Source organism: Pseudomonas sp. Sample_22, assembly GCF_004307635.1.
GTDB lineage: Bacteria > Pseudomonadota > Gammaproteobacteria > Pseudomonadales > Pseudomonadaceae > Aquipseudomonas.
The window spans coordinates 1-52,220 of the sequence record NZ_RCNY01000052.1 but is presented as its reverse complement, the minus strand read 5'-3'; the positions used below and the strand labels follow the sequence as shown (position 1 = coordinate 52,220).

46 protein-coding genes and 1 pseudogene are annotated in these 52,220 nt (G+C 59.6%); 29 read left to right on the top strand and 18 right to left on the bottom strand.

What is annotated here, in order from left to right; genetic code table 11:
• Positions 1 to 188: 188 nt before the first annotated feature.
• The 4 genes from nahK to D8U73_RS13485 form a co-directional block, all read right to left on the bottom strand.
• On the bottom strand, positions 189 to 2,783 hold the full coding sequence (gene nahK, locus D8U73_RS13500; protein WP_177435523.1) for a hybrid sensor histidine kinase/response regulator NahK/ErcS': 2,595 nt from the start codon (positions 2,781 to 2,783) through the stop codon (positions 189 to 191).
• Positions 2,752 to 3,912: a nitric oxide-sensing protein NosP gene (gene nosP, locus D8U73_RS13495; protein ID WP_056853500.1), complete on the bottom strand. Its 1,161-nt coding sequence runs from the start codon at positions 3,910 to 3,912 to the stop codon at positions 2,752 to 2,754. The genes nahK and nosP overlap by 32 nt, the downstream gene beginning before the upstream one ends.
• A gap of 149 nt (positions 3,913 to 4,061) precedes the next feature.
• On the bottom strand, positions 4,062 to 5,246 hold the full coding sequence (locus D8U73_RS13490) for a porin (protein ID WP_130904749.1): 1,185 nt from the start codon (positions 5,244 to 5,246) through the stop codon (positions 4,062 to 4,064).
• Positions 5,247 to 5,455: 209 nt separating this feature from the next.
• A complete protein-coding gene (locus D8U73_RS13485) occupies positions 5,456 to 6,262 on the bottom strand; it encodes a sulfite exporter TauE/SafE family protein (protein WP_056853498.1) in 807 nt (268 codons plus the stop codon).
• A gap of 162 nt (positions 6,263 to 6,424) precedes the next feature.
• Here D8U73_RS13485 and D8U73_RS13480 point away from each other — a divergent pair, with 162 nt between their 5' ends.
• Positions 6,425 to 7,288 carry an MBL fold metallo-hydrolase gene (locus D8U73_RS13480; RefSeq protein ID WP_056853497.1) on the top strand — a complete coding sequence of 288 codons (864 nt, stop codon included), beginning with the start codon at positions 6,425 to 6,427 and terminating at the stop codon, positions 7,286 to 7,288.
• An 84-nt stretch (positions 7,289 to 7,372) separates the two neighbouring features.
• Here D8U73_RS13480 and bkdR read toward each other — a convergent pair whose 3' ends face one another.
• Positions 7,373 to 7,861 (bottom strand): Bkd operon transcriptional regulator BkdR, encoded by a 489-nt coding sequence (gene bkdR / locus D8U73_RS13475; RefSeq protein WP_041476986.1) that lies wholly within the window; start codon positions 7,859 to 7,861, stop codon positions 7,373 to 7,375.
• Positions 7,862 to 8,046: 185 nt separating this feature from the next.
• Here bkdR and D8U73_RS13470 point away from each other — a divergent pair, with 185 nt between their 5' ends.
• From D8U73_RS13470 to D8U73_RS13435, 8 genes are all read left to right on the top strand, one after another.
• Complete coding sequence (locus tag D8U73_RS13470) at positions 8,047 to 9,282, top strand: 3-methyl-2-oxobutanoate dehydrogenase (2-methylpropanoyl-transferring) subunit alpha (protein ID WP_056853496.1); 1,236 nt, start codon at positions 8,047 to 8,049, stop codon at positions 9,280 to 9,282.
• Position 9,283: 1 nt separating this feature from the next.
• Positions 9,284 to 10,342 carry an alpha-ketoacid dehydrogenase subunit beta gene (locus D8U73_RS13465; RefSeq protein ID WP_053158507.1) on the top strand — a complete coding sequence of 353 codons (1,059 nt, stop codon included), beginning with the start codon at positions 9,284 to 9,286 and terminating at the stop codon, positions 10,340 to 10,342.
• The gene (locus tag D8U73_RS13460; protein WP_056853495.1) at positions 10,343 to 11,617 is read left to right on the top strand and encodes a dihydrolipoamide acetyltransferase family protein; all 1,275 of its coding nucleotides are present in this window, start codon (positions 10,343 to 10,345) and stop codon (positions 11,615 to 11,617) included.
• A 3-nt stretch (positions 11,618 to 11,620) separates the two neighbouring features.
• The gene (gene lpdA, locus D8U73_RS13455; protein WP_130904748.1) at positions 11,621 to 13,003 is read left to right on the top strand and encodes a dihydrolipoyl dehydrogenase; all 1,383 of its coding nucleotides are present in this window, start codon (positions 11,621 to 11,623) and stop codon (positions 13,001 to 13,003) included.
• Positions 13,004 to 13,280: 277 nt separating this feature from the next.
• A complete protein-coding gene (locus D8U73_RS13450; RefSeq protein ID WP_056853493.1) occupies positions 13,281 to 14,300 on the top strand; it encodes a branched-chain amino acid aminotransferase in 1,020 nt (339 codons plus the stop codon).
• A 338-nt stretch (positions 14,301 to 14,638) separates the two neighbouring features.
• Positions 14,639 to 15,382: an SDR family oxidoreductase gene (locus D8U73_RS13445; RefSeq protein ID WP_130904747.1), complete on the top strand. Its 744-nt coding sequence runs from the start codon at positions 14,639 to 14,641 to the stop codon at positions 15,380 to 15,382.
• Positions 15,383 to 15,602: 220 nt separating this feature from the next.
• On the top strand, positions 15,603 to 16,664 hold the full coding sequence (locus tag D8U73_RS13440) for a M4 family metallopeptidase (protein ID WP_130904746.1): 1,062 nt from the start codon (positions 15,603 to 15,605) through the stop codon (positions 16,662 to 16,664).
• Positions 16,661 to 16,984, top strand: a complete 324-nt coding sequence (locus D8U73_RS13435; RefSeq protein WP_130904745.1) for a protealysin inhibitor emfourin — start codon at positions 16,661 to 16,663, stop codon at positions 16,982 to 16,984. Before D8U73_RS13440 ends, D8U73_RS13435 begins: the two co-directional genes overlap by 4 nt.
• Positions 16,985 to 16,998: 14 nt before the next feature.
• Here D8U73_RS13435 and D8U73_RS13430 read toward each other — a convergent pair whose 3' ends face one another.
• Complete coding sequence (locus D8U73_RS13430) at positions 16,999 to 17,337, bottom strand: FKBP-type peptidyl-prolyl cis-trans isomerase (protein ID WP_056853489.1); 339 nt, start codon at positions 17,335 to 17,337, stop codon at positions 16,999 to 17,001.
• A gap of 271 nt (positions 17,338 to 17,608) precedes the next feature.
• Between D8U73_RS13430 and D8U73_RS13425 the strand changes: the two genes are divergently transcribed.
• Entirely contained in the window at positions 17,609 to 18,901 is a 1,293-nt protein-coding gene (locus D8U73_RS13425; RefSeq protein WP_130904744.1) for an MFS transporter, read from the top strand.
• A 24-nt stretch (positions 18,902 to 18,925) separates the two neighbouring features.
• Positions 18,926 to 19,702: a substrate-binding domain-containing protein gene (locus D8U73_RS13420; protein ID WP_130904743.1), complete on the top strand. Its 777-nt coding sequence runs from the start codon at positions 18,926 to 18,928 to the stop codon at positions 19,700 to 19,702.
• Here D8U73_RS13420 and D8U73_RS13415 read toward each other — a convergent pair.
• Positions 19,692 to 20,606: a LysR family transcriptional regulator gene (locus D8U73_RS13415; protein ID WP_130904742.1), complete on the bottom strand. Its 915-nt coding sequence runs from the start codon at positions 20,604 to 20,606 to the stop codon at positions 19,692 to 19,694. The two genes, D8U73_RS13420 and D8U73_RS13415, sit on opposite strands and share 11 nt — an antisense overlap.
• Positions 20,607 to 20,765: 159 nt before the next feature.
• Between D8U73_RS13415 and D8U73_RS13410 the strand changes: the two genes are divergently transcribed.
• Both D8U73_RS13410 and D8U73_RS13405 read left to right on the top strand, forming a co-directional pair.
• A complete protein-coding gene (locus D8U73_RS13410; RefSeq protein WP_130904741.1) occupies positions 20,766 to 22,574 on the top strand; it encodes a monovalent cation:proton antiporter-2 (CPA2) family protein in 1,809 nt (602 codons plus the stop codon).
• Positions 22,575 to 22,646: 72 nt separating this feature from the next.
• Positions 22,647 to 23,744, top strand: a complete 1,098-nt coding sequence (locus tag D8U73_RS13405; protein WP_130904740.1) for a DNA alkylation repair protein — start codon at positions 22,647 to 22,649, stop codon at positions 23,742 to 23,744.
• On the opposite strand, the gene D8U73_RS13400 is transcribed toward D8U73_RS13405, so the two are convergent.
• Positions 23,741 to 24,625 (bottom strand): LysR family transcriptional regulator, encoded by an 885-nt coding sequence (locus D8U73_RS13400; RefSeq protein ID WP_056853483.1) that lies wholly within the window; start codon positions 24,623 to 24,625, stop codon positions 23,741 to 23,743. The genes D8U73_RS13405 and D8U73_RS13400 overlap by 4 nt on opposite strands.
• Positions 24,626 to 24,746: 121 nt before the next feature.
• Between D8U73_RS13400 and D8U73_RS13395 the strand changes: the two genes are divergently transcribed.
• The 3 genes from D8U73_RS13395 (at position 24,747) to lldD (ending at position 29,462) form a co-directional block, all read left to right on the top strand.
• Positions 24,747 to 26,393, top strand: coding sequence for a GMC family oxidoreductase N-terminal domain-containing protein (locus tag D8U73_RS13395; protein WP_130904739.1), 1,647 nt, complete (start codon positions 24,747 to 24,749; stop codon positions 26,391 to 26,393).
• A 154-nt stretch (positions 26,394 to 26,547) separates the two neighbouring features.
• Entirely contained in the window at positions 26,548 to 28,170 is a 1,623-nt protein-coding gene (locus D8U73_RS13390) for an MFS transporter (RefSeq protein ID WP_056853481.1), read from the top strand.
• A 140-nt stretch (positions 28,171 to 28,310) separates the two neighbouring features.
• Positions 28,311 to 29,462 (top strand): FMN-dependent L-lactate dehydrogenase LldD, encoded by a 1,152-nt coding sequence (gene lldD, locus D8U73_RS13385; RefSeq protein WP_130904738.1) that lies wholly within the window; start codon positions 28,311 to 28,313, stop codon positions 29,460 to 29,462.
• A gap of 51 nt (positions 29,463 to 29,513) precedes the next feature.
• Here the strand turns inward: lldD and D8U73_RS13380 are convergent, their stop codons facing one another.
• Positions 29,514 to 29,882, bottom strand: coding sequence for a DUF427 domain-containing protein (locus tag D8U73_RS13380; protein WP_056853480.1), 369 nt, complete (start codon positions 29,880 to 29,882; stop codon positions 29,514 to 29,516).
• 208 nt (positions 29,883 to 30,090) lie between these two features.
• Between D8U73_RS13380 and D8U73_RS13375 the strand changes: the two genes are divergently transcribed.
• The 3 genes from D8U73_RS13375 to D8U73_RS13360 all read left to right on the top strand — a co-directional run bounded on the left by D8U73_RS13375 (position 30,091) and on the right by D8U73_RS13360 (position 33,437).
• A complete protein-coding gene (locus D8U73_RS13375) occupies positions 30,091 to 32,040 on the top strand; it encodes a DNA topoisomerase III (RefSeq protein WP_130904737.1) in 1,950 nt (649 codons plus the stop codon).
• 41 nt (positions 32,041 to 32,081) lie between these two features.
• Positions 32,082 to 32,585, top strand: coding sequence for a GNAT family N-acetyltransferase (locus D8U73_RS13370; protein WP_056853478.1), 504 nt, complete (start codon positions 32,082 to 32,084; stop codon positions 32,583 to 32,585).
• A 522-nt stretch (positions 32,586 to 33,107) separates the two neighbouring features.
• Positions 33,108 to 33,437 carry a hypothetical protein gene (locus tag D8U73_RS13360; RefSeq protein WP_130904736.1) on the top strand — a complete coding sequence of 110 codons (330 nt, stop codon included), beginning with the start codon at positions 33,108 to 33,110 and terminating at the stop codon, positions 33,435 to 33,437.
• 98 nt (positions 33,438 to 33,535) lie between these two features.
• Here D8U73_RS13360 and cynR read toward each other — a convergent pair whose 3' ends face one another.
• Positions 33,536 to 34,417 carry a transcriptional regulator CynR gene (cynR, locus tag D8U73_RS13355; protein WP_130904735.1) on the bottom strand — a complete coding sequence of 294 codons (882 nt, stop codon included), beginning with the start codon at positions 34,415 to 34,417 and terminating at the stop codon, positions 33,536 to 33,538.
• A gap of 126 nt (positions 34,418 to 34,543) precedes the next feature.
• On the opposite strand from cynR, the gene cynS reads away from it, so the two are divergent.
• Both cynS and D8U73_RS13345 read left to right on the top strand, forming a co-directional pair.
• On the top strand, positions 34,544 to 35,011 hold the full coding sequence (cynS, locus tag D8U73_RS13350) for a cyanase (RefSeq protein WP_130904734.1): 468 nt from the start codon (positions 34,544 to 34,546) through the stop codon (positions 35,009 to 35,011).
• Positions 35,012 to 35,070: 59 nt separating this feature from the next.
• Complete coding sequence (locus D8U73_RS13345) at positions 35,071 to 35,730, top strand: carbonic anhydrase (protein ID WP_056853473.1); 660 nt, start codon at positions 35,071 to 35,073, stop codon at positions 35,728 to 35,730.
• Positions 35,731 to 35,777: 47 nt separating this feature from the next.
• Here D8U73_RS13345 and D8U73_RS13340 read toward each other — a convergent pair whose 3' ends face one another.
• Positions 35,778 to 37,280 (bottom strand): aldehyde dehydrogenase family protein, encoded by a 1,503-nt coding sequence (locus tag D8U73_RS13340; RefSeq protein WP_130904733.1) that lies wholly within the window; start codon positions 37,278 to 37,280, stop codon positions 35,778 to 35,780.
• 251 nt (positions 37,281 to 37,531) lie between these two features.
• Here D8U73_RS13340 and D8U73_RS13335 point away from each other — a divergent pair, with 251 nt between their 5' ends.
• Complete coding sequence (locus D8U73_RS13335; RefSeq protein WP_056853471.1) at positions 37,532 to 38,047, top strand: DoxX family protein; 516 nt, start codon at positions 37,532 to 37,534, stop codon at positions 38,045 to 38,047.
• Between the two features lie 11 nt (positions 38,048 to 38,058).
• Here the strand turns inward: D8U73_RS13335 and D8U73_RS13330 are convergent, their stop codons facing one another.
• Complete coding sequence (locus D8U73_RS13330; protein WP_056853470.1) at positions 38,059 to 38,679, bottom strand: cell wall hydrolase; 621 nt, start codon at positions 38,677 to 38,679, stop codon at positions 38,059 to 38,061.
• A gap of 141 nt (positions 38,680 to 38,820) precedes the next feature.
• Here D8U73_RS13330 and D8U73_RS13325 point away from each other — a divergent pair, with 141 nt between their 5' ends.
• The 5 genes from D8U73_RS13325 to D8U73_RS13305 all read left to right on the top strand — a co-directional run bounded on the left by D8U73_RS13325 (position 38,821) and on the right by D8U73_RS13305 (position 45,417).
• Complete coding sequence (locus tag D8U73_RS13325; RefSeq protein WP_130904732.1) at positions 38,821 to 39,672, top strand: CAP domain-containing protein; 852 nt, start codon at positions 38,821 to 38,823, stop codon at positions 39,670 to 39,672.
• Positions 39,673 to 39,847: 175 nt separating this feature from the next.
• Positions 39,848 to 40,846 (top strand): GTP 3',8-cyclase MoaA, encoded by a 999-nt coding sequence (moaA, locus tag D8U73_RS13320; RefSeq protein WP_130904731.1) that lies wholly within the window; start codon positions 39,848 to 39,850, stop codon positions 40,844 to 40,846.
• 120 nt (positions 40,847 to 40,966) lie between these two features.
• Positions 40,967 to 42,313: a chromate efflux transporter gene (gene chrA / locus D8U73_RS13315; RefSeq protein ID WP_130904730.1), complete on the top strand. Its 1,347-nt coding sequence runs from the start codon at positions 40,967 to 40,969 to the stop codon at positions 42,311 to 42,313.
• A 320-nt stretch (positions 42,314 to 42,633) separates the two neighbouring features.
• Positions 42,634 to 43,998 (top strand): glutamine synthetase family protein, encoded by a 1,365-nt coding sequence (locus tag D8U73_RS13310; RefSeq protein ID WP_056853466.1) that lies wholly within the window; start codon positions 42,634 to 42,636, stop codon positions 43,996 to 43,998.
• Positions 43,999 to 44,130: 132 nt separating this feature from the next.
• On the top strand, positions 44,131 to 45,417 hold the full coding sequence (locus tag D8U73_RS13305; RefSeq protein WP_056853465.1) for an FAD-binding oxidoreductase: 1,287 nt from the start codon (positions 44,131 to 44,133) through the stop codon (positions 45,415 to 45,417).
• Positions 45,418 to 45,648: 231 nt separating this feature from the next.
• Here the strand turns inward: D8U73_RS13305 and D8U73_RS13300 are convergent, their stop codons facing one another.
• The 4 genes from D8U73_RS13300 to D8U73_RS13285 all read right to left on the bottom strand — a co-directional run bounded on the left by D8U73_RS13300 (position 45,649) and on the right by D8U73_RS13285 (position 49,205).
• The gene (locus tag D8U73_RS13300) at positions 45,649 to 46,431 is read right to left on the bottom strand and encodes a DeoR/GlpR family DNA-binding transcription regulator (protein WP_130904729.1); all 783 of its coding nucleotides are present in this window, start codon (positions 46,429 to 46,431) and stop codon (positions 45,649 to 45,651) included.
• Positions 46,432 to 46,761: 330 nt separating this feature from the next.
• The gene (locus tag D8U73_RS13295) at positions 46,762 to 47,586 is read right to left on the bottom strand and encodes an alpha/beta hydrolase (RefSeq protein ID WP_056853463.1); all 825 of its coding nucleotides are present in this window, start codon (positions 47,584 to 47,586) and stop codon (positions 46,762 to 46,764) included.
• Positions 47,587 to 47,655: 69 nt separating this feature from the next.
• Entirely contained in the window at positions 47,656 to 48,132 is a 477-nt protein-coding gene (locus D8U73_RS13290; protein ID WP_130904781.1) for a hypothetical protein, read from the bottom strand.
• Positions 48,133 to 48,536: 404 nt separating this feature from the next.
• The gene (locus D8U73_RS13285; protein ID WP_056853461.1) at positions 48,537 to 49,205 is read right to left on the bottom strand and encodes a hypothetical protein; all 669 of its coding nucleotides are present in this window, start codon (positions 49,203 to 49,205) and stop codon (positions 48,537 to 48,539) included.
• 355 nt (positions 49,206 to 49,560) lie between these two features.
• On the opposite strand from D8U73_RS13285, the gene D8U73_RS13280 reads away from it, so the two are divergent.
• On the top strand, positions 49,561 to 49,797 hold the full coding sequence (locus tag D8U73_RS13280; protein WP_056853460.1) for a hypothetical protein: 237 nt from the start codon (positions 49,561 to 49,563) through the stop codon (positions 49,795 to 49,797).
• Positions 49,798 to 49,989: 192 nt separating this feature from the next.
• Entirely contained in the window at positions 49,990 to 50,727 is a 738-nt protein-coding gene (locus tag D8U73_RS13275; protein WP_056853459.1) for a hypothetical protein, read from the top strand.
• A gap of 34 nt (positions 50,728 to 50,761) precedes the next feature.
• Here the strand turns inward: D8U73_RS13275 and D8U73_RS13270 are convergent, their stop codons facing one another.
• Complete coding sequence (locus tag D8U73_RS13270; protein ID WP_056853458.1) at positions 50,762 to 51,565, bottom strand: hypothetical protein; 804 nt, start codon at positions 51,563 to 51,565, stop codon at positions 50,762 to 50,764.
• 338 nt (positions 51,566 to 51,903) lie between these two features.
• Positions 51,904 to 52,220 (bottom strand): annotated as a pseudogene (locus tag D8U73_RS13265) (hypothetical protein); the annotation flags it as partial.

The window sequence follows — 52,220 nt, the reverse complement described above, 5'->3', positions numbered from 1 at the left end:
CTCCCACAGGGTTTTGTGAACAGCACACATCCACTGTGGGAGCTGGCTTGCCAGCGATGAGGCCCTCACAAACACCGACAGGCTCATGGCCTTGCGAGCAAATGACTCCCACAGGGTTTTGTGAACAGCACACATCCACTGTGGGAGCTGGCTTGCCAGCGATGAGGCCCTCACAAACACCGACAGGCTCATGGCCTTGCGAGCAAATGACTCATCGCCGTCTTCAGCTTCATCGGCCGCACCGGTTTGTGCATCAGCGTGTGACCCAGTTCGCGGATCTGCTGCTTGAGTTCATTGCTGTAGTTGGCGGTGATCATCATCGCCGGGACCGCTGACTTACGACCGGCATTGATGCGCGCCACGGCGTCGACGCCGTTCAGTTCGTTGTCCAGGTGATAATCAGCAATCAGCAGGTCGGCCTCGGCGTGGTAGTTGTCCGTTTGCCGCGCGAGGTCCTGTTCCGACAACGCCGTTACCACTCGACATCCCCACCCTTCCAGCAACGTGCGCATGCCGGCGCAAATGGTCGCATCGTTGTCCAGCACCCATATCCGAGCCCCACGCAGGCGCTCAAGCATCGGCTCGCTCATCTGCAACGTCGGCGGTGCTGCAGGCGCGGTGGCGCTGATTGGCACTTCGACCGAGAACATCGAGCCCTGGCCAGGCCATGAACGCACCTGAATGCGATGGCTGAGGATACCGGCAATTTTCTCGACAATCGCCAGACCCAGGCCCAGACCGCGATCCTGGTCCGGGCGCTGCACATCACCGCGCTTGAACTCCTGGAAAATCTCCTCCAGACGATGCTCGGCAATGCCCATGCCGCTGTCCCAGACCTCGATCGTCAGGCGCTGCCGATGACGGCGACAACCGAGCACCACACGACCTTTGCTGGTGTAGCGAATCGCATTGCTCAGCAGGTTACGCAGAATGCGCGCCAGCAACTGAATGTCGCTGCGCACCAACGCCGAACAGCCGATGTAGCGCAGTTGCAGGCCTTCACTGAGTGCCACCTGGGTGTACTCGGCGGCCAGGTTGTCCAACAATTCACTGAGGGCGAACGGCGCAATGTCAGCCTTGATCACCCCCGCATCGAGTTTGGAAATATCCACCAGGGTGCCGAGCAGATTCTCCACGTCTTCCAGGGAATTGCTCACGTTGCGCACCAGAATCTCGCTGGCCATCGGCTCGCGCCGTTCCAGCAAGGCGCTGGTGAACAGGCGTGCGGCGTTCAATGGTTGCAGCAGGTCGTGACTGACCGCAGCGAGGAACTTGGTTTTCGACAGGTTGGCCTGTTCGGCTTCCTGCTTGGCCTCGCGCAAGCGTGACTCGACCAGGCGCCGCTCACCGATTTCGCGCAACAATTGATCGTTGAGAGTGGTCAATTCCGCCGTGCGCTCGCGCACCCGCAACTCAAGGTTCTGATACGCCTGATGCAGCGCCTCGGCCGTGCGGCGGCGCTCTGTGATATCGCGAATCAGCACGAAGATCCCTACCACCTCTCCATTGGCCAAACGGTTAGGCACATAGGAACGCAGCATGTAGCGCTCCTGGTTGTTGACGTTGGTTTCAGCAAACTCGAAGGTCACGCTCTCCCCCGCCAATGCCCTGGCCACGTAGGATTCCAGGCGCTGGTAATGCTGTTCACTGTGCACTTCGCGCAAGCTCTGGCCGAGCATTACGCCCCGCGGCCAGCAATACCATTCTTCGTAGACCTTGTTGGTGAACTCGTAGACCAGGTCGGCATTGAGGTAGGCGATCAATGCCGGCACGTGATCGGTGATCAGGCGGATCCAGCGCTCGCTTTCACTCAGGGCCTCGGCGTGCTGATAGCGTTCGGTGATGTCGGTAAAGGTGTTGACGAAGCCGCCTGTCGGCAATGGATGGGTGCGGATTTCCAGGACCCGGCCGTCGTATAAACGCTGTTCGCATTCGCGTATCGGGCGACCGTTGCCATCGCGGCTGAACGGGGTCAGCAGGGTCAACTCGCTGTCGCCAATCACCTCGGCAAACGGCCGGTGGGCAGCTACCGGTGCCAGCCCGCTCAATTCCAGGAAACGCCGGTTCCATAACTCCAGAATGCCCTCGGCGCTGACCATCGCCACCCCTTGCGAGAGGTTGTCGACCGCGCGCTGCAATAGATGCGACTTCTGCGCGACCGCCTGTTCGCGGCGCATGGTTTCGCTGAGTTTGACGTCGGTGATGTCGATGAACAGAATCACCCGCCCGCCTTCCTGGGTCGGCCGCTCGCTGACTTGCAGCCAGCGCCCGTTCTGCAGGCGATACAGCAGGTTTTCATCGGCATGCCCGCGAGGCTCTTCGGTGAACAGGCCGTTGCTCATCATCAGGCGCTTGACCTCGCTCAGGCGCATGCCAGCGTTGATTCGTACTCGGCTCTTGCTCCAGAACGCCTTGAAACGACTGTTGAACAGCACAATGCGCTGCTCGGCGTCGAACAGCACAAATGCGTCCGAAATGCTTTCGATGGCATCGATCAGGTGTTGGTGCGCCGTTTCCGCACGCAGGCGGGCTTCGCTGAGCAGATGATTGCCGGCCTTGAGTTCGGCCATGGCCTGGTTCAGCGCATCGGTGCGCTCGCGCACTTGCTCGGCCAGCACGACCGAATGCTGGAAGGCCGCGTACGGATCATTGCCGCGAGTCACCCCGGATTCGACCCGCTCGATCAGCGCACCATTGATGCGTTGCAGTTTGTGGTTTTCAAGACGCAGCCTGGCGAGTTCGGCCTGCAGTTCAGCGATGTCCTGGGGCACGGCCGCGGGCAATGGCAACGCCGGTGAAGGTCTGGTTGATGTGCATGCCATTGAACTGTTCTCCATAGGTGTTGAAACCCATCACCCGTTGCTCACGCAAAAAACTGCCGATCTGTTCAAGGCTGCCATCGTCTTCGAGCTCCAGGCGTCGCAGGAAACAGTCGCACCCGATGGTCAACAGCAACTCCCCCAGGCGCGCCTGCAAGCCCTCGAACAGATTTTGCAGGTTCGGCAGCATCGGGCCTGGGGTCATGGCGGTCAGAACGATGCCGTTTTCCACGGCGCAGTAGAAACTCAGGCTCAGGTCCGGATGCACCTGCTGGATGGCCCGCACGTAGTACTGATCATTGATGCGCACGGCCAGCGGGTGTGCGGCGAAGACCCGGTGATCGAGTTGCGCCACCGGCACGCCGATATGCCGGGCATACTCGGCGGCGGCCGGTTCGGCATTCAGTTCGAACACCCGGCGCAAGGCATTGTCGGCCCCCGTGACCACCAACTTCTCGGCGCGCGGCATTACGTGGTGGGTGGTGAATACTTCGAAATCCAGCCAGGTATTGACCAATACCACCACGGCGGCGCCACTGTAAAACTCGCCATCGAAGTACACATGGGTATGCGTCAGGTAGTTATCGTCGCCGGCCGAACCACCAAAATGCGGAATGTCGCCCAAGGCCGCGCTCAGCGCCGCCAGGACCATTTCTTCACGGCTGGACAGGCCATCAAGCAGGGTCAGGGCAAAACTGTTGCCCTTGATCGGCGCCAGAGTATTGCTGCGACAGCCACTGACCAGGCGCTCGACCATTTGCTGGGCGTCGATCAGGCTGAAGTGCTCCATTTGATCGATCAGCTCCACCGCGATTGAAAAATGCCGATGATCGAAGCCCACCGCCGTCACGCAATTGCGTCCGTAGCCCAGCGGCGTGATTTCTCCGGCGCTGGTGCAACCCGCCAGCCGAATGCCACCGAAGCTTTGCTGCAAGGCCTTGCCCAACGCCTGCAAGTCGTACTCGGCTGAACAGAAAAACAGCACGAACCCCAGGTGCGGATGCAACAACTGCCGCGCCAGCTCCTGCGCCACCTGAAAGGCATCGGTGGCCTGGGACATTGCACTGACGACCCCTTCGCTCTGCTGCATCATCGCCTCCGGCAGGCGCGTGTATGAGGCACGAGTGTACGAAGTCTGTGGGGTGCGACGAATGCTACTTGGGTAGCGGGTAACCGCTTCGATGGGATGAGACGGTTGGCGGCCCTGGCCGCGATGCGCACGGCCAGGGCCACCAGCCGGGGTTACCAGGTCAGCACCGCACCCACCGCAAAAGTATCGGTGTCTTCGTTCTGTTCATCGGTGTCGTGACCGTTGATTTCGAACTGGTTGTATTCGGCCACCAGCTTGAGGTTGTCGTTCACGTCATGGAACAACGCGATGCCGCGAGTCTCGTAGTCCGCTCCGCTGCCCACCACGCCGTTGCCGTCGTCATTGGTCTTGCCGTAGGACAAGGCCAGGCGGTTCTTGCCCAGTTTGTAGGAGCCCTGCATCAAGTAGCCGTCGCTGTCGACGTTGCGCAGGGTCGGCTCACCCGCATTGTTGGTAAAGAACGGGTTGATACCCTTGGCCTGGAAACCGGACCCGGTCAGAGACAGGCCGCCCATCTTCGCCTGCACGCCATAACCGAGCCCTTTGGAGGTGACTGTCTCGACGGTCGAATCGGTGTTGTCCGAAGTCTGGTAGCTGCCGTTGACCCAGCTGTAGATCTTTGCCCCCGCCACGTCGAACTGATAGGTGATTTCACTCTCGGTACGCGGGTTTTCCTGATAGGCCTTGCCCGTCGGGCTGCTGTCGTTGGTGTCCACCGGGTCCATGATGCCGACCGCCACGCGCAGACCGTCCATCACCGGGGTGCGATAGGTGATCTGCGAGGTCGGGAACGGGTACGGGTAACCGGTACCGATGTTGCCGAACGAGACCCCGCCGCCATCCACCAGCCCCAACGTATCGCTGACCTGACCGTAACCGGCGAGCATTTCGTCGAGCAGGATGTTGGAACGGGCGAACAGACCGAAGTCCTTGCCGATCAGCACTTCACCCCACTGCGGGTTGGCCACTGTTCCATAGAACTGCCGCACATCGATGGCGGTATCGGTGCCGTTGGTTTCACTGTCGTTGATGGTGACCCAAAACGATGCCCGGGCACCGAGCTTGAGGTCGTCAACTTGCTTGCCCATGTTGAACCCCAGGTAGTTGGGCAGAAAGCCCATCTTCACCCGCGACTGCCGACGATCGTACTGATCGCCAGCGCGGTCCACATCGCTGTTGACGTAAAAGGCGTTGATGTAACCGTCGGTGGAAAATGTGGTCTGGTCTTTGTCGTACAGCATGATCTCTGCCTCGGCCACTGGGGTCAGGCCGAGCGCGTACAGGCTGGCAATGAACGCTGGCAGAAAACGCTGGGTGAATTTCTTATTGTTGTGCATGGGGCGCTCCGAAACGGGGGACGAAGTGTCGGAGGCGATTATCGAAACCTGACAGGCGGCGCCATACGCTGCCTTGGGGCTGGTTTTCAGGTGCTTTGGATTGGCCAGCGGCGCGTGACTACAACGGCGTAAGACCGCCTGTCGGCGAGGCTTGCCACTTAGGGCTTAGGCCTGCCGACGCAACTGGCGTTCGCAGGAACCGGTACTGGCTAGGCGTTGGCGCTGAACAGCATGTAGGCGGCGACCACCAGGCAGATACTGGCAAACCCCACCTGCAACGCCCGCGCCGGCACCCGCGCACTAAGTTTGCGGCCGATGAGCATGCCGACAATGCTCGAGATGATGAACACGATGCCCACGCCATCGATGCGCACCCCGGCGTGGAAAGCACCGATCACGCCGATGGCCGAGATCAGGCTGATCACCATCAGCGACGTGGCAACGATCCCGCGCATCTGCACGTCGGTCAGTTGCTTGAAGGCCGGCACGATCAGGAACCCGCCGCCGACGCCCAGCAATCCCGAGACAACGCCGGTCACCGCCCCTAGCGCGGCGAGGGTCGCGGTGCATTTGGCGGTCCAGGAAAAGCGCCCGGTCTGTTGGTCGAGCATGCAGTTTTTCTGGCCCCAGTTGGCGTGACCGTGATCGCTTGGCCCTTGATCCTTGCGCTCACGGCGCAGCATTCGTGCGGCCACCATGACCATCAGCAGGCTGAACAGGACCATCAGGATTTTTTCCGGCAACTGATGGGCAAAGTAGATGCCCACCGGCGAAAACACCGCACCGAGTGCCGCAATCAACAACGCCGCGCGGTAGCGCACCAGGCCATGACGCAGGCCGTCGATGGCGCCGACCGCCGCCGCACTGCCCACCGCAAACAACGCGACGGGCGCCGCCGTAGTCATGCTCCAACCCAGGCCCAGCACCAGCGCCGGCACGGCCAGAATGCCCCCGCCGGCGCCGGTCAAACCCAACACCAAACCCATGACTACACCGAAAAAACTCGCCAGCAACATAGAACGCTCGTAATCCATGACAAAGGCCGGGAACGCCCGGTATCGATAGCGTGACAGGATAGAGCCCAGCCGGATTTTTCGATAACAGAAATGACGCAGGGGCTGGTCAGCGCAGGGAAAATGAAACTAACCTCATGACTTGTTCACCAAGAAACAATCCTCATGCCTGCCCTGATTGAAGCTTTTTTCGACGATGCCTCCTCTACCTACAGTTACGTGATCTACGAAGCGGACGGCGGACAATGCGCAATCGTCGACCCGGTGCTCGACTACAACCCCGCTGCCGGACGAACCTCCACCGTGCAGGCCGACCGGATCATCGCGTTCGTGCGCGAACACCGGCTGCAGGTGCAATGGCTACTGGAAACCCACGCCCACGCCGATCATTTGTCCGCCGCGCCCTATCTGCGCCGGGAACTGGGTGGCCGGATCGCCATCGGCCAGTCGATCTGCAAGGTGCAGAACGTGTTCAAGGCACTGTTCAACCTTGAACCGCAATTCTGCATCGACGGCTCGCAGTTCGATCACCTGTTCGCTGCGGATGAGTCGTTTTCCATCGGCAACCTCAAGGCCAAGGCCCTGCATGTGCCTGGGCATACCCCGGCGGACATGGCATACCTGATCGGCAACGATGTAATTCTGGTTGGCGATACGCTGTTCATGCCCGACGTGGGCACCGCGCGCTGCGACTTTCCCGGCGGCAACGCCAACCAGATGTTCGCTTCGATCCATAAACTGCTGGCCTTCCCCGCCAGCGTGCGCCTGTATGTCTGTCACGACTACCCGCCCGAGGGCCGCGAACCGCATTGCATGACCACCGTCGGCGAACAACGCAAAAGCAACATCCATGTGCGTGACGGCATCGATGAGGCGGCATTCGTTGCGATGCGCACCCGGCGCGATGCCACGCTGGGCATGCCGACGCTGCTGCTACCGGCAATCCAGGTCAATGTGCGGGCGGGAAATTTGCCGCCGGCGGAAGACAATGGCGTGACGTACCTTAAAATCCCGATCAATCAACTCTGATCTGTAGGCGCAAAGCTTGCTCGCGATTGCGCCCTTGAGATCGCTATCGCGAGCAAGCTTCGCGCCTACGGATTTGCCCTGGTTTTACGCGCCGAGCGTCAGGCCGTTGGCCGGCAGGGGCAGCGCGGTCTTGTAGCGCACTTGCTTGAGCGCAAAACTCGAGCGGATATTCGCCACCCCCGGCACTTTGGTCAGAAAGTCCATCATGAAACGCTCCAGCGATTGAATGCTCGGCACCAGCACCCGGATCAAGTAATCCGGGTCGCCGGCCATCAAGTAGCACTCCATCACCTCCGGGCGGTCGGAGATCGCCTCTTCGAAATGCTGCAAGGCCTCCTCCACCTGCTTCTCTAGGCTGACGTGAATGAACACGTTCACGTGCAGCCCCAGCAGATCAGCATCCAGCAACGTCACTTGCTCGCGAATCAAACCCAGCTCTTCCATCGCCTTGACCCGGTTGAAGCACGGTGTCGGTGACAGGTTGACCGAGCGTGCAAGGTCGGCATTGGTGATCCGCGCGTTCTCTTGAAGGCTGTTGAGAATGCCGATATCGGTACGGTCAAGTTTGCGCATGAGACAAAACCACCTGTTTTTTAGGTTTATGCAGATTTTTTATCTGCAAATGATCTTGAGCGCAACGAAACAGAGAGAAATATTCTTCTTGGCCGGGCCTATGATTGTTGTAGGACAAGATTTCTTCTACCGAACGAAATCTGTCAGCTCACTACAAGAAATTCACAAGATCGAGCGTAGAAGCCATGACCCAAGCGTACGAACCGCTGCGCCTGCACGTCCCTGAACCCTCGGGCCGCCCAGGCTGCAAAACCGACTTCTCCTACCTGCATCTGACCGATGCCGGCACGGTGCGCAAACCCCCAATCGACGTTGAGCCCGCCGACACGGCCGATTTGGCCCGCGGCCTGATTCGCGTGCTCGACGATCAGGGCAATGCCTTGGGGCCTTGGGCCGAAGGCGTTCCCACGGAGATCCTGCGCAAAGGCATGCGCGCCATGCTCAAGACGCGGATTTACGACAACCGCATGGTTGTCGCCCAGCGTCAGAAGAAGATGTCGTTCTACATGCAGAGCCTCGGCGAAGAAGCCATCGGCAGCGCCCAGGCCCTGGCCTTGAACATCGACGACATGTGCTTCCCGACCTACCGCCAGCAAAGCATCCTGATGGCCCGCGAAGTGCCACTGGTCGACCTGATCTGCCAACTGCTGTCCAACGAGCGCGATCCGCTCAAGGGACGTCAGCTGCCGATCATGTACTCGGTCAAAGAATCCGGTTTCTTCACCATCTCCGGCAACTTGGCGACCCAGTTTGTCCAGGCGGTAGGCTGGGGCATGGCCTCGGCGATCAAGGGCGACACCAAAATCGCTTCGGCGTGGATCGGCGACGGCGCCACTGCTGAGTCGGATTTCCACACCGCCCTGACCTTCGCCCACGTTTACCGCGCGCCGGTGATCCTCAACGTGGTCAACAACCAGTGGGCAATCTCTACGTTCCAGGCGATTGCCGGGGGTGAAGCGACCACGTTCGCCGGCCGTGGCGTCGGTTGCGGCATCGCCTCGCTGCGCGTCGATGGCAACGATTTCTACGCGGTCTACGCCGCTTCCGCCTGGGCTGCCGAACGCGCCCGACGCAACCTCGGCCCGACCATGATCGAGTGGGTCACCTACCGTGCCGGTCCACACTCGACGTCCGATGATCCTTCCAAGTACCGCCCTGCCGATGACTGGAGCCATTTCCCGCTCGGCGATCCGATTGCGCGTCTCAAGCAGCACCTGATCAAGATCGGCCAGTGGTCCGAAGAGGAACACGCCGCCGTCAGTGCCGAACTGGAAGCCGAAGTGATTGCCGCACAAAAGGAAGCCGAACAGTACGGCACCCTCGCCGGTGGCCAGATTCCAAGCGCCGCGACCATGTTCGAAGACGTCTACAAAGAGATGCCGGAGCATTTGAAGCGCCAGCGTCAGGAGTTGGGGATCTGACATGAACGATCACAACAACAATATCGAGCTGGAAACCGCCATGACCACGACCACCATGACCATGATCCAGGCCCTGCGCTCGGCGATGGATGTGATGCTTGAACGTGACGACAACGTCGTGGTGTTCGGCCAGGACGTCGGCTACTTCGGCGGCGTGTTCCGCTGCACCGAAGGCCTGCAGAACAAGTACGGCACCTCGCGGGTTTTCGACGCTCCGATCTCCGAAAGCGGCATCGTCGGCGTTGCCGTGGGCATGGGCGCCTATGGCCTGCGTCCGGTGGCCGAGATCCAGTTCGCCGACTACGTCTACCCGGCATCCGACCAGATCATCTCCGAAGCCGCACGCCTGCGTTATCGTTCGGCCGGCGAATTCACCGCGCCAATGACCCTGCGCATGCCCTGCGGCGGCGGAATCTATGGCGGCCAGACCCACAGCCAGAGCATCGAGGCGATGTTCACTCAGGTGTGCGGCCTGCGCACCGTCATGCCGTCCAACCCGTACGACGCCAAGGGCCTGTTGATCGCCTCCATCGAAAACGATGACCCGGTGATCTTCCTCGAGCCAAAACGCTTGTACAACGGCCCGTTCGACGGCCACCACGACCGCCCGGTAACCCCGTGGTCGAAACACCCGGCCGCGCAAGTGCCGGACGGTTATTACACCGTGCCACTGGACGTCGCCGCCATCACCCGTCCGGGCAAGGATGTGACCATCCTCACCTACGGCACCACCGTGTACGTGTCGCAAGTCGCCGCCGAAGAAACCGGCATCGACGCCGAAGTCATCGACCTGCGCAGCCTGTGGCCGCTGGACCTGGAAACCATCGTCAAGTCGGTGAAGAAAACCGGACGCTGCGTGGTGGTCCACGAAGCCACCCGCACCTGCGGTTTCGGTGCCGAACTGGTGTCGCTGGTGCAGGAACACTGCTTCCACCACCTGGAAGCGCCAATTGAACGCGTCACCGGCTGGGACACCCCCTACCCGCACGCGCAAGAGTGGGCGTATTTCCCTGGCCCGTCCCGAGTGGGCGCGGCTTTGAAACGGGTCATGGAGGTCTGAATGGGCACGCACGTCATTAAAATGCCGGACATTGGCGAAGGCATTGCAGAAGTTGAATTGTCACAGTGGCACGTCAAGGTCGGCGACATGGTCGTCGAGGATCAGGTGCTGGCGGATGTCATGACCGACAAGGCGATGGTGGATATCCCGTCGCCAGTGCATGGCAAGGTCATCGCCCTCGGCGGTCAGCCGGGCGAAGTCATGGCGGTCGGCAGCGTGCTGATCAGCATCGAAGTCGAAGGCGCGGGCAACGTCAAGGAGTCGGCGCAACCGGCACCGGTCAAGCAAGCGCCGGTTGCAGCAGCGAAAGCTGAAACCGTGGTGGAAAACAAACCGGTCGCTGCCGCAGCACCGAAAGCAGCCGTTTGCCAGGGGCCGATGATTGCTCGCGAAGCCAATGAGCGTCCGCTGGCCTCACCGGCCGTGCGTAAGCATGCGCTGGACCTGGGCATCCAGTTGCGTCTGGTGCGTGGCAGCGGTCCGGCCGGTCGCGTGCTGCATGAAGACCTCGAGGCCTATCTGGCTCAGGGTCAAGCCAACGCCTCGGCACCGGTCGCCGCCGCTTACGCCCAGCGTAACGATGAAGAACAGATCCCGGTGATCGGCATGCGCCGCAAGATCGCCCAACGCATGCAGGACGCCACCCAGCGCGCGGCACACTTCAGTTATGTCGAGGAAATCGATGTCACCGCCGTCGAAGAATTGCGCGCTCACCTTAACGAGAAGCACGGTGCGACCCGCGGCAAGCTGACTTTGCTGCCGTTTCTGGTCCGCGCCCTGGTCGTCGCCCTGCGCGATTTCCCGCAGATCAACGCCCGTTACGACGACGAAGCCCAAGTCATCACCCGGCTCGGCGCGGTGCACGTCGGTATCGCCACCCAGGCCGATAGCGGTTTGATGGTGCCTGTGGTTCGTCACGCCGAAGCCCGCAGCCTGTGGGACAGCGCGACAGAAATTTCGCGCCTGGCCACGGCCGCCCGCAACGGCAAGGCCGGCCGCGATGAACTGTCCGGTTCGTCTATCACGCTGACCAGCCTCGGCGCATTGGGCGGCATCGTCAGCACACCGGTGCTGAACCTGCCGGAAGTGGCGATCGTCGGCGTGAACAAAATCGTCGAACGGCCAATGGTAATCAAAGGCCAGATCGTGATCCGCAAGATGATGAACCTTTCCAGCTCCTTCGATCATCGCGTGGTCGACGGCATGGACGCGGCGCTCTTCATCCAGGCCATCCGTGGCTTGCTCGAACAACCCGCCACCCTGTTTGTGGAGTAAGCAATGCAGACTTTGAACACCACGCTGCTGATCATCGGCGGCGGCCCTGGCGGTTACGTGACGGCGATCCGCGCCGGTCAGTTGGGCATTCCAACGATCCTGGTGGAAGGCCAATCGTTGGGCGGCACCTGCCTGAACATCGGCTGCATTCCGTCCAAGGCATTGATTCATGTCGCTGAGCAGTTTCACCAGACGCAGCAGCATAATCAGCACTCAGCCCTGGGCATCAGCGTTGCGGCGCCGACGCTGGACATCGGCAAGAGCGTCGAGTGGAAGGATGGCATCGTCGATCGCCTGACCACCGGCGTCGCCGCGCTGTTGAAAAAGAACAAGGTTCAGGTCGTGCAAGGCTGGGCCAACGTGGTCGACGGTAAAACCGTCGACGTCGGCGACACGCGCATTCAATGCGAGCACCTGGTGCTGGCGACAGGTTCGAAAAGCGTGAACCTGCCGATGTTGCCGATTGGCGGGCCGATCATCTCGTCCACCGAGGCCCTGGCGCCGACATCCGTACCCAAGCGCTTGATCGTGGTAGGTGGCGGTTACATCGGTCTGGAACTGGGTATTGCCTACCGCAAGCTCGGCGCCGATGTCAGCGTGGTCGAGGCGCAGGATCGGATTCTGCCAGCCTACGACGCTGAATTGACTCAGCCCGTACACGACGAACTGAAAAAACTCGGTGTGAAGCTTTACTTGAATCACAGCGTACAAGGCTTTGATTCTTCTAATAATACCTTGCAAGTTTCGCAGCCGAACGGCGATACCCTCAACCTGGAAACCGATCAGGTTCTGGTCGCGGTTGGCCGCAAACCCAACACCCAAGGCTGGAACCTCGAAGCGCTGAACCTGGACATGAACGGGTCGTCGATCAAAATCGACAACCGCTGCCAGACCAGCATGCGCAATGTGTATGCCATCGGCGACCTGAGTGGCGAACCCATGCTTGCGCACCGGGCCATGGCCCAGGGCGAAATGGTTGCCGAGTTGATCAGTGGCAAGCCCCGCGAGTTCAACCCTACCGCCATCGCCGCCGTGTGCTTCACCGACCCGGAACTGGTGGTGGTCGGCAAGACTCCGGACGAAGCCAAGGCTGCAGGTTTGGACTGCATTGTTTCCAGCTTCCCGTTCGCCGCCAATGGCCGGGCGATGACGCTGGAATCGAAAAGCGGCTTCGTGCGCGTGGTCGCCCGTCGTGACAACCATGTGATCGTCGGCTGGCAGGCGGTAGGCGTGGGTGTGTCGGAGTTGTCCACGGCATTCGCGCAAAGCCTTGAGATGGGCGCGCGGCTGGAAGACATCGGCGGCACCATCCATGCGCATCCGACGCTTGGCGAGGCGGTGCAGGAAGCGGCATTGCGTGCTCTGGGGCATGCGTTGCATCTGTAAACACCATCAACTGTGGCGAGCGAGCTTGCTCCCGCCGGGCTGCGAAGCGGCCCCTGGCTGACTTAATGGCGAACCGCGTTGCCTGGATTTACGACTGCTTCGCAGCCGAGCGGGAGCGAGCTCCCTCGCCACAGGATTTCGAGCATTGTCTAGTCGGCGGCAAATAGCCGATAGACCGGGCTGCGAAACAGGCCCGGAATGAAGTATTGTTGTGCCCATCCAAAAAACGTCAGAAGCCTTGAACCGTTTCGACGGTTGTTCAGTGATAGAGGGTGTCATGGGTAACGAAAGCATCAATTGGGACAAGCTGGGTTTTGACTACATCAAGACCGACAAGCGCTATCTGTCGTATTTTCGCAATGGCGAGTGGGACAAAGGCACCCTGACCGAAGACAACGTGCTGCACATCAGCGAAGGCTCCACGGCCCTTCACTATGGCCAGCAATGCTTCGAAGGCATGAAGGCCTATCGTTGCAAGGACGGCTCGATCAACCTGTTCCGCCCGGACCAGAACGCCCTGCGCATGCAGCGCAGCTGTGCGCGTCTGCTGATGCCTCAGGTAGAAACCGAACAGTTCATCGAAGCCTGCAAGGCAGTGGTTCGCGCCAACGAGCGCTTCATCCCGCCTTACGGCACCGGCGGTGCGCTGTACCTGCGTCCGTTCGTGATCGGCGTGGGTGACAACATCGGCGTGCGCACCGCCCCCGAGTTCATCTTCTCGATCTTCTGCATTCCCGTCGGCGCCTACTTCAAGGGTGGCCTGACCCCGCACAACTTCCAGATTTCCAGCTACGACCGTGCCGCACCACAAGGCACCGGCGCAGCCAAAGTCGGTGGCAACTACGCCGCCAGCCTGATGCCGGGCTCCAAGGCCAAGAAAGCCAACTTCGCCGACGCCATTTACCTGGACCCGATGACCCACACCAAGATCGAAGAAGTCGGTTCGGCCAACTTCTTCGGTATCACCCATGACAACAAGTTCGTGACCCCGAACTCGCCGTCAGTACTGCCGGGCATCACTCGCCTGTCGCTGATCGAGCTGGCCAAGACCCGTCTGGGCCTGGAAGTGGTTGAAGGCGACGTGCTGATCGACAAACTGTCGGACTTCAAGGAAGCCGGCGCCTGCGGCACCGCTGCGGTAATTACGCCAATCGGCGGCATCAGCTACAACGACCACTTGCACGTGTTCCACAGCGAAACCGAAGTCGGCCCGATCACCCAGAAGCTCTACAAAGAGCTGACTGGCGTGCAAACCGGCGACATCGAAGCGCCAGCGGGCTGGATCGTCAAGGTTTGACCTGACCTCTACCCGCCATGAAAAATCGCCGCCTTCGGTACTCGGAGGCGGCGATTTTTTTTGCCTGCCCGACAGATACCTGTGGGAGCGAGCCTGCTCGCGATGGCGACCTCAAATTCAACATCCCCAATGACTGGCACGCCGCTATCGCCAGCACGTTTGCTCCTACATGGATTTATGCAGTCATATCGACCATCACGCAGTCCAAAAGACACCAAGCCGATCAAGTCACAATAACTACAACATCCCTCAAAGCCCCGAGAATCAAGGCCCAGCACATTGGCCTGCTTTTTGGAACGTGAACTGCGAAAGCTCATTGACCAAAAAGGAACGCCTTTATGAACACTGCTTTTAAGGATCATCTGGCTGTCGTCACCGGTGCCAGTTCCGGAATCGGCCTGGCTGTCACCGAACGTCTGTTGGCTCAGGGTGCCCGTGTGCTGGCAATGTCGCGTCAGATTGGCGGCCTCGGTGAATGGGCTGAACGTTTCCCGACGCAGCTGTCATGGGTGGCGGGTGACGTGACCCAACCCGCCGACCTGGCGCGGCTGGCAAAGCAGGCGGCAACCCTGGGGCCGGTGAGCTATCTGGTGCCGAACGCCGGCATTGCGGAGCTGGCCGATGGCCTGGATCTGGCAGCGTTCGACCGGCAATGGGCGGTGAACGGTGCCGGGGCATTGAACACCCTGGCGTGCTTGCGCAGTCAACTGGCCGCATCCTCCTCGGTGGTATTCATTGGTACTTTCCTGGCACAAGTGACCTTTCCCGGCCTCGCCGCCTACATCGCCTCAAAAGCCGCGCTGATTCACCATGCCCGCACGCTGGCGGTCGAATTGGCGCCTCACGGCATTCGCATCAACACGGTGTCCCCCGGCCCGACTGCGACACCGATCTGGTCAACGCTGGGCTTGAAGGATGAGCAATTGAGCGCTGTCGCCAGCACGGTCAATCAACGCTTGCTAGACGGCCGTTTCCTCGAGCCAGGCGCTGTTGCCGACGTGATTCTATTCCAGCTCGGCAACGGTGCCCGTAACGTCATCGGTCAGGACTGGGTGGTCGATAGCGGTTACACCATTCAATAATATATCCATAAATATCAATATCTAATGAAATAAACGTGATGTCTGTTCGAGATACTTTTCGAGCGTCATCAGACATCACGTTCTCAATCTACAGGGTGAGCGTGCTGATCATTTGTACTGATTGCCAAGCACTTCACACTCGTCAAAAACCGACACGGAACCGAACACGCGGTGTCTGGATCTCATCAGTATCGACATCTATCACGCCAGGGATGCACTGATGACCGACTCACAAACACCGCGCAGTTTTATCCCGCCCTACATTCTCAACCGTATCATCGCCCACGGTTCAGAGCCGCAACGCACGGCGGCAATGATCACCCTGCATCATGTGCAAAGCCTGCTGCACAATCCCGGTCCCCCTGTGCGGCCGCCGGAGCGGGCAATTCTGCCGCAACTCGGGAAACCGGGCGTGGTCCAGCGCAGCCTGCACGACGCGCAAAACAAAATGCTCCTGCCGGGAATGCCAGTGCGCCTGGAAGGCCAGCCGGCCACGGGTGATGCAGCCGTCGATGAAGCTTACGATGCATTGGGTGCCAGCTATGATTTTTTCTGGAAGGTGCTCGGTCGCGATTCGATCGACAACCAAGGATTCGCACTGGTCGGCAGCGTGCATTACGGCCTGGGCTACGAAAACGCTTTCTGGAATGGTGCTCAAATGGTCTTCGGTGACGGCGATGGGGAAATTTTCCAGCGCTTCACCCGCTCGCTGGACGTGGTCGCCCATGAATTGGCCCATGGCGTGACTGAAAGCACGGCCGGGCTGATCTATGCCAATCAGTCCGGGGCCTTGAACGAGTCACTGTCGGACGTTTTTGGCATCCTTACCAAGCAATACGTTCTCGGACATACCGTCGAGCAGGCAGATTGGCTGATCGGCGCGGATTTGCTCACGGCAAAAATCAACGGCCGGGGCTTGCGCTCGATGTCCCATCCAGGCACAGCCTATGACGACCCATTGCTGGGCAAGGACCCGCAACCGGATCACATGCGCAAATTTGTCATCACTCAAGAGGACAATGGCGGCGTGCACATCAATTCGGGCATTCCCAATCGCGCGTTTTATCTCGCGGCCAGGGCACTCGGCGGGTTCGCCTGGAAGAAAGCCGGAGTAATCTGGTACGACGCGCTGTGCGACAAACGCCTGAGTCCGGACGCCAGTTTCGATGCTTTCGCTCGACTGACCATCGACCATGCCGGCCAGCGCTTCGGTGCACAGGAGGTCGACGCTGTGCGCAAGGGCTGGTCTCAAACGGGTATCGACATCACGGAGGTCAAATGAAAACCCTGCCTGAATTAGGCGACGACGCCCGGGTCCGCCTTTCCCGCCAAGGCGGCTTTGCGCCGATTCACGCCCTGAGCCGACCTCGGGAGATCGAGTTTGCGCAATGCGACATCAGCCAGCGCACTCGTATCTGCTCGGTACTGGAAGGCTGCCTGCCCCTCGACACATCGGAATCCGGGCGTAGCGACCAGCGTTTCTACCAGGTCGAGGTGAGCTACCGGCAGGGCGAACAGGAAGACCACATGGTGCTCAAAGTGCCGGAAGACCAGGCACCGGGGGATCTGGTGCACCTTTGGGATACAGGCCAGCTGCTGTAGATCTCCCCCGCCACTCAATCCTCCCGCGTCAGCACTTCCAGCAACTCGATCTCGAAGATCAGGTTCGAATGCGGCGGAATCTTGCCCATCGTGCGTTCGCCATAAGCCAGGTGCGCCGGGACCAGCAACTTGCGCTTGCCGCCAACCTGCATGCCCATGATTCCCTGATCCCACCCCTTGATGACACGACCAGTGCCAATCACGCACTGGAACGGTTTGCCACGGCTGTAGGAAGAATCGAACTCAGAGCCGTCTTCCAGCCAGCCACGGTATTGGGTGGTGATCAACGCGCCTTTGACGGCCGCTTTACCGTCACCGGCCTGAATATCGATTACCTGAAGTTCGTCGTTCATTGAATTCACTCGTATGCTCTTTCGCCCTTAGGCCTGTTGGGCGCCGTTTTCCCAGATTTGTCCGCGATTGGCAACCATGGCCTCCTTTGTTCCGATGAGTTTTTCTGAACAACACACTGAATTCAGATGCTTTTATTGATCCGCCTCACGCATCAATACATGCCAACTATGCAATTAACATATCGATCGCCCTGCTCCACCATTCGCCTCAATAAGAACCGTGCGCCGCGTCCAGGCAGCGCACGTCATAAAAGCGGTGGAGTATTTATCGATGACAGCCTCAATCCCGCGCGGACGCTCTCGCGCCAGCGCCATTTTCCGGGTCACCTCGGGTAACTTCCTCGAACAGTTCGACTTCTTCCTGTTCGGCTTCTATGCCACACAGATCGCGGCCGTGTTCTTCCCGGCCAGCAGCGAGTTCGCCTCGCTGATGATGACCTTTGCCGTGTTCGGCGCCGGTTTCCTGATGCGACCTCTGGGCGCAGTGGTGCTGGGTGCATACATCGATGATGTTGGCCGGCGCAAAGGGCTGATCGTCACCCTTTCGATCATGGCCAGCGGCACAATTCTGATTGTGCTGGTCCCCGGATACGAAACCATCGGCCTGTTCGCCCCGGCGCTCGTGTTGATTGGCCGGTTGCTGCAAGGGTTCTCCGCCGGCGCGGAAATGGGCGGCGTCTCGGTGTATCTCGCGGAGATCGCTACACCGGGTAACAAAGGCTTTTTCACCAGTTGGCAGTCGGCCAGTCAGCAAGTGGCGATCATTGTTGCCGCAGCCTTGGGCTATGGCCTGAACCAATGGCTGGCGCCATCGGAGATTGCCGACTGGGGCTGGCGGATTCCGTTCTTCGTCGGCTGCATGATCGTCCCGTTCATTTTCTTCCTGCGCCGTAACCTGGAAGAAACCGAAGAGTTCGCCACCCGCAAATCACGTCCGAGCATGGCAGAGGTGTTCCGCACGCTCGCGCAAAACTGGGTGCTTGTCTTTGCCGGGATGATGATGGTCGCCCTGACCACCACAGCGTTTTACCTGATCACCGTGTACGCGCCGACTTTTGGCAAAACCGTGCTGCACCTGAGCACATCTGATGCGCTCTTGGTCACCTTATTGGTGGGCGTGTCGAATTTCTTCTGGCTACCGGTTGGCGGCGCACTCTCCGACCGCGTCGGCCGTCGTCCCGTATTGATTGCCATGGCCCTGCTGGCGCTGGCCTCGACCTATCCGGCGCTGTCGTACCTGGTGCAGGCGCCAAGCTTCGTCAACATGTTGTTGGTGCTGCTGTGGCTGTCGTTCATTTATGGCTTGTACAACGGCGCAATGATCCCGGCGCTGACGGAAATCATGCCGGCCGAAGTACGGGTTGCGGGTTTCTCTCTGGCTTACAGCCTGGCCACCGCCGTGTTTGGCGGCTTCACCCCGGCGATGTCGACGTTCCTGATTCAGTACACCGGCGACAAAGCGGCGCCTGGCTACTGGATGAGCTTCGCCGCGCTCTGTGCGCTCTGCGCGACGTTTTATCTCTATCGCCGCGCCAGCGGTCGCCTGCAACCAGCCCTTTCGTAAACCTGCCTTGCTAGAGAAATCCCTATGAAAAAGCTTTTCAACGTTGCGGCCATGAGCTTGCTGGTCAGCCTGGCCTTAAGCACCGCGGCACAGGCCGAAGAGTTACGCGTGATGACCTCCGGGGGCTTCACCGCGGCCTACAAGATCCTCGGCCCGAAGTTCGCCGAAGCCACCGGCAACACCCTCAACACTGCCCTCGGTCCGTCGATGGGCAAGGCCCCGGAAGCGATCCCTAATCGCCTGGCCCGCGGTGAACAAGCCGACGTGGTGATCATGGTCGGCTACGCGCTTGACAATCTGATCAAGCAAGGCAAGGTCGACCCGTCGTCCCGGGTTGAACTGGCGGATTCGCGGATCGGTCTGGTGGTGCGCGAGGGTGCACCCAAGCCCGATATCAGCACCGTCGACAACCTGAAAAAAACTTTGTTGGACGCCAAGTCCGTGGCCTATTCCGACAGCGCCAGTGGCGTGTACATCGAGCAGCAACTGTACAAACGCCTGGGCATCGAAGACTCGCTCAAAGCCAAGTCGACCATGGTGCCGAAGATTCCTGTGGGATCGGTGGTTGCCACCGGCGACTATCAGTTGGGTTTCCAGCAGGTCAGCGAACTGCTGCCGGTGCCAGGGGTGAGTTTTGTCGCGAAGATTCCGGAATCGGTGCAGTCGGTCACGCGTTTCGCCGCGGGTATTCCGGTTGGCGCGCAACACCCCGCGCAGGCCAAGGCGTTGCTTGAGTACATGGCATCGGCCCAGGCGCAAGCAGATGTAAAAGCCACCGGACTGGATTCTGTCAGCCGCTGATAGCCGGCAGCTGGACTTTCATCGCCACCACCAAACGTTCCAGTTCAAGTGCTGCCGGGGTCAGAGTGCGACCCCGGCGCTTGATCAAACCGACGCTGCGCATCACTTGCGGATCGGTCAGAGGCACCCGCGTCAGGATCGGGTGATCTTCGCCCGGCATCGCCATCAGCGGCACCGCGGCAACACCCAACCCCGCCTCCACCAGCCCGATCATCGTCGTCACATGCCGGGTTTCGCAGATGCTCGGCCGCTGTGGCACCACACCAGTCAACGCCTGATCCAGCAAAAAGCGGTTGCCCGAGCTCTTGTCCAGCGAGATGTAGTCCTGCTGATAGAACTCCTCCCAGGTCACGCTGGTACGGCTCGCCAAGGGATGATCACGCCGACAAGCCACGACGTAGCCCTCCTGCACCAACGGCTCGAAATCCACCTCGGCCTCCAGCGTACCCATGAAGCTCAGGCCAAAATCCGCTTCACCGTTGACCACCGCACTCAGCACTTCATGGGCACTGGAATCGAGTACTTTGACCTTGATCCGCGGAAATTGCCGGTGATAGTGCGCGACGACGCGGGGCATGAAGTAGTACGCCGCCGAGGGCACACAAGCGACAGTGACATGACCCAGCCGGGTCGATGCGACTTCGCTGATGCCTAGCAGTGCCACGTCCAGATCATCCAGCAGGCGCTCGACGCTGGGCATGAAGCCGCGACCGGCCTGGGTCAGACTGACCTTGCGGGTGGTGCGTTCGAACAACCTCACCCCGAGGGCGTCCTCGAGTTTTTCAATACGCCGGCTCAGGGCCGGTTGGGAGATGCGTACGGTATCGGCCGCCTTGCGAAAGCTGCCCTGCTCCACCACGGCGCGAAAAGCTTGCAGATCGTTGAGGTCGAAATTGATGGCCATGGAATGGACTCGGCGCGGGGATCAGATTGATTCGATTATTCTATAAATGTAACCAATTAATGCAAAATGTAACAACTCGGTTGAAACACTATGCTGACGCGACCGGGTCGAGCCTTTATCCTTGTCGCCCCGCCGTACCGAGTTAATGGAGTTTTCGCCATGCCCCATGAAGGCAGTCTGTTGCAAGCCGCAGTCGTGTTTCTGCTCGCGGCCGTGCTTACCGTTCCCCTGGCCAAGCGCCTGCAATTGGGTGCGGTACTCGGTTATTTGTTTGCCGGGGTGATCATTGGCCCCTCGGGGCTGGGCCTGATCAGCGATACGGAAAGCGTTGCGCACATCTCGGAGCTCGGTGTGGTGTTGCTGCTGTTCATCATTGGCCTGGAATTGTCGCCACGCCGGTTGTGGGTGATGCGCAAGTCAGTGTTCGGGGTCGGATTGGCGCAGGTGTTGCTGACAGGAACAGTGTTGGGCGTGCTGGCGCTGTATGTTTTCGGACAACCGTTGAACACCGCCATCGTTTTGGGCCTGGGTCTGGCGTTGTCGTCCACTGCGTTTGGCCTGCAAAGCCTTGCCGAACGCAAGGAACTGACCAGCCCTCACGGGCGTCTGGCCTTTGCGATTCTGCTGTTTCAGGACATCGCCGCGATCCCGCTGATCGCCATGGTGCCGCTGCTGGCTGGCAGCGCTGAAAACGTTACCGCGGTCGACGATGTGAATCAGGGTTTGCGCGTGCTGGTGAGCATTGCCATTGTGGTGATCGGTGGACGCTATCTGTTGCGGCCAGTGTTTCGCGTGGTGGCCAAGAGCGGTTTGCCGGAAGTGTCCACCGCGACCGCGTTGCTGGTGGTGATGGGCACCGCATGGCTGATGGATCTGGCGGGCATTTCCATGGCCCTCGGCGCATTTCTTGCTGGCCTGCTGCTGGCGGACTCCGAGTACCGCCACGAATTGGAAGCGCAGATCGAGCCGTTCAAGGGCCTGTTGCTGGGGCTGTTTTTCATGAGTGTCGGCATGGGCGCGAACCTCAGTCTGCTGCTGCGCGAGCCCATCGTCGTGCTGGGGCTGACTGTGCTGTTGATCGCCGTCAAGTTGCCGCTGCTGTTCATCCTGGGTCGACTGGCCGGCGCTTTGAACAAGGTCAGCGCGATTCGACTCGGCATTGTCCTGGCCGCCGGCGGTGAATTTGCCTTCGTGGTGTTCAAGATTGGTCGCGATCATGGCTTGTTCGACCCGCGCCTGTACGACCTGTTGGTATTGGCGATTACCCTGTCCATGGCGTTGACGCCCTTGTTGATGCTGATCTGTGGGCGTCTTGTCAGCCCCAAGGTGCAACCTGTGGCAGTGCCGGAAAAATTCCGCGAAATCGACACTGATGAGCCCCGGGTGGTGATCGCCGGCATGGGTCGCATGGGGCAGATCGTCGCCCGTATCCTGCGGGCGCAGAACATCAAGTTCGTTGCCCTCGATACCTCGGTGGAAACCATTGAACTGTCGCGCAGCTTCGGCGGCGTGCCGGTGTTCTACGGCGACCCGATGCGCCCGGAAATCCTCAGTGCGGCCAAGGTCGGCGAAGCCGAATTCTTCGTGATCGCCACCGATGACCCGGACACCAACATCAAGACCGCCGAACTGGTGCGCAAGCTCTACCCGCACATCAAGATCATCGCCCGCGCACGCAACCGCCAACATGTACATCGGTTGATGGACGTGGGGGCCCACGCGGTGCGCGAAACCTTTTATTCGAGCCTGGAAATGAGCCGGCAAACCCTGATCGGACTCGGCCTGACCCAGGCCCAGGCCGACGCACGGATCAAGCGCTTCAAGCATCACGACGAACAGGTGCTCGAAACCCAGCATTCGATTTACGACGATGCGGTGAAGGTCAAGCAGACAGCACAGGAAGCGCGGGCGGAACTGGCGCGGTTGTTTGAGGCGGATCAGCTGGAAGAGCAAGCCAAGAACAATTGAGGTGGCAGTACTGGCCTCGTCGGAACGATAACGCGGTGTACCGGATAAATCACAACGACCAAGGAACTCGTAATGGCTGCCGATCAATCCCCCGCCCTCAAGGAAATCTTCAACGTCGAGCGCCTCCAGCATATCGCCAGCGAAATGACGGCGGTCTATCCGGAGTTCGATGCGCAGAGATTCCTCAAACTGGCCAGCACCGGCCTGGCGGACCTGTCGGTCATGCAACGCATGGCACGCGTCAGCGAATGCCTGCACGCGGTGTTGCCGCTGGGTTATGAAGCATCGCTCGAAGTCCTGCGCGCACTCGCCCCGCGTCTCAACAGTGGCTTCGTCAGCATGTGCCTGCCGCAGTACGTGGCGGCTTATGGTGCCGACCGCTTCGACGTATCGATGGACGCGCTCAAGTACTTCACTGCATTCGGCTCCTCAGAGTTTGCCATTCGCCACTTCCTGCGCAGGGACCTCGAGCGCTCGCTGAAGCTGATGCACGACTGGTCACTGGACGACAACGAGCATGTCCGGAGGCTGGCCAGTGAAGGTTGCCGTCCGCGACTGCCGTGGTCGTTTCGCCTGGAGCAAGTCCAGGCCGACCCGAGCCTGGCGGCGAAGATCCTCGACAATCTCAAGGCCGACACCAGCCTGTATGTGCGCAAGTCCGTGGCCAACCACTTGAACGACATCACCAAGGATCATCCCGACTGGGTGCTTGAGCTGATTGAAGGCTGGTCGCTGGACAACAAACACACCGCGTGGATCGCCAAACATGCGCTACGCAGCCTGATCAAACAGGGCAACCCTCGAGCGCTGGCGATCATCGGCGCGGGTGGCAAGCCTGAAGTCGAGATCGTCGATGTGCGAGTCAACCCGCCAGTGATTGGCCTGGGGGAGAAAATCACCCTGTCCTTTGCCGTCAAATCCAGGGTCGAGGACAGCCAGCGCCTGGTGATCGACTATGCCATCGACTACGTGAAAGCCAACGGCAGCACCTCGGCCAAGGTGTTCAAGCTCAAAGCCCTGACGTTGCCCGGCAAAGCCACCGAGCAACTGAGCCGCGGCCAGCACATCAAAGAACTGACCACCCGCAGGCATTACGCCGGTCGCCATGCGGTGCACATCATGGTCAATGGCGAACGGCTGGCCAGTACGGCGTTTGAAATCCTTCCTTAACCCAACAACAACCCCTGCTCGCGCTCACACAACTCCACCACGTAATCCCACATCACCCGCAGCCGCACCGATTTGTGCAGCTCGCGCCGGGTACTGATCCAGTAGCTGCGCAGAATGCTTTCATCGGGAAACAGCGGTACCAGACCGGGATCGGCGCTGGCCATATAGCATGGTAAAACGGCAATCCCCAGACCCGCGCGCGCAGCCTGTTGCTGGGCGATAACGCTGGTGCTGTGAAAGACCACCTGCGGGTTGCGGCAGAAGCTGTTGAGGAACATCAGTTCCTGACTGAACAACAAGTCGTCGACGTAGCCGATCCACGCATGGCGCCCCAGATCCTCTCGATTGCCCAGCGGCGGCGAACGATCGAGGTAGTCCTGACTGGCGTAGAGGGCCAGGCGATAGTCCGTGAGCTTGCGCGTGACCAGCATGTCCGCCGATGGCCGTTCGAGGTGGATGCTGATTTCCGCCTCGCGATTGAGAATGCTGACAAACCGCGGCACCGCGACCAGTTCCACTTCCAGCCCCGGGTAACGTTCGAACAAACCGTTCATGCGGCTGGATAGAAACATGATGCCCAGCCCTTCGGTGACCCCGACGCGGATCTTGCCCAGCGGTGCCGTGGACTGGGTGATTTCCTCCTGTGCCAACAGCGCGACATTCTCCATGGCTTCAGCATGCTTGAGCAGCGCTTCGCCGGACGGGGTCAGTTCATACCCCTGGGCATGCTGCACGAACAGCGCGGTGCCGAGGCTCTTTTCGATGGCCTCGATGTGCCGCGCCACGGTGGCGTGCGTGGTGTTCAAACGGCGGGCAGCGGTAAGCAAACGCCCGCTGCGCTGCAATTCGAGAAAAAACCGCAGGTCATTCCAGTCGAACATCGTCCATCCTTAGGTCGTCGCTGTTTAAAAACGCACAGCAGCTGCGCAAAAACTAACATTCTTTTGACGAAAGCTAACAACTAGGATGACCGACAACAAGAACAACAAGACGAGGTCAGGGATGCAGTCTTCCCTTGATGAATACGATTACATCGTGGTCGGGGCCGGTCCCGCCGGGTGTTTGCTGGCCAATCGGCTATCGGCCAACCCACAACACCGGGTTCTGTTGCTCGAAGCCGGTGGCCGCGACAACTATGCATGGATTCATATTCCCGTGGGTTACCTGTTCTGCATCGGTAACCCGCGCACCGACTGGTGCTTCAAGACCGAAGCTCAACCTGGCCTGCAGGGTCGCGCCCTGAGTTACCCACGGGGCAAAGTGCTGGGCGGCTGCTCGTCAATCAACGGCATGATCTACATGCGTGGCCAGGCCGGGGACTACGATGGCTGGGCAGCCGAAGGCAACCCCGGGTGGCGCTGGCAGGACGTGTTGCCGCTGTTCAAGAAAAGCGAAAACCATTTTGCCGGCGACTCCGAATTTCACGGTGCCAGCGGCGACTGGCGGGTCGAACGCCAGCGTTTGTCATGGCCGATTCTCGATGCGTTCCGCAGCGCTGCCGAGCAAAGCGGCATCGCCAGCATCGATGACTTCAACCAGGGCGACAACGAAGGTTGCGGTTACTTCCAGGTCAATCAGAAGGCCGGCATCCGCTGGAACGCGGCGAAGGCATTCCTCAAACCGGTGCGCAACCGCGCCAATCTGACCGTGTTGACCGGCGTTGAAGTTGACCGCGTATTGCTGGAAAACGGCCGCGCGTCAGCGGTCAGCGCCCGCTGGCAAAATCAGCCGAAAACTTTCAAGGCGCGCAGGGAAATCGTCCTCTGCGCCGGTTCCGTGGGCTCGCCAAGCATTCTGCAACGTTCCGGTATCGGCCCTCGCCCGCTGCTGCAACGCTTGGGCATCGGCGTCGTCCATGAACTGCCCGGCGTCGGCGGCAACCTGCAGGACCATCTGCAACTGCGGCTGATCTACAAACTGGAAAACGCCCGTACCCTCAATCAAATCGCTGGCAGCCTGTGGGGCAAAATGGGCATGGGCCTGCGTTACCTGTACGACCGCAGCGGCCCGCTGTCGATGGCGCCGAGCCAGCTCGGTGCGTTTGCCCGCTCCGGTCCGGAGCAGACCTCGGCCAATCTTGAATACCACGTGCAACCACTGTCGCTGGAGCGCTTCGGTGAGCCATTGCATACGTTCCCGGCGTTTACCGCGTCGGTCTGTGACTTGCGTCCGCAGAGCCGTGGCCGGGTGGAGATCCGTTCGGCCAACCCGCAGGAATCACCGCTGATTCAACCCAACTACCTGAGCCATCCGGAAGACTTGCGGGTCGCCGCCGATGCGATTCGCCTGACCCGGCGCATCGTTGCCGCACCGGCCCTGAAGGCGTTCAAACCGGTCGAATATCTGCCCGGAGACAAACTGCAAAGCGAAGAACAACTGCACGAAGCCGCCGCGCGCATCGGCACCACGATTTTCCATCCGGTGGGCACTTGCCGGATGGGCAACGACGCGGACGCGGTGGTCGACGCCGAACTGCGCGTGCAAGGCATTCCCGGCCTGCGCATCGCCGACGCGTCGATCATGCCGCGCATCACTTCCGGCAACACTTGTTCGCCTACGCTGATGATCGCGGAGAAAGCGGCACACATGATTCTCAATGCTGCAAACACCATCCCTGTGGGAGCAGGTTTACCCGCGATGACGGCATGACAGTCAACATTCATGCTGACTGCCCCTTCCCAATCGCGGGCAAGCCCACTCCCACAGGGACGTTACTGGTTTCACGGACATCGAGCATCACCCCCTGCAAGGAATACGCAACATCAGTGGAACAACAAAAACAATCACTGTGAGGGATACCGATATGTCAGAACACGTTCAACCCCTGGAAGCCGTGCGCAGCGAGGGCACCAGCCAGGAAACCCAGAAAGTCATCTTCGCTTCGTCACTTGGAACAGTGTTCGAGTGGTATGACTTTTTCCTCTATGGCGCCCTCGCGGCGGTCATCAGCAAACAGTTTTTCGCCGGAGTCAACGACACCACGGCGTTCATTTTTGCCCTGATGGCCTTTGCCGCCGGGTTTATCGTCAGGCCATTCGGTGCCCTGGTGTTTGGCCGTTTGGGGGACATGATCGGACGCAAATACACCTTCCTCGCCACCATCGTTCTCATGGGGCTGGCGACCTTCTGTGTCGGCTTGCTGCCGACCTACGCCAGCATCGGCATTGCCGCGCCGATCATTCTCGTGGTGCTGCGCATGCTCCAGGGCCTGGCCCTGGGCGGTGAATACGGTGGCGCCGCGACCTATGTGGCGGAACACGCGCCCATCGGCAAACGCGGCTTCCACACCAGCTGGATTCAATCCACCGCCACTCTCGGCCTGTTGCTGTCGCTGCTGGTGGTACTCGGTTGCCGCTACTTCACCGGCGATCAGTTCGAAGTCTGGGGCTGGCGCATTCCGTTCCTGTTTTCGATCATTCTGCTGGGCATCTCGACCTGGATTCGCCTGAGCCTGCATGAATCCCCCGCCTTCGTGAAAATGAAGGAAGAAGGCAAGCTGTGCAAATCGCCGATCCGCGATTCTTTCGGCAAATGGGAAAACCTCAAGGTCGTGCTGATCGCCCTGTTCAGCATCAACGCCGGCCAAGCCGTGACCTTCTATGCGGCACAGTTTTACGTGCTGTTCTTCCTCACCCAGTTCCTGAAAATGGACCCGGCCGTGGCCAATGGCTTGCTGATCGTCAGCGTGACCATCGGCGCGCCGTTTTTCATCTTCTTCGGCTGGCTGTCGGACAAGGTCGGGCGCAAACCGGTGCTGATGCTCGGCCTGTTGCTGGCGACCGTGTTGTACTTCCCGATCTTCAAGACCCTGGCCCACTACGCCAACCCGGCGATTGACCTGGCCAGCCGCCAGGCACCGATCACCGTGCTGGCTGACCCGGCCACCTGCACCTTCCAGTTCGACCCGGTCGGCAAGGCGAAATTTGATAGCCCCTGCGACAAGGTCAAGACCTTCCTCGTCAAGCAAGGCTTGCCCTACGCCAGCGCGGCGGCTCCAGCCGGCAGCGGCGTGCAAGTCAGCGTGGGCGACGTGAAGATCGACGGTTTCGACGAAGCCGCATTGCGCGGCGCGGTCACCCTCGCCGGTTACCCGCAACAGGCCGACATGCAGCAAATCAACAAGCCAATGATCGTCGCATTGATCGTGGCTCTGATCATCATCTCCGCCATGTGCTACGGCCCGCTGGCGGCACTGATGGTCGAACTGTTCCCGACGCGCATCCGCTATACCTCGATGTCGCTGCCCTATCACATCGGTAACGGCTGGTTCGGCGGCTTCTTGCCGACCGTGTCGTTTGCCCTGGTGGTCTACACCGGGGACATTTTCTACGGGCTCTGGTATCCGGTGCTGATCACCGGGGTGAGCCTGGTGGTGGGGATGATCTGTTTGCGTGAGACGCGCAACGTCGATCTGGACAAGAACTGACAGCCAACTCACAAACTGGATTCTGTAGGAGCGAGTTCGCTCGCATAGGTCTCAAGAGCGCCGTGTTCAACCTGAAGGCACGCGCTATCGTTAACGACCATCGCGAGCAGGCTCGCTCCTACACTGACCGAGGCACCGGCATGATCATTTCCTCTGCATCCGATTATCGCGAGGCAGCACGTCGCAAACTCCCACGTTTCTTGTTCGATTACATTGATGGCGGCGCTTACGCGGAACATACCCTGCGGGCCAACAGCGCCGACCTGACCGGCATCAGCCTGCGCCAGCGTATCCTCAAGAACGTCGAAACTTTGAGCCTGGAAACCACCCTCTTCGATCAACCTCTTGCGATGCCGATCATCCTCGCGCCTGTGGGGCTGACCGGCATGTTCGCCCGCCGTGGTGAGGTGCAGGCCGTGAGAGCGGCGCAGAACAAAGGCATCCCCCTGTGCCTGTCCACCGTCTCGGTCTGTTCGATCGAGGAAGTCGTGGCGCAAAGCGAGCAACCCATCTGGTTTCAGCTGTATGTGCTGAAGGACCGCGGCTTCATGCGCAACGCCCTGGAACGGGCGAAAGCTGCCGGGGTGAAGAACCTGGTGTTCACCGTCGACATGCCCACCCCCGGCGCCCGCTACCGCGACGCCCACTCGGGCATGTCCGGGCCTTTTGCGTCATCGCGGCGCATGCTTCAAGCGATGACCCGACCCGACTGGGCGTACAACGTCGGCCTCATGGGCCGGCCGCATGATCTGGGGAATATCTCCAGGTACCTCGGCAAAGCCGTGACACTTGAAGACTACATGGGCTGGCTGGCCAACAATTTCGATCCATCGATCAGTTGGAGCGACCTGGAATGGATTCGCGATTTCTGGAAAGGCCCGATGATCATCAAAGGCATTCTCGACCCGCAGGACGCCAAGGACGCGGTGAGTTTCGGTGCCGATGGCATTGTCGTGTCGAACCACGGCGGCCGGCAGCTGGACGGGGTTCTCCCCACTGCCCAGGCATTGCCGCCGATCAAACAAGCGATTGGCGATGACCTGACGGTGCTGGTCGATTCGGGCATCCGCTCAGGGCTGGACGTTGTGCGCATGCTGGCGCTGGGCGCCAAGGGCGTGTTGTTGGGGCGTTCGATGGCTTACGCGCTGGCCGCCGATGGTCAACGCGGGGTAGAGAACATGCTGGATATCTTTGCCAGGGAAATGCGTGTGGCGATGACGCTGACCGGGGTGACGTCGATTGCTCAGATCGACGAAAGCACCCTGGTACAGGCAATCAAGAATACCGACTGACGATGCTTGTTCCTGCCGTGTGCGCAAACGCTTCGTCAGCCGCACAGACAATCACTCTTCAAGCTCGACCACCTCGAATTTCACCTGGTCGGGATAAAACGCCATGTATTCACGGATCTGCGCCACCGACACTTTGGGGTTTTCATAACTCCACACGGCGTTAGCACCTTCATGCCCTGGCACTTGCAGACTGAAATAACTGGCATCACCTTTGTACGGGCAGTAACTGGTGTGATCGGTGCGGGCGTAATACTTCTCGTCGATGTCTTCGCGGGGCACGTAGTAAACCGGTGGGTAGTTGGCCTCAAGCAGCACCAGCGCGCGGGAGGACGCCGCGACCTGGATCCCGTGAAACTTCACCAACAGGCAACCGGGCTGCTCGGCAATGGTGATGACAGGGCTGGGACCTGAAGTTTTCATGTATACGTTCCTCGAGACGGTGATGAGTCGATTCATCAGGTATAACGCAACTTGGCTGACCTTGGCGGCCTCGCAGCCGAACGGATTGCGAAGGCGATGAAATCAAATGCAACGCCAAGGCTGTACATCCATACAGATAATGATTGCTCCGGCGCGCATCACCCGCCATTCTGTGCACCTCCCCGGACACTGATCAACGATGGTGGTTATGCGGCTGTACCTCTGTGAAAAACCTTCCCAGGCCAAAGACATCGCGGCTGTGCTCGGCGCCAGACGCCGGGGCGACGGCTGCTGGCTGGGCACGGACGTCACGGTGACCTGGTGCATCGGCCATCTCCTGGAAACCGCGCCGCCGGATGCCTATGACGCGCGCTACAAGCGCTGGGTACTGGCCGACCTGCCGATCATTCCGGGCACATGGAAGATGACCGTCAAGCCGCGCACGGCGAGCCAGTACAAGACGGTCAAACGTCTGCTCGGTGAAGCGTCGGAACTGATCATTGCTACCGACGCCGACCGCGAAGGCGAGATGATCGCCCGGGAACTGGTGGAGCACTGCAAGTATCGCGGCCCGATCCGCCGCCTGTGGCTGTCGGCGCTGGACGACGCCTCGATCCGCAAAGCCCTCGCGTCGCTCAAACCAGGCGCCGAAACCTTCAATCTCTACCATTCCGCACTGGGGCGCAGTCGTGCCGACTGGTTGATCGGCATGAACATGAGTCGACTGTTCACGCTGCTCGGGCGCCAGTCCGGGTATCAGGGTGTGTTACCGGTAGGCCGGGTACAAACCCCTATCCTGCGCCTGGTGGTGGATCGCGACCGCAGCATTGCCGACTTCGTCCCGGTCGCCTACTGGGCCATCGACGTGCAACTGCTGCACGACGGCACTGCTTTCACCGCGCAATGGCGCGCGGCATCCGGAGTTTGCGACGATCAGGATCGCTGCCTGAATCAGGCACTGGCCCAACAGGCAGCCACAGCAATGATGGGCGCGGCAAGTGCCCGGGTGATCAAGCTGCGCACCGAACGCATGCGTGAAGTGGCGCCACTGCCCTTCGATTTGGGCACGCTACAGGAAGTCTGCTCGAAGAAACTCGGGCTCGGCGCTCAGGAAACCCTCGACATCGCCCAGGCACTTTATGAAACCCACAAGGTGATCACCTACCCGCGCAGTGACTGCGGCTATCTGCCCGTCAGCCAGCACGTCGAAGCACAGGCGATTCTCGCCGCCCTCAGGCAAGCCGATCCGGCGCTGGATGCCTTGCGCGATCACCTGGAGCCCCATAGGCGCTCACGGGCCTGGAACGATGCCAAGGTCAGTGCGCACCACGGCATCATCCCTACTGCTGCGGCCAAAAACCTCGAACGCCTGACCGGCAAGCACCGCGCGGTCTATACGCTGATCAGGGCCAGGTATCTCGCGCAGTTTCTGCCCAATCACGAGTATGACCGCACCCAGGCTGATTTCGACTGTGCCGGTGAAGCCTTGCGCGCGGTGGGCAAACAAATCGTCGATCCCGGCTGGAAACGCGCCCTGCCCGAAGCGCTTGCCCCGGCGAAAGGTCGTGAAGCCCCAGCGCCTCAAACCTTGCCCAACCTGCGCGAAGGAATTGATTGCGCAGTGGCCAGCGTGCAGCTCAAGGACCTGTGGACCCAACCGCCCAAACCGTTCACCGAGGGCGACCTGATCAAGGCGATGAAAAACGTCGCCAAACTGGTGGAAGACCCTCTGCTCAAGCAGAAACTCAAGGACACCACGGGTATCGGCACCGAAGCGACCCGCGCCTCGATCATCCAGGGTCTGCTCGACCGTGGTTACCTGATCAAGAACGGCAAGGCTCTTTCTGCCACGCCGGCCGCTTTCAGTCTGATCGATGCGGTGCCTCGCGCCATTGCCGATCCGGGCACTACGGCCATTTGGGAGCAAGCCCTGGACATGGTGCAGAGCGGGGAAATGAGCCTCGAAGAGTTCGTTGCCAAACAGGCGGCCTGGATGAGCAAACAGGTCAGTCGATGTGCCGGTTTGAACCTGACCATCAGCGGTCCGGCAAGCCCCGCCGGACGCGGTGCCACGCCATGGAAAAACAAGCGCAAGCCTGCCAAGCGCAAAGCAGCGGCTGGCACCAGACGCAGCGCGAAACCGGCGAGCAAGGGTTGATCGGCCATACTGTCCTGGCATCAAGACAGGAGTTCGCCAGTATGCCCTCGATAGAACTGCACGCCGCGCAACGCGACGAACTGGAAACCATTGAAAACCTGATGCAGTTCTACACCTACGACTTCAGTGAATGGTTGCCGCTTAAACTTAGCGAACACGGCTTTTTCAGCCTTCGCCCCTTGTCGGACTATTGGCAAAAACCCGCCACCCGACCGTTTTTGATCCGGGTCGACGGCGAACTGGCGGGGTTCGTGACCGTGGATGACAACACCCACTTGCCCGGCGCCGATTACAACATCGGCTACTTGTTTGTCAGCCGACGCTTTCGTGGCCAGGGTGTCGCCAGGTTTGTCGTTTCCACCCTCTTGAGCCGATTTCCCGGTCAATGGCAAATTTTCCACATCGAAGCGAACCTGCCTGCTCGGTTGTTCTGGGCCACCGTGATGCCCGATCTCAGCGCAGGCGGTTTTACTCGACATTTCCTCACGGTAGAAGGTTATCCCTGCACCCTTTACCGCTTCGAGGCGCCAGCGCCGCCAGCCTGAGTGACGCCTTTACAGCGCCTTTTTTAATTCCTCCCAGCTTTGTCCGACAATATGTAGTGACTGAAAATAATCACTACAAAACCGTTGACGAGCACGATTTGCCCTTGCATGATGCAGACGTCTCCCCGATCGGGAGTACACGCAACGCGCTTGAGCAAGCTCGTCTGACCGCCGAGCTGTTTTTTCCGGATACACGCTGCCCACAAGGCAGATTGAAGAAGCTGACCTGGCCTGAACGTCCAGTACAAGGACGAGAAGCGCTGGCGATCCATCCTCATGAAGCTTGTGGCCGACCTTGAAAACGTCGGCAGGGGCCAAAGGTTATCGCCGCTTCTCTTCGTTGTGACGCTATTGCGTAGCAGTTATTCAACACGACTACATGCAACAGACGCAGGACCTCGTCGCTTATGACGGACGGCTGCTGACGTCCTGGTTTCGGTGCCAGGGATCAACTAACCGATGGGCTACTTGTATTAGCGAATCAACTTTGAAAGATCACCAAATGGTCAAGGGGGCTTTATCATGAATCTGAACAATCAACCTACTATCGAAGAACTGGCTCGTATGTTCGCGGCAAAAAAAGACAGCCACGACAGCCATATCCTATGGATCAGCAAATCGGGTCAGGTTCATATCGATTGCCTGTCGCCACATACCCATGAAGCAGAGTTCGACCAGAACAACCAGAACCTGCTCGCCCGACTGAAGATGTACCGTCGCGGCCAGGGCTATGTCGGCAAAAAAGCCGCGGCCGACAAAGACTTCATCGGCAATGTCCTGCAAACGCTGAAACAGGCCTGGGATTCGATGCAGAACAAGAACGAAGTTCGGGTGATTGATCGGTTCTACTAATTGAAATGAGCCATTGTTGACTCATAAATAAAAAGGGCCTGCTCCTGATAAGAGCAGGCCCTTTTTAATGGCTCAATGAAAGTGGGGAATGTTGCCACTCAAGACATACCAGCAGCCAACACCACCTGCACAAAAGCCAAAGCCGCCGCACTGTGATAGTTGTTTTTACGACGCAGTAATGCAGCGCCACGCTGGGGCGCCTCCCCCGCTAGCGGGATCATGCGCAGAGCGCGGTCGCTGGTTGCAATGGGCTCCGGAAGGATTGTAGCCATTGCCGTATGCCGAATGACTTCCAACAGCGTGTTGACCGAATTGACCTCGATCGCCACTTTCGGCGTTATCTGCGCCCGGGTGAAATACTCGTCAATGCAGGTGCGCGTGAAAAAATCTGCGCCGAGTAAGGCAAACTGCAGCTGCGCCACCTGGTCATGGGTCACGGTGTCCCGGCTTTCATACAACGGATGCGCCTGGCCGACCATCAATCCCAGGGTTTCGGTAAATGCAGGAATCGATTCGATATCAGGGTTTCTCACCTGATCAAACGCAATCGCGATGTCCAGAGAGTCCTGCGCCAACCCGGTTTCGATGTCGTCCATCGATAGCTCGAACACCTCCAGGTGAATGTTCGGGTAACGCGCCACGAAATCGCGCACCAGCGGCCCCACCAGGTAGGCCATGAAAGTCGGGGTCATGGCCAGACGCAAAGTGCCCCGGGACAAATCCTTCACGTCGTGCAGCGCACGCTTGCCCGCCTCCAGCTCTATCAGCACCCGCCGAGCGCATTCGATATACGCCTGACCCGCGTCGGTCGGCTTGACCGTACGCGACGTGCGATCGAACAGGCTGACACCCAGGGTCTCTTCCAGTTGCCGGATCTGTTGTGAAAGCGTTGGCTGGGAAACATGCAGGGCTTCGGCCGCACGGGTGAAGCCGCCATGGTCAGCCACGGCCAACAGGTAACGCAGATGTCGCAGCAGCATACTCAGACCTTCTATCTATAGGCAATACTTATGCCTAGCATTGTATATCGGTCTTGGACGCTATGGATTGAACGAAAGAAGATGGCCTCACACCCAGACACTTCCCCCAGCGACAGGAGAACCACCATGCAACAGTCTCACGCCTATAACGATCCAAGCCTGGCTCTGACCACCGCAATTCTCGATGCCAAAGCTCGCAAAAATCTGTCGTGGCAAGACCTGGCTGACGGCACCGGCCTGGGCCTTGCCTATGTCACCGCTGCACTTCTCGGCCAGCATCCACTGCCGCAAAACGCCGCAGAGGTGATCGGCGAGAAACTCGACCTGGACGCCGAGGCGGTGGCTCGCCTGCAGATCATCCCCCTGCGCGGCAGCCTTGCGGGTGTCCCGACCGATCCGACCATCTACCGCTTCTACGAAATGATCCAGATCTACGGCACCACCTTGAAGGCTCTGGTTCATGAGCAGTTCGGCGACGGCATCATCAGTGCGATCAACTTCAAGCTCGACATGAAAAAAGTCGAAGACCCGGAAGGCGGTTCGCGCGCAGTGATTACGCTCGACGGCAAGTTCCTGCCCCTGCGTCCGTTCTAAGTCGAAAACGGCCCGTACCACCGTGCGGGCCAAATCCGCTCATCCATGAGGACGCCGCCATGAAAGCGCTCATCGAAGGCTTTGTAAAATTCCAGAAAGAAGTGTTTCCACAACGCACCGACCTGTTCAAACACCTGGCCACCACGCAACAACCGGGTACCTTGTTCATCACCTGTTCCGACAGCCGTGTAGTGCCCGAATTGCTGACCCAGCAAGAACCCGGCGAGTTGTTCGTAATCCGTAACGCCGGCAACATCGTGCCCTCCTACAGCCCTCATCCGGGTGGTGTGTCGGCCACCGTCGAATACGCTGTTGCCGTGTTGGGCGTAACGGATATCGTCATCTGCGGGCATTCGGACTGTGGCGCCATGACCGCTGTCGCCAAATGCACCTGCATGGATCACCTGCCCGCCGTCAGCGGCTGGTTGCAGCACGCCGAGTCGGCGAAAGTCATCAACGAGTCACGGCCTCACGTTACGCAAACGGCGAAAATAAGCGCGATGGTGCGCGAGAATGTGATCGCGCAATTGGCCAACATCCAGACTCATCCAAGCGTGCGCCTGGCCCAGGAAAAAGGTCTGCTGAATTTGCACGGCTGGGTCTATGACATCGAAACCGGCTCGATCGATGCACTCGATGGCAGCAGCCATCGTTTTCTGCCGCTGGCTGAGCATCCTGGCACTTGCGCTGTGCCTGGCAAAGCAATGGAAGCGGCCTGATCAAGGCGATGGCGACCGCCATTGCGGCGGTCGCCCAGCTGAATCACTCAGCGTTTGACGCCCAGATCGATCTGGGTCATGCGGCTGCGGATGGTGAACACGCCATCGCCCGAGAGAATCGCACTGCGCGCAAACAGGCGCCCGCTCTCCCAGTTCGACAAACCGAGCTCCGGCTTGTTGAGCGCGTACTGGCCATCGACCCAACGGGTAATGCCGTTGCCGACAAAAGGCGCGTTGACTGCGTTGTAGAAACGCTCCTGCGTCGCGGCATCTTCGCTGATCAGCGACACGGTGAACTGCGGGCTGTAGCGGTTGAACAAGGCAATGGCGCTGTCCAGGTCGTCGACGATTTTCAGGCTGACTTCCGGCGTTTCTTCCCACTCCCACTCGCGGCCCAATTGATCCTCGGGCAACGGCTCGGCCAAGGCTTCGCTCTGGTAGCCTTCGGCGCGATAAACCTCGACGGTTGCATTGAGCCAATCGGCCGGCAGGCATGCTTCGCTGCCTTCGACGATGTGCAACTTGCAGCCCTGGCCCCGTGCCTTGCCGGCCTGTTGCAAGGCATCGAGAAACACCGGCACCAGTTCGGCGGCGCGGTTGCGATGGATCAGGCAAACATTCAGGGTGTTGCAGACTTTACGGTCGAGGGAGTTGCGGACCACGCTGGCGAAGCGACCGGTATCGGCATCGGTATCAGCGATCAGCCACGCACCACCGGTACCGTGCAGGCTGACAGCCGTTCCGGCCTGTTGCGCGATACTGCCCAACTGGCTGACGGCACGTCCCGAACCACGGGCCACGGCCAGCGACAGGCGCCGGTCGGCAAACATCGCCCAACCGGCTGCATGGTTGACGCTTTCCACCAGTGATACCGCGCCGCTCGGCAACCCGGCATCACTCAATGCCGGATTCAACGCATGGGCCACAATGGCTTGAGCGGTGCCCAGCGCATCGCTGCCGATGCGCAGCACCGCGGTGTTCCCCGTGCGCAAAACACCCGCGGCATCGGCAAAAACGTTAGGTCGACCTTCGAAGACAAACGCGACGATGCCCAGCGGCGACACCACTTGCTCGACCTTCCAGCCTTCGTGCTCGACGCAGCTGATCACTTTGCCACGGGTGGCAGAGGCGTCTCGCCAGGCGCGCAGGCCGGCAATCATGTCGCGACGCATGCGTTCATCGGCCAGCAAACGTGTGGTCGACCGGCCACGGGACTTCGCTCGCTCGATGTCAGCCTGGTTGGCGGCTTCGATCAAGGCCCAGCACTGCGGGGTTTCCAGACGCTGGGCGAACAGGTCGAAGAAGTTGCTGATCGCCTGATCCGACACCGCCGACATCGCAGCAAACGCCGCTTGCGCGCGTTCGATTGCCACGGCGGCCGCCTGCTGATCAGCCACCGGGATCAACAGCAACTCGCCGCTGACCTGTTCTACCAGCAAGTGGTCTCCGGGCTGGAAGCGTGCCGCCAGTTCGGGGCTGACCACAGTGACACGGTTACCGGCGAAAGGGATCGGCGTGCCAGCGACTAGACGTTCGAGCGCAAGAGACATGAAGCGGTTTCACCATGCAATGGGCGGGCAGAAAATGTATAGCAAAACACCTGTGTGAGCGAGCCTGCTTGCGATAGCGACCTGACCTGCGGCCTCCACGTATCAAAGTGTGTACAGCCCCGCCCCCGACACAACAAGCCTTAAACCCCCGCGCAAGTGACACAACGCAGATACACCCGCCTGATGAAATTCACTTGTCGCTAAACGGGCACACCTCGCCCGACATCACTGACTTGTAGGAGACACCGTCCATGAACACTTCGATTTCATCGGCCGTCAAAGGCTTGCACCTGAACCTTGATCGCGTCGGCCACTGGATCGCGCCATTGACGCTGCGAGTGTTCCTGGCCTGGGAGTTCTTCGAGTCGGGGCTGGAGAAATACAACGGTGAAAACTGGTTCGCCGACATTCAAGAGCGCTTCCTGTTTCCGTTCAACCACCTGCCGGCCACGCTGAACTGGGAAATGTCGATGTGGGTGGAATTGATCTGCGCCCTCGCCTTGCTGGTTGGCCTGGCTACACGGTTTTCGGCCATCAGCCTGATTGTCGTCACCATCGTCGCAACCGCCGCCGTGCACTGGCCCGCTGACTGGTCGAGCCTGAGCGAACTGGCCCAGGGTTACTCGATCACCAACAAAGGCTACGGCAACTTCAAACTGCCGCTGATCTACCTCGCCGCACTGCTGCCGCTGCTGCTCTCGGGTCCGGGTAAATTCAGTCTCGATGCGCTGCTGGCGCGGTTCTTCTGGCGTCGCCGTCATAACTGAAAAAAAGGCCGCTATTTGGCATCCCCATTTAGCGGCTTGTAAAACTTGAACAGGCCGATGTTCGCCGTATTGGTGTATTCCTTAGCCCAATCCGGTTTAACCGTGCGATCGTGAAAGTACAGCGCGCCTTTGGTGCGATCCGGCAACTGCTTGTTCAGCGCTTTGCGAGCGATCTCCTTGGCAAGGGCGTAAGGCACCTCCTCCTGAACCGAATCGGCACGCCCGTCGCACCACCACGAGAACTGGCAGCTTTTGGTTTCCGAGCCTTGCTTGACCACGCCGCAGACGGTATCGGGAAAGCCATCATGGCCGAGACGGTTCATCACCACGTTGGCCACCGCTTCCATGTCGGCAGCGTCCTTGCCTTTGGCCTCCCAGTAGATCGATCGGGCGAGACACGTGATGGCGTCGTCCAGCGGCGCCTTGCCGGCCGGGTCAACGGCCTGCACTTCAGGCTGGGTAATGGCTTCGGACTTGGGCACCGGTGCCGGGCTGCTGTTCTCGGCAGCCTTTTGCTCCAGCACCTCGGCCTTGTCTTCGGCGACTTTTTGGGTTTGCTGCTGATCGGCGGCCAATGCCGGGCCAGCGAGCAGAATCAGGGCGAAGCAGGTTGTTATCCAGTGTTGGCACATGGTCGGGCGGTACTCTGTAGGCAGTATCGCTAGAGTGTAGTAGTGAAATGATTGCACTTGCGCCACAACTTTCGGGAAAATCCGTTGACTGTGACAAGGCAACTTCGCGCATCATGGCGCAGTCAGCACAAGGAGTTTTCCATGGGTTTTCTACCATCCGCTATGCGCTTTGCCGGTTTGTCGTTGGGAATGCTGTTGGCCGCCAGCGCCGTGGCCAGCGATGAGTCACAGTTGATCGAATCGATCAATCTCTATCGCAGCCAGTTGCAACGTTGCGCCGGTCAGGTTTCATCGGAATTGCCACCACTGGCGGCCGATCCGCGACTGGCACTTTCCGCCACCAGCATTGGCAATCTGCAGCAAGCCATGGTGACTGCCGGCTACCCCATGAAGAACGTGCAGGCGATCAGCCTGTCCGGACCGCGTGATGCGGCATCGGCGATGAAAGCGATTCAGGAAAGCTTTTGCCAGATCGTGCTCGACCCGCAATTTGTCGATGTCGGCGTGAGCCGCCAGGACCGCGAATGGCGAATTGTAGTGGCGCGTCCACTGCTGAGCGCACGCTTGGGCGACTGGCAAGCCGAAGGCCAGAAGTTGCTGGCCGAGCTTAATGCCGCACGCACCAAATCGCGCCAGTGCGGCGCTCAATCGTTCAACGCCACCACACCACTGGCCTGGAACGCCACGCTGGGTGCCGCTGCCGAAACCCATTCACGGGCAATGGCCAACAACAATTTCTTCGATCACAAGGATCGCGACGGCCGCACACCGGGTGACCGCGCGGAACTGGCAGGCTACAACTTCCAGCAGATCGGCGAAAACATTGCCGCAGGCCAAGACACCGTGCGCAAGGTCGTCGACGGCTGGCTCGCCAGCCCGGGCCACTGCGCCAACCTGATGAACCCGCAGTTCAACGAATTGGGCGCGGCGTATGCCAATGATCCGAAGAGCTATGCCGGCATTTACTGGACTGCCATGTTTGGTGCGCAGTGAGCACCTGCCAGCCGCAAGCCCGTCAGCGACCTTACGGATAAATCAATCCATCATAGATCCGCTCGATCACTTGGTTATTAATAGTGATTGGACGCCTATCAACGTTGCTCTTAGCCTGCGCTCAACACTTGCGTCAAAAACGCAAGTCTCTATAAAAGCGCCAAGCGAGGGTGTCATGTCAGAACGGGTCCTGCTAGATGGGTTCTCCCGGCGCGTGGACTATCTGCGGATGTCGCTCACCGACCGTTGCGATTTCCGTTGCGTGTATTGCATGGCCGAGGACATGCAGTTTCTCCCGCGCCAACGGGTGCTGACACTGGAAGAAATCTATCAGCTGGCCGCAAGTTTCGTGGCGCTCGGCACCCGCAAGATCCGCCTGACCGGGGGCGAGCCGCTGATCCGTCCGGGCGTGGTACAGCTGTGTGAAAAGATCGCCGCCCTGCCCGGCCTGCGTGAACTGTGCATGACCACCAACGGCTCGCAATTGGCCAAACTGGCGCAACCGTTGTTCGATGCAGGGGTCAAGCGCCTCAACATCAGTCTCGATTGCCTGGACCCACAGCGCTTTCGCGAACTGACCCGCACCGGTGATCTGGCGCAAGTGATCAAGGGCATCGACGCCGCCAACCAGGCCGGGTTCAGCCATACCAAACTCAATTGCGTGGTGATGAAGGGCCGCAACGACCACGAGATCAACGATCTGGTGAGCTTCGCCATCGATCGTAACCTCGACATTTCCTTTATCGAAGAGATGCCCCTGGGCATCATCGATGAACACAGCCGCGCCGAAGCGTTCTGCTCCAGCACACAAGTGCGCGAGCGGATTGCCGAGCGCTTCACGCTGATTGATTCCGCCGAGTCGACCCAAGGCCCGTCACGCTACTGGCGCCTGGCCGAAGCACCGCAAATTCGCCTGGGGTTCATTTCGCCCCACAGCCATAATTTTTGCGGTACCTGCAATCGGGTGCGACTGACCGTGGAGGGACGCTTGCTGCTGTGCCTGGGCAATGAACATTCGGTGGATTTGAAGGCGGTTTTGCGTAGCCATCCGGGGCATCCCGAACGCGTGGAGAAAGCGATCATCGAAGCGATGAAACTCAAGCCCTATCAACACAATTTCGAAGTGAACGACGATGTTCAAGTCGTTCGGTTCATGAACATGACGGGCGGCTGAAGCTGACGACCGCCAGCCGTATCAGCCATTCCCCATCAACGCACAAGAACCATTGGACGCGATAAATCGTTATCCGTAGCCTGAGCTCAATTCAGTAGCATCGACACCAGGAGCGCAGGCTTGAGCGTCTTACCAAAACAGGAACACTCCACGCCCGAGCCGATTAGCCTGCGCGAAGCCTTGCGCTTCTGGATCAAGCTTGGCTTCATCAGTTTCGGCGGGCCGGCGGGACAGATTTCGATCATGCACCAGGAGTTGGTCGAGCGCCGACGCTGGATTTCCGAGCGACGCTTTCTGCACGCGCTCAATTACTGCATGTTGTTGCCCGGCCCCGAAGCCCAGCAACTGGCGACGTACATCGGCTGGCTGATGCACCGCACCTGGGGCGGCGTGATCGCGGGTGTGCTGTTTGTGCTGCCTTCGCTGTTCATCCTGATCGGCTTGTCCTGGGTCTACATCGCCTTCGGTGAAGTGCCGGTGGTGGCCGGTGTGTTTTACGGGATCAAGCCGGCAGTGACCGCGATTGTGCTGCAAGCCGCCCACCGGATCGGCTCGCGGGCACTGAAAAACGGTTGGCTGTGGGGCATCGCCGGCGCCTCCTTCGCGGCGATCTTTGTGCTGAACGTGCCATTTCCGCTGATCGTCCTGGGTGCCGCAGTGATCGGTTACTTCGGCGGCCGACTGGCCCCGGAAAAATTTCGCACCGGTGGCCATGGCGCAACGCAAAAGTCGTTCGGCCCGGCCGTGATCGACGATGACACGCCGCCCCCCGAGCATGCCCGTTTCAGCAGCCTGAAGCTGGCACGGCTGGCGCTGACCGGTGTGATCCTGTGGACACTGCCCATGGCCACCCTGACCGCTTTGTTTGGCTGGGACGGTACGCTCACGCAAATGAGCTGGTTCTTCACCAAAGCGGCGCTACTGACATTCGGTGGTGCCTACGCGGTGTTGCCGTATGTCTACCAGGGCGCGGTCGGTCACTATGGCTGGCTGACGCCGACGCAGATGATCGACGGCCTGGCGCTCGGTGAGACCACCCCCGGACCACTGATCATGGTGGTGGCATTTGTCGGGTTCATCGGCGGCTACGTTCTGCAAGTCTTCGGCCCGGACCAGGCCTTTGTCGCCGGTGCCGTCGCGGCAACGCTGGTGACCTGGTTCACCTTCCTGCCTTCGTTCCTGTTTATCCTCGCTGGCGGGCCGCTGGTGGAGTCGACGCATAACGAACTGAAATTCACCGCACCGTTGACGGCGATTACCGCGGCCGTGGTCGGCGTGATCCTCAATCTGGCGTGCTTTTTCGGCTACCACGTGCTGTGGCCCAAGGGCTTCGAAAACCCCCTCGACTGGCCCTCGTTGCTGATCGCGATCGTGGCGGCCATTGCCCTGTTTCGCTTCAAGCGCGGGGTGATCGAGGTGTTGCTCGGCGCTGCGATAATCGGCCTTGGCGTACACATGATGCGATGAATGAAACGTTTACACGCATCAGATTCCCCCCTAGTATCCAGACACGCCCGATGGCGGGTCACACCCGCCATCGACGAATCCCAATGCCGGAAACATCCGATATGAACCGCATTGTCAACCTGCCCATGGCCTTGAGCCGTTCCAAACTCCGTCACTCCGCACGTCCGCCGGATAGCACCCTGCTCGCCTGATCGCGTCCCAAACGCGTAGAGCCTCTTCCTTCGCTAATCCTTTGCCTGCATGCCCCGGATCTTTGTATCCGTAGTCGTGCCGAGGCCCGAATCCGTGCGTCCGCAGGACGCCAACGTGAGTGACGAACAATGAAATTCGCAGCCCTTGAAGACGCCCAGACTTTCCTGGCGAACAACCCCGATATCGACATGATCGAGCTGTTCATCCTCGATGCCAACGGTGTGCCGCGCGGCAAACTGTTGCACCGCGAAGAACTGCTGGCGGTGTATGAAAGCGGTCGTCCGCTGCCCAGCACCATCCTCGGCCTGACCTTGCAGGGCGACGACGTCGAGAACTCCGGGCTGGTTTGGGATGTGGGCGATATCGACTGTCGTGCCTACCCGCTCGAAGGCAGCCTGGTGCGCTTGCCGTGGCGGCAGATTCCGACCGCCGCCGTGCAAGTCAGCATGCACCCGCAGGAAGGCAGGCCGGCGAGCATCGCCGACCCGCGCCACCTGCTGATCAACGTGATCGAGCGCCTGAAAGCCCAGGGTTACTACCCGGTGATGGCGTGCGAGCTGGAGTTCTACTTGCTCGATGCCAAGCGCGATCATCTCGGGCGCCCGCAACCGGCGCTGGACGCCGACGGCGGTCGACCGCGACACACGCAAGTCTATGGCCTGCGCGAACTGGAACAGATTGAGCCGTTCCTGGCCGACCTCTACGCGGCGTGCAAACTCCATGGCATTCCGGCGCGCACGGCGATTTCCGAATACGCACCAGGCCAGGTGGAAATCACGCTGGAACACGGTGATGCCTTGCAAGCGATGGATCAGGCGGTGCGCTACAAACGCCTGGTCAAAGCCATTGCACATCAGCACGGCATGCAAGCGACCTTCATGGCCAAACCCTTTGACCATTTGGCCGGCACCGGCATGCACATGCATGTCAGCATCGCCGATGCCGAGGGCCGCAACCTGTTCGCCTGCGAAGACCCGGCCGGCACACCGCTGCTGCGCACGGCCATCGGCGGCATGCTCGCCTCGTTGCTTGACTCGTTGCTGCTGTTTTGCCCCAACGCCAACTCCTACCGGCGCTTCCAGGCCAACAGCTACGCGCCGCTGGCGCCGACCTGGGGCGTCGACAACCGTACCGTGAGCTTGCGAGTTCCAGGTGGCCCGGCCAACAGCAGGCACATCGAACATCGCATCTGCGGCGCCGACGCCAATCCGTATCTGGCGGCAGCAGCGATACTGGCCGGCATTCATCGCGGCATTACTGAAAACCTCGATCCGGGGGAACCGGTAGAGGGCAACGGTTACGCACAAGCCACGCAATTGTTGCCGACCGACTGGCTGACATCGCTGACGGCACTGGAAAACTCGGTGTGGGCGCGGGATGCATTGGGGCAGGAATTTCTCGGGGTGTATCTGGCGGTCAAGCGTGCCGAGTATCGGCAGTTCATGGCTGAAGTGGGTGAGCAGGATTGGCGTTGGTATTTGACTGAGGCGTAAGCCCCTGTAGGAGCGAGCCTGCTCGCGATGAGGTCGTGTCAGCCACCATCACTGGTCAATGACACACCGCCATCGCGAGCAGGCTCACTCCTACAACGACTGCACTCCCCCACATTTTCCCCGGACACAGCCATGACTCAACAACGCAGCAATTCCTACTACACCGCCACCCTCAACCAGGACACCGATTACCCGACCCTGCAAGGCCGGCACCGGGTCGATGTGGTGATCATCGGCGGCGGTTTCACCGGCGTCGCCACCGCCGTCGAACTCGCGGAAAAAGGCCTGAAAGTCGCCATCGTCGAAAGCCATAAAATCGGTTGGGGCGCTACCGGACGCAACGGCGGTCAAGTCACCGGCAGCCTGTCGGGCGATGAAGCGATGCGCAAACAGATGCGCCACACCCTTGGCGATGAAGTCGACGATTTCATCTGGCATCTGCGCTGGCGCGGGCATCAGATCATCAAGCAGCGGGTCGAGAAATACGCCATCGCCTGCGACCTCAAGCATGGCCACCTGCATGCCGCTTACAAGCCCAGCCACATGGACGGTCTGCGCAAGGATTACGACGAGGCCGTGCGACGCGGCATGGCTGATGAGGTCAGCCTGCTCGACCGCAGCCAGGTGCGCGACCTGCTGCAAAGCGACCTCTATCACGGCGCAATCAAAAACACCCGCAACATGCACTTGCACCCGCTCAACCTGTGCATCGGTGAAGCGCGGGCCGCAGAGAGTCTGGGCGCGCTGATCTTTGAAAACAGCGAAGTGCTGGAAATCATTCATGGCGATACGCCCGGGGTGCGTACCGCTCACGGCCGCATCGATGCCAATCAGGTGCTGCTGGCCGGCGACGTCTATCACAAGCTTGAGCCGGGCAAGCTCAAGGGCAAGATTTTCCCGGCCATGGGCGGCATCGTCACCACCGCGCCACTGGGGGATCTGGCGAAACAGATCAACCCCGAAGACCTGGCCGTGTATGACTGTCGTTTCGTGCTCGACTACTACCGCCTGACGGCCGATGGTCGTTTGCTGTTCGGCGGTGGCGCCAATTACAGCGGCAAGGATTCACGGGACATCGCCGCCGAGCTGCGCCCGTGCATCGAGCAGACGTTCCCGGCACTCAAAGGCGTGGCCATCGATTACCAGTGGAGCTGCGCGATGGGTATCGTGATCAACCGCATCCCGCAATTGGGCAAGCTCTCGGACAATGTCTGGTATTGCCAGGGCTACTCCGGCCACGGCATCGCCACCAGCCACATCATGGGCGAAATCATGGGCCGTGCGATCACCGGGCAGCTTGAGCACTTCGACACCTTCGCCGCCTGCCAACACATCCGCGTGCCGATGGGCGACTTGCTGGGCAATCCGATGCTGGCGGCGGGCATGTGGTATTACCAGATGCTTGAGCGATTGCGCTGAGTGGTTCGAGCCGGCATTGATGTTGTTTGTGCCGGCCTCATCGCTGGCAAGCCAGCTCCCACAGGTTCAGTGGCGTACACAAAAGCTGTGTTGAACGCGGTCATAGTGGGAGCTGGCTTGCCAGCTCCCACAGGTTCAGTGGCGTATACAAAAGCTGTGTTGAACGCGGTCATTGTGGGAGCTGGCTTGCCAGCGATGAGGCCGGCAAACCCACTGCACCTCTGCCGGCAGTCACACAGCTTGCACCACCTCAATCCCCAACCCGCGGTAATCCTCGATATTCCCCGAGGCCACATGCCGCTCGGTAATCAACGTGTGCAAACGCGAACACGGCGCAACCACGAACGGTTCCACCGCGCCAAGCTTGTCCGCCGTGGTGACCGCAATCACATGGGACGCACTGTCGAGCATCGCCTGTTTCACCGGCACTTCATCAAAATGCAGCGAGCTGATGCCCACTTCCGGGTGAATCGCGCATACCCCGGTTAACAGCAAATCGGCTTTGATCCCTTTAAGTAGACGCAAGGTTTCATGCCCGCTGGCCGACAGCGTCGCCGGATTAAGCTGGCCACCGGCCAAAATCACTTTGACGCCCTTGTACTCCGACAGCGTTATCGCTGTCATGGGCGACGCAGTGACGGCCGTGATGCGAATGTCCAACGCCAACGAACGCGCGATCTGCAATGTGGTGGTGCCGGAGTCGAACATCACGGTCTGGCCGTCTTCAACCCGTTCGGCCGCCATTTGTGCAAGACGGGTTTTCACCTCGTCGGTCTCGCTGATCCGGGTGAAATAATCCTTGCCAGTGTCTTTGGGCCGCGGCAACGCCCCGCCGTGGACTCGCTGCACCAGTCCGGCCGCGGCCAGCTCCGACAGATCGCGGCGAATAGTGTCTTCGGACACGGCGAAATGCTGGCTCAGCCCCGACGCCATGACTTTGCCGTCGCGCTCGAGGATCAAGAGGATTTTCTGCCGACGCAGATGTGGGAGTTCGGTTGCGGAGTGATCCTGCATGCTTGTGCCTGTTTACGCGTTAATCTGCGGGTTTAGCGAGATTAGCCAAACCGCCCGAAAAACACAAACCATCGCACCAGGTATCATTTGTTTCGATCTTTCAAATCATGAAGCCGAATTTTTTATTCAGCGGTGGCCTGTCCAAAATGGCGTCCATCTCTCCTATTCCGGATGAACACTTCATGAATCTGAATTTCGCATTTGCCTGCATGATCGTGGTCTCGTTTACCATCGCACTGGTACATACCTGAACAGTCATCGAACCCCTTGCGAAACCGTAGGTCTGCTCCTGGGAAAAATAAACATGAATGTGCAGGGAGTATCTGCTTCCTAGTCGCAACTTGTCGCATCGGCCAAGCCGATTCGCCGGCCCATTGATTCTTCATCGCCGTGCTGCTGGCAGAGGAACTCGCGTATCGCTTCGGCGGTTCGCCTGGCGCTGGTTACCACAAAAAAATGCCCCTCGCCCTTCAAGACGTGCAGCTCGGCACGGCGTATGGTGCGGCGCAGAATATGCGCGTTGTACAGTCGCACCAGAGTGTCGCGCTCGCCAGTGAGGATCAGTGTGCGCTGGCGCAGACGGAATAACCGCAGCAGGCTTGTCCAACCGACCAGCGCTGTAAGCTGATGGTAATAGGTTCTCGGGTTGGCCGTGAGCATGCCGTTCACCACACCGAAGCGCAGCAGCGTCTGAATCGAATGGCGCGAGCGTTCCTGTTTGCGCAGATTGGCGCTTTTGCTCCTGCCAAAGAAATCCAGGACATCGGCGGGCTTCACCAGCATCGCCGGGCCGGCCGAGGTAGCTGCGAGGATCAGACGGCGCACCATGCTCGGGTACCGCAGGGCGAATTCTTGCGCCAATGCACCGCCCCAACTCACGCCGAACACGTCGATCTGGTCGACTCCCAATTGCCTGAGCATCCCGGCGATCAAGTCGGCATGGCGCGGCAGACGCAGTGGCCAGCGGGGCATTTGCGATTTGCCGACCCCTGGCACGTCCAGCGTGATGGTCTTGTAGTCTGCCAATTGTTCGCGCAGAGGATCGAAAGTGCGGATCAGACCACCCAGGCCGTTGAGCAAGAGCAGCGGCGAGCCTTGACCTCGGATTGAAACGTTCAGCTGCAAATCGTCAACGGTTAATGTGTGCGTTCTCATCGTTTTGCCCCTTGGCATACTTTCCCTGCATACCCTTTCCACACACAACATTGAGCAGAATCACTCATCTCACGCGCCTGGGTTTGTCACTTGAATGAAGATCGACCAGGCCCCCAGCACTATCCAGAACGTCGTAAAAATCCATGGCGTACGAACCGAAAACAGCAAGGCTTTGCGGTAGCCCTTATGGGTGGACTCTCGTTCGGAAAACAAAGGCGATTCGTCATAGGCCAATCCCATTAGTGGTTCACTGCGAAGCAGCTCACTCTGTTTGAAATACCAATGATCGATGATGTCATAGGCCGCTCGTATGCCGGGCCAGGCGTTCAGTGAGCTGAGTACCCCAAACAGCGCCAGAAACGGTGGTACCACCAACGTAAACAGTTTCCCCCACTCGGGGTTCAGATTGGCCATGCAGGACGCAAAGGCAATCACCAAAAATGACTGAGCGGCCAAGTAAGCGTCTGTTCGATTGGCCAGAATACTGGTTTCGTATTGAATCTCCCTTCGGTAGAAATCCAACCGCTCCTTGGGCGATCCGAACATCTTTGCGTTGTGCTCGCTCAATTCGGTTTCGTCGATGTAGGAGGTCAAAATTTTCGGCACGATAGACTCACTCTGATCGGTTAGTACGGTCGCGTACAACCCAATGCGGCATCAAGAAACATCATGATGCCTTTGTTACGCAGGCACATGACCAAACTCCCCAGGCCAAAAAGGCGCCGATACTCACTCGGTGATTCACTGAATGCGGCGTCCACAGTCATCTGAAGGTGATGGACAGGAGAAAGTTTATTCAAAGACTTTTCAGATTCGACAAGCGGCATGACCGGCTACCGCTCAAGCATTTATTTCACCAGTCGTCGGTTGAGCTTTCGCACTTCCAAACTTACCTGACGCAAACGCTATCTACACTGCGTCTACTGCAGCCTGGCTCTGCTGCGCGTGCATCAATTACTCGCGACATGCCCCGCAGCGCCTGTGTTCACCAGCGCCTTCAACGCTGCATCGAACTGCTTCAAGGCATTCACTTGTAGCTCGGTCTGCTGACCAATCTGCGCGGCAATCTGCGGCGCGGCCTTGCCATGCACCCACACCGAAGGCATTTGTTGAGCACGCGAACCTTCAGCCTGGCCGATGTACTGCAAGTTCGCATCGTAGAATTTGGCCATGAATCGCGCCTCAACCTGGCTGTTGCGCTTGGAGACCAGGCGGCTGTAAGTGTCGAGCATCACTACCACATCCGGATGGGCCTGTACCGCTGCATCCAGGCTGTCGTAGACCGTTACCGACGCGAACTCTTTCTGCAACGATGCCATCAACCAATTGATCGCCCGTTGCGGATCGGAGCTGTCAACGAATGCCTGGCTGATTCGCGAATCCAGCTGGGGATTCTTCGCACCGTTCACTGCCACCGCGTGGTAGCGCTCGAGGTATTGCTGGGTGTTAAGGGTGTTTTCGCTATAGAGCACCGCCACGGTCTTCGCCTGTCGCAAACTGGCAGCACTGTCGGCAATGGGCAGGAAGTGGCAGGACGGGTCAGCCGCAACGGCCGGATCGGCAACAGCAAAGCCACCGCTTAATACGGCGATAAAAGCCAGCAAGGTCGACATTCTCATCGCGCTGATTCCTTCAAAGGCGAGATCGATATGACCCTATCCTCCTCTGATGACAGAAAAACAGAACTTGCATTGCTTAATGATGAGTATCGAGCAAATGAATGGTCGCTATGAGCGCACGCGCCCAATCGTCCGCAGAACGCGAGGCATCTCGTACATTGATGAATTGCCGCGAGTGATACATCGCGGATACCTCAGCGCCTTCTACTGTTTCCCGCGTGTTACCTCAGCGACGCAGTTGTCACTTCTGCGCCGCGAGGCAGGCCAATAGAGTATGGCCTTCGGTGAGTTTTCAGGGTTGACAGCCTGTCGGCCTTGCCCTGCGCCGATCCCCCATCACGGAAGAGGTGAAATCATGAGTTTTGTAAAAGTGGAAAAAAACCAGAGCAGTGCCCCGTCGGAAGCCGACATGAAAAAAGCCATGGTCGAGGCTGGCGGAACACCGGGCGAGTGCAGCGGCACCAATGCTGCCCGTACCCTGACTTACACCGGCGTGGTCAATCACACCGTGTATGAGAACAAGCTGATCGAGGTCGCCAAGGGCAAACGTACCAGCTGGAATTTCGTCTGGGCCGACGCGCAGGCCGCTTGAAACCAGGGCGGGGCGGCCTCTGGGTCGCCTCGTCGTTGCTTGCATTTGATACAACGCGGTTACCCGCCTGTAACGCCAAGATACTTCGCTCCCCTGCCCCATGAACCTAGAGTGAAGCCCTCAATGGACCGACCGGGATCACTCTCCGCCGCCCCATTGATTGCCCAACACACCACCAAGGAAGAGGGAACCATGAGCAAATCAATTGCTGTCAGCCAACAAAGCCAGCAGCTTCACAATGATGTGCAAGAAGCCGTCAAATCGATCATGGGTGCAACGCAACTGAAGACGTCAGACTATAACCGGGTACTGAGATCCGCCCTGGCGGCAACGCAAAAAGTCGTCACCATCGAGATCGCTGCCGGCGATCTGACCCTGCTGAAAAAATCTGGCTACAAGCTGTGCTTTGCCAAGAAAGTCGGCACAGCAGACTACAACGTGGTCTGGCAGTCGTATGACGCATACCTGAGCAACAACGAGTTCAGCTGGACTCCGCAATATCAGCTGTTCGCTTCCAACGTGTTCAAGGAAAACGTTCAGGTCAAAGTCTCGACCAATATCGTCAACATAGGATTGGGGCAGACTTCGACACTCGATGAACACGGCCTGTTGAGCCCGGCGGTAACGGGAGGGCCGGACATCTCCATGACCTTCGTGAACAACTACGCACCGATTCATCCAGGCATCAACCAATTGTCCACCGGCATCGATGGCAAACAGGTCAGTACGCCGATCTATGTGGCCGTCGATCAGGTGGTCACCGGCAACACGGTGTTGACCCCCGTCGAAACCATCCTCGTGTGGTTCGAACAGAACGTGCAGACCAGCACCATGTTCAGTACCTCACGCTCCAAGGCGATCGAAATCGACCTGACGTTCGATAACACCGCAGGTCGCCTTTACGAAGGCGGTCAATGGAAAACCGTGTAACCCCTGCAACGGGGCGGCCTCAGGGTCGCCCCTTTTACTCGTCGATCGCGCCGTTGGCAAAGTAGCCCGTCAACGACAGGCAGATCGACTCGGCCAACGCTTCCTGGGTGGCGATGCCATAAGGCTGGTTGCGGTCGAACTGTGCCGACCAGCGAATCCGCCCCTGCGCTACATCCACCAGCCGCAACGACGCCCGAACCCGTGCCGGCTCGACCCGCACGCTGCCCTCCAGGCAATAGCAGTAGCGTCCACCGCGCCCCATCGCGGCAGCTTTGACGCTGTTGCGCGGCACTTTCAGCAATACATGGTTGGTGCCTGTTTGGGTTTGTTCGAATGACTCAAACAAGCGGCAGCTCAACTCCTCACACAGCCCTCGGGCAAAATCGTCGCCGTCGCGGGTAATGCAGGTGAACGGCTGGATCTGCAACACCGGGTGGCGCGTGCCGATGTGTTTATGCCGAAAACGCTGATACACCAAGCGATAACAACCCGGGGGAATGCTCAGCCGTACCGGCTCTTGCTGGCCGCTGGTGGCGTAATGCGCGGCGAGCTTGCGCCGCAACCGGCCGACCTGCACCCGCACCACCGGATCGTCACCCGTGCAATAGACGGCCGGATCACGACGAAACACCGCGATGCCAATGGCGTACTCGGTGAGCTGGGTGTTGGAAGATTGCAGGTCATGCTCGACCAGAAAGCGCAACAAACTGCCCATGCGCCGCGATTTGGCAAATAACGGACTGGCCAGCAACGACGCCAGCACCCGCTCCATTTCTTCTCGATCAAGCGGTTCGGGAAGCCCGTCCGCACTCGATTCGACCATGCTCTTGATCACCATCGCCTGCCTCCGTGCAGGTTGCCGACAGGAATAGAAATCGTACTCCGTGGGTACACACGCAACGTCAGCCGAGAACAGGCTCGGACGCTGCAACGACGAAGCTTAGCAGCCGTGCCGGAATGAGCAGGCGAATGCAGTGATAGCAACCTGACATCCGACGAACGTTAGCTTTCGGATCGGCCATACACTTAAGCGTTATCACTTTGTGATGAGGAACGGGTTCGCATGAACGACGCGCACCCAAGGTGCGCAAGAAACAGCGCCGAAACGCCAGGCGAAAAAAACCCGCATCACTGCGGGTTTTCTTTACGGCTCAAGCGGATTGCCTCAACCACGACTCAATGGGTTTTTTTCGACCCCGACGGACCGGCATTGGTCAGTCCCTTGGTGTTGTGATCACCCGGTGTAGTCGTCGAGACGGCCCGGGCTTTGCTGATGCCACGGGTGTCTTTCGAACTGGCAATGCCTGAAGTCGCGGTGCCATGACCGTTGTCGTCATTGCGCTCACTGCCATAATGGTTACCGCTCACCCCGTGATTGCGGGTGGCTTTACCGGCATGATCGCTGGCCAGACCCTTGCCATGACCGCTGCTGGCGGAGCTGCCGCCGTGATCGGAACCGCTGCGACCACCGCTGTGACCACCACCATTCCCGC

Coding starts and splice junctions, on each gene's coding strand:
- nosP (WP_056853500.1), bottom strand. CDS start 3,912: ATGATGCAGCAGAGCGAAGGGGTCGTCAGTGCAATGTCCCAGGCCACC.
- D8U73_RS13490 (WP_130904749.1), bottom strand. CDS start 5,246: ATGCACAACAATAAGAAATTCACCCAGCGTTTTCTGCCAGCGTTCATT.
- D8U73_RS13485 (WP_056853498.1), bottom strand. CDS start 6,262: ATGTTGCTGGCGAGTTTTTTCGGTGTAGTCATGGGTTTGGTGTTGGGT.
- D8U73_RS13480 (WP_056853497.1), top strand. CDS start 6,425: ATGCCTGCCCTGATTGAAGCTTTTTTCGACGATGCCTCCTCTACCTAC.
- bkdR (WP_041476986.1), bottom strand. CDS start 7,861: ATGCGCAAACTTGACCGTACCGATATCGGCATTCTCAACAGCCTTCAA.
- D8U73_RS13470 (WP_056853496.1), top strand. CDS start 8,047: ATGACCCAAGCGTACGAACCGCTGCGCCTGCACGTCCCTGAACCCTCG.
- D8U73_RS13465 (WP_053158507.1), top strand. CDS start 9,284: ATGAACGATCACAACAACAATATCGAGCTGGAAACCGCCATGACCACG.
- D8U73_RS13460 (WP_056853495.1), top strand. CDS start 10,343: ATGGGCACGCACGTCATTAAAATGCCGGACATTGGCGAAGGCATTGCA.
- lpdA (WP_130904748.1), top strand. CDS start 11,621: ATGCAGACTTTGAACACCACGCTGCTGATCATCGGCGGCGGCCCTGGC.
- D8U73_RS13450 (WP_056853493.1), top strand. CDS start 13,281: ATGGGTAACGAAAGCATCAATTGGGACAAGCTGGGTTTTGACTACATC.
- D8U73_RS13445 (WP_130904747.1), top strand. CDS start 14,639: ATGAACACTGCTTTTAAGGATCATCTGGCTGTCGTCACCGGTGCCAGT.
- D8U73_RS13440 (WP_130904746.1), top strand. CDS start 15,603: ATGACCGACTCACAAACACCGCGCAGTTTTATCCCGCCCTACATTCTC.
- D8U73_RS13435 (WP_130904745.1), top strand. CDS start 16,661: ATGAAAACCCTGCCTGAATTAGGCGACGACGCCCGGGTCCGCCTTTCC.
- D8U73_RS13430 (WP_056853489.1), bottom strand. CDS start 17,337: ATGAACGACGAACTTCAGGTAATCGATATTCAGGCCGGTGACGGTAAA.
- D8U73_RS13425 (WP_130904744.1), top strand. CDS start 17,609: ATGACAGCCTCAATCCCGCGCGGACGCTCTCGCGCCAGCGCCATTTTC.
- D8U73_RS13420 (WP_130904743.1), top strand. CDS start 18,926: ATGAAAAAGCTTTTCAACGTTGCGGCCATGAGCTTGCTGGTCAGCCTG.
- D8U73_RS13415 (WP_130904742.1), bottom strand. CDS start 20,606: ATGGCCATCAATTTCGACCTCAACGATCTGCAAGCTTTTCGCGCCGTG.
- D8U73_RS13410 (WP_130904741.1), top strand. CDS start 20,766: ATGCCCCATGAAGGCAGTCTGTTGCAAGCCGCAGTCGTGTTTCTGCTC.
- D8U73_RS13405 (WP_130904740.1), top strand. CDS start 22,647: ATGGCTGCCGATCAATCCCCCGCCCTCAAGGAAATCTTCAACGTCGAG.
- D8U73_RS13400 (WP_056853483.1), bottom strand. CDS start 24,625: ATGTTCGACTGGAATGACCTGCGGTTTTTTCTCGAATTGCAGCGCAGC.
- D8U73_RS13395 (WP_130904739.1), top strand. CDS start 24,747: ATGCAGTCTTCCCTTGATGAATACGATTACATCGTGGTCGGGGCCGGT.
- D8U73_RS13390 (WP_056853481.1), top strand. CDS start 26,548: ATGTCAGAACACGTTCAACCCCTGGAAGCCGTGCGCAGCGAGGGCACC.
- lldD (WP_130904738.1), top strand. CDS start 28,311: ATGATCATTTCCTCTGCATCCGATTATCGCGAGGCAGCACGTCGCAAA.
- D8U73_RS13380 (WP_056853480.1), bottom strand. CDS start 29,882: ATGAAAACTTCAGGTCCCAGCCCTGTCATCACCATTGCCGAGCAGCCC.
- D8U73_RS13375 (WP_130904737.1), top strand. CDS start 30,091: ATGCGGCTGTACCTCTGTGAAAAACCTTCCCAGGCCAAAGACATCGCG.
- D8U73_RS13370 (WP_056853478.1), top strand. CDS start 32,082: ATGCCCTCGATAGAACTGCACGCCGCGCAACGCGACGAACTGGAAACC.
- D8U73_RS13360 (WP_130904736.1), top strand. CDS start 33,108: ATGAATCTGAACAATCAACCTACTATCGAAGAACTGGCTCGTATGTTC.
- cynR (WP_130904735.1), bottom strand. CDS start 34,417: ATGCTGCTGCGACATCTGCGTTACCTGTTGGCCGTGGCTGACCATGGC.
- cynS (WP_130904734.1), top strand. CDS start 34,544: ATGCAACAGTCTCACGCCTATAACGATCCAAGCCTGGCTCTGACCACC.
- D8U73_RS13345 (WP_056853473.1), top strand. CDS start 35,071: ATGAAAGCGCTCATCGAAGGCTTTGTAAAATTCCAGAAAGAAGTGTTT.
- D8U73_RS13340 (WP_130904733.1), bottom strand. CDS start 37,280: ATGTCTCTTGCGCTCGAACGTCTAGTCGCTGGCACGCCGATCCCTTTC.
- D8U73_RS13335 (WP_056853471.1), top strand. CDS start 37,532: ATGAACACTTCGATTTCATCGGCCGTCAAAGGCTTGCACCTGAACCTT.
- D8U73_RS13330 (WP_056853470.1), bottom strand. CDS start 38,679: ATGTGCCAACACTGGATAACAACCTGCTTCGCCCTGATTCTGCTCGCT.
- D8U73_RS13325 (WP_130904732.1), top strand. CDS start 38,821: ATGGGTTTTCTACCATCCGCTATGCGCTTTGCCGGTTTGTCGTTGGGA.
- moaA (WP_130904731.1), top strand. CDS start 39,848: ATGTCAGAACGGGTCCTGCTAGATGGGTTCTCCCGGCGCGTGGACTAT.
- D8U73_RS13310 (WP_056853466.1), top strand. CDS start 42,634: ATGAAATTCGCAGCCCTTGAAGACGCCCAGACTTTCCTGGCGAACAAC.
- D8U73_RS13305 (WP_056853465.1), top strand. CDS start 44,131: ATGACTCAACAACGCAGCAATTCCTACTACACCGCCACCCTCAACCAG.
- D8U73_RS13300 (WP_130904729.1), bottom strand. CDS start 46,431: ATGCAGGATCACTCCGCAACCGAACTCCCACATCTGCGTCGGCAGAAA.
- D8U73_RS13295 (WP_056853463.1), bottom strand. CDS start 47,586: ATGAGAACGCACACATTAACCGTTGACGATTTGCAGCTGAACGTTTCA.
- D8U73_RS13290 (WP_130904781.1), bottom strand. CDS start 48,132: ATGTTCGGATCGCCCAAGGAGCGGTTGGATTTCTACCGAAGGGAGATT.
- D8U73_RS13285 (WP_056853461.1), bottom strand. CDS start 49,205: ATGAGAATGTCGACCTTGCTGGCTTTTATCGCCGTATTAAGCGGTGGC.
- D8U73_RS13280 (WP_056853460.1), top strand. CDS start 49,561: ATGAGTTTTGTAAAAGTGGAAAAAAACCAGAGCAGTGCCCCGTCGGAA.
- D8U73_RS13275 (WP_056853459.1), top strand. CDS start 49,990: ATGAGCAAATCAATTGCTGTCAGCCAACAAAGCCAGCAGCTTCACAAT.
- D8U73_RS13270 (WP_056853458.1), bottom strand. CDS start 51,565: ATGGTGATCAAGAGCATGGTCGAATCGAGTGCGGACGGGCTTCCCGAA.